This window comes from Armatimonadota bacterium, from assembly GCA_016789105.1.
GTDB lineage: Bacteria > Armatimonadota > Fimbriimonadia > Fimbriimonadales > Fimbriimonadaceae > UphvI-Ar2.
Genome location: JAEURN010000007.1, coordinates 1 through 57,671, shown reverse-complemented (window position 1 = coordinate 57,671; position 57,671 = coordinate 1). Strand labels below are relative to the sequence as shown.

The following is a 57,671-nucleotide window of genomic DNA, read 5'->3' as shown; positions in this document are numbered from 1 at the left end:
CAGGGCGTCCACGTCAAAACTGATCCAGAGGTTCGTTGCGCCGGTTTGCCGCAGCCACGCATCGACCTGCTGGAGCACGTGCGGCACGCCAAGATGGTCGATGTCTTGCATCGTCCATGCGGAATCCAGTCCAAAGCCGTTATAGTTCGCCACCTCGCCTTCATCGACATCCCGGAGCCCGAGCCAACCGATGTTTTGCGGCCTCAGGCCAGGTTCGGGCACGACGTCTTGCAGGATCCGTTGCCAAACCACGCTTGCTCGCTCGGTTGTCGCCCCCGAAAGGGGGATCCTCGTCAGGGCGGCAAGCGGCATTCCGTGCAAGTTGCCGCTTGGGCTCGTAGATGGCGTGTTGAGATCCATGTGCGCATCAATCCAAAGAACCGCCAGATCTGTTTGCCCCGTTGCGGCCAATGCCCCAGATACCGACCCCATGGAGAGGGAATGGTCGCCACCGAGTACAACCGGGATTGCCCCCCGATCCAAGCTCCCCTCGACGACCTCGCGCAACGCCAGGTAGCAATCCAGAGCCGCCTCCGTCCGGGCAGAGTACGATGTCGGCGCGTCGTAGCCCAGCGGAACAACATCTCCCATTGACCGCGTTGGGAATCCCAGCTGCGAAATCGTGCCCACGACGTTCTTGAGCCTGAGCGCGGCCGGGCCGAGCCGCGAACCCGGAATCCGCCCGCACAGGTCAAACGGGACGCCCCAAACTTCAACGGGCAAAGAAATCTGGCTCACCGCGCCATTCTACTTGGACTCACCCCCAATCCCCGGTGGCCCGTATACTGCCCGCCGATGCCGGAGAAGGTGGGAGTCCTCGCAATCCAGGGGAGCTATGCCAAGCACGCTGAATCCCTGGTGCGCGCCGGATGCGCCGCGGGCGACGTGTCGGAAATCCGCACGCCGCAAGAACTGGATCGGGTCGGGCGGCTGATCATCCCCGGCGGCGAAAGCACGACAGTTGGGCTGCTGATGCGGCATACGGGAATCGATGTGGCGGTCTGCCAGCGGGCGCAGGCGGGAATGCCGATCTGGGGGACTTGCATGGGCCTGATCATGCTAGCTGCACAAATCGAAGGCTCGGCGCAGTTCTCCCTAGGCCTACTAGACGTTTCAGTTCGACGCAACGCCTTTGGTTCGCAAGTCCACAGCTTTGAGGCGTCGATCCCATTTAAGGGTCTGGATGACCCGGTTGAAGGGGTGTTCATCCGGGCCCCGATCGTCACGCGCTGCGGGCCCGGAGTGGAGGTCATGTCGGAATTCGAGGGCCAAGTTGTCGCCGTGCGGCATGGGAGGCTATTGGGAACCAGTTTCCACCCCGAGTTGACGGAAGACACCCGGCTTCACCGCTATTTCTTGGACATCTAAAAAAAATTGGTGCCCGGCTCCGAGGGCGCAGAGACCGGGCTTTGGGGTTTTGGGGAGAGGAAAATCCTTTCTTGTTTTTCTTTGACTCCGGCCCTGGAATGGTGTTCCCATGGTCCCACAAATGGTGGGCTTGTTGCGCCGGCAATGACCCCAGTTGGGCTCTTCTCCCCTCATGGCCCAGGGGGGACAGCCGGGTTCAATCGGTACGTCAACCGTTCGGTGTCGCCAATCCACGTCCGGTCATCTGGCTCGCGCCCGGCAACCCCCCATTCCTCGGCCTCCCAGACCTTTTGCCATGGGAGCCCCGCGCCGAATTCTTTGTTGCCGACATAGAGAACCAGTTCTTCGCCGATCCCGGTCAAAAAGAATCGGCGCAAGGTTTCTGCGCCCCCTTCAACCAAGACCCCGTTGATCCCGCGTTCAAACAGAGTATCCAATATCCCTTCGACCGTTAGATCTTGGTCGCCAAACCGGTTGAGCCAAATGGTCTCGGCCGAACCGTCAAAGACCCGTTCTTTGCCGGTGAGCCTGCGCCAGGGGTCGAGTACGATGCGGATCGGCTGGTTCACGACCCCGGGGATCCGGGCGGTCAGCAAAGGGTCGTCTTGTTCAACCGTGCCCCTGCCGACGAGCACGCTCCCCCGCTCTGCCCTCAGCCGGTGGCCGTCCAACCGCGCCTCCTTGCTGCTGATCCATTTGCTTGTGCCATCGGGCCGTGCCAGGTAACCGTCCTTGGTGACCGCCGCCTTAAGCGTGACAAATGGGCGGCGATTTTCATGCGCAAACAGGAATTGGCGGTTAACGGCCCGCGCTTGTGGCGCGAGAATGCCGGTTTCGACCTCGATTCCGGCATGGCAAAGAAATTCTGCGCCGCCCTGGGCCGCCGGGTTGGGATCGGGGACGGCATAAACGACGCGCCGGATTCCGGCCCTGATCAAGGCTTGCGAGCAAGGTCCCGTGCGCCCGGTATGGTTGCAAGGCTCCAGCGTGACATAGGCCGTGGCACCCTCTGCCGAATGTGCTGATTGGATCGCGGCGACTTCGGCGTGGGGGCCTCCGGCATGGCCGTGCCAGCCTTCCCCAACCACCTCACCATTCCGGGCCAACACGCATCCCACCCGGGGGTTTGGGGCCGGAAAGCCTTGGTGCGCCAATTCGATGGCGCGGGCCATGAACTTCTCGTCAGCCGTTTGGGGCATCGGTCTCTTCCGGCCAATCCTTGGGATTAGCGGGCAGGTCTTCTGGGAAGCCTTCGGATGGTTCCCGTTTGTCTTTCATCGAAAAGTCGGGGGATTCATGGTCGCTCAAGCTCCCTTCCACAAACGACTTCATATTCCTCTCGGCTTCTTCCTTCAGGCTCTTGGTGGTCTGCCGCAAAACGACCATGGCACAGATGATTGCGCCGATGGCCACCGCAAAGATGACCATGATGTAGGTGCCAAAGAGGGCGGCAAAGACGGCCAATTCCCGCTTCGGGGCGTCAGCCTCCGGTTTGCGGGCAAGCACGAAAGGGATTCCCAAAAGCAGGGCGAATCCGAAGATCATGAGCCCGGTGGTGAACGATTTTAGGCGCATCCCTCCCTCAAGGATTTGATCCCATGGGCGATGGATTCGGCGCGCATCAGATAGCTGCCGGCGACGAAATCGGTGGCCCCGGCGCGCCAAAGCGATTGGATGGTGGCGTCATCCACCCCGCCATCGACCTGGATCCGGAGATGCGGGTTGGCGGCGCGGATGGCCCGAACCTTATCAAGGCACGGCACGATCAACGATTGACCGCCCCACCCGGGGTTGACCGTCATGACCAGAGCGAGATCAATTTCTGCTGCCAAAGAATCCAACGCCGAGGCCGGAGTTCCGGGATTAATGGCGACCCCGGCCAAGATGCCCCTTTCGCGCAAATTTTGGCAAAGGCGGTGGGCATGGGGGGCCGCTTCAACATGAAATATGATCCGCTTGCACCCCGCGGCAATGAACGCGTCGAAGTGCCGTTCGGGGGTGAGGGTCATCAGGTGGGCTTCAACGGGGGTACCGACATGGCGGGCGATGCTGGCGGCCAGGTCAGCGCCAAACGTGATGGGCGGAACGAACTGACCATCCATTACATCCAAGTGAATCCAATCGGCCCCGGCCGCTTCCATTTTCGAGACCGGGTTCAGGAAATCGGCAGGGTCGCAACTTAAAATCGAAGGGCAGATGTGGGCGGGCATCATCCGCCTTCTTCCTCCTTGTCCGGTTTTTGGTTCAGTTGCTTCACCAGTTCTCCGTCAAAAAAGATTCGGACGATCAGCTCGTCGCCGACCCAGCGCACGCGTTCATCGACTTCTTGGCCCGGCACCATCAAAGTTTCGATCAGCGTGCGGGTGCCGTTGTCGTCAGTGACGTCGATGCGGACGACCACATCTTTGCTTTCCAGATCGGCCGGAATCACCATATTGATGCGGTTCGTGTGATATTCGGAATTCCGGGTGGAACCAACCCGTTTGTCGCCGTTGCTGACTTTGAGCTTGATGCGGGTGTAGCGTTCGACTTTCTTCCGCGCTTCGGGGATTTGCGAGACGATTTTGCCCTCGTCGAGTTCTTTGTCCCTCACCTGCTCGATATCCGTATCATTGATTTGGAGGTTGATGGCAGCGGCCAGCTTTTTGGCTTCCTCGACCGTCCGCCCTCGGAAATCGGGCACCGCGACAAATTTGGAGCCCTTAGAAACAATCGCTTCCACGGTCTGCCATTCGCGGATGTCCTCATCGGGCCCCGGGACGGTTTTGATGATGGTGCCCTCGGCATGCGATTCGCTCACTTGCTCGGCGGCGACACGGAGCTTGAGTCCAAGCCCCTTGAGCTCGGTGCGGGCCGCTTCCACCTGCATATCGACCAGGTTGGGGACCGAAACCAATTTTGGTTTTTGGGAATTGAAGAAGACCCAGCCGCCGACAAAGACGAAAAACATGGCGGCGACGACATAAAAAATCCCGGCCAACCAGATTGGGACACCATCCGATGGCTCCCGCTCGCGTTTGGACTTGTTCTTCTCCTTCTTCGCCATGGCTCTTTCTTGTGGCTGCCCATCGACGGCATTGAGCTGTGGTGCCACTTCTTCAACCTCAGATTCGCTCACCGCCCCTTGGATCGGCCAGCTGATTTTGCGGCCAAACCGGAGCGCATCTTGCACCGCCCGGAGGTCGTTGAGCAAATCTTGGGCAGACCCGTAACGGCGCAGCGGATCTTTGTCCATGCACTTTTTGACGATCTCGTCTAAAGCGACCGGAACGGTTGCCGCCACGCTCCTAAGGGGCGGGTAGGGGTCGTTTGCGTGCTTGGCGGCGATGATGGCCGGCGAATCCCCATAGTAAGGCGTCCGGCCGACCAAGACTTGCCACATCAGCACTCCCAGGGCATAAATGTCGCTTTGCGGCGTAGGCATGTCGCCACGGGTGACTTCGGGGGCCAGGTAAGGGGCCATCTGACCGTGCACGGCCAGAGCCAGGCTATGATCTTGGGCATAAGCCCTCCACAATCCGGGGAGCAAAAGTTTTGCGCCGTCGTTGCTGGTGGATAGAACCGTCCGGGGCGAGATGTCGCCATGGACGATTTGGGCAGCATGGATGGCCTTGAGCCCTTCGCACAGTTCAATCGCGACCGAGACGGTGGCCGGCACGCTCAGGCTAGAAAGCCGGCGGAGCCGGGTTTCCAACACCGATCCGGGAGTGAACGAAGTGACGAGGTAAAAGCCGTTCGGTTCTTGAAATGCCGCCTCCAACCGCTCGACCCCCGGATGGTTGACCTGGCCTGATTTGAGGATGAGCGCATGGATTTGGCGGACAAATTCGGTGCCCCTGGGTTCTGACCCGGGGATGCAACGCACGAACCGCTCTTTGTCGGTTCCGGTTTCGACTCCTCTGTACAAGTCGAACACGGGGTCGGAGCCGTATTCCTCAACAAGTTCGTACCGCCCCCCAACGATTTGGCCGATCACTCTGGATCCTCCTCTTCCCCTCTTGTTGCTGGGATAAACCCAAGGATGACGACGGCGGCCAAGATCACGAGGCTCATCATGGGCACCGGCGATTCTTGGATCCGAGCGGCATAAGAATACGGGTCACCAGAAAAGTAGGCATTGACCGAAGCCAAGTACCCGCCGCACAGCAACAAACCTGAGATTGAGGCGACTGCCAATCGGGTCAATTCCATAAATCTGCCAAGGCCGCCCGGACTGCGCCGGGCTCGATTCCATGCACGAGTTTACACTCACCAGGTTTTTCCACCAGGCTGAAGCTCAACCCATCCCCGATGTTCTTTTTGTCCCCGGCCATCAGAGAGCATAGCCGCTCCAAGTCGACAGGGCCCGATGGTGCTGTGGGCAATCCATAGTTGGTCAACGATTGGGCCACTGCTGCCGGTTCCGGGGCCGGTAGGCCGACCTGCCGGGCAATGGCGCATTCGGCAACCATGCCGATGGCAATTGCCGGCCCGTGAAGCAACGTGGAATATCCGTCCAATGCCTCCAGCGCATGCCCCACGGTATGGCCGAAATTCAGGATGGCACGCAATCCGGATCTTTCGGAGAAATCAGCCGCGACGACATCGCGCTTGATGGCGATGCACCGCCGGATGACCAACTCTAGCTGGGGAGAATCAGGGCCGAGTGGGTCGCGCCCCAGATCATCGAGGAGCGCCGGATCCCAGATCCACCCGTATTTGATGACTTCGGCCATGCCGCTGGCGAACTGTTCGGCCGGCAAGGTTTGCAAAAACTGCGGATCCACATCCACCTCCACCGGGTTATGGAAGGCTCCCAGGAGGTTCTTGCCTTGCGGCAGGTCGATTCCCACTTTGCCCCCAACGGAACTATCCACCATGGCTAACAAAGTGGTTGGAACCTGGCGGAAGGCCACTCCCCGATGGACAGTTGCTGCCACCAGACCGGCCAAGTCGCCGACAACCCCACCTCCCACGGCGATGACGGTGCTGTTTCGCCGCAACCCTGAATCGAGCAGTTCGCCGACCAGTTTCAAGTAACTACTGGCTGACTTTGAAGCTTCTCCGGCAGAGACGATATGGCCCTTAGCCGGTGTCGCCAGGATCTTTGGATAATGCCTGGCCACGTTGGAATCGGTGATGATGGCATCGGCTTCGCGGACGGTCGGCAAGACCTGGTCAAGGGGCATGAACTTGACCGTGTAACCGGCGTTCGGTGGCGGCCCGGGGACTTCGATCATTGCGTAAGCCTCATTTGAATCACTTGGGCAACTTCTTCGATCGGGCCGTCGGTGATTTTGATCACGAGATCCGCTTGCTCGTAAAGCGGCCGGCGGCTCTCGTAAAGGTGTGCCAACTTGTCGATCCAATTCTCCGTTTGCAAAAGAGGGCGTTTGCGGTTCGACCGGTCCAACCGCTCGGCCAAAAGCTCGGTCGGCACGTCCAGAAAGACGGTGGTGCCGAGTCGTTTGAATTCGATCCAGTTTTCCGGCCGGACGACGATTCCCCCACCCGTGGCCAAGACCCTGGGCTCGGGCGCTAAGCCTCGCAAGATGGCGGTTTCATGGTGCCGAAAAGCTTCTTCGCCGTAGAGTTGGAAAAGATTGGGGATGGGCCGCCCGAGCCGGAATTCGAGGAGTTGGTCCGTATCTTGGAATGGGATACCCATGAGCTGGGCAAGGGCATTGCCAACGGTGCTTTTGCCGCTTCCCATCATTCCGATCAGGATGACTCCAGTCTGGTCCATGGCGTTAGAAAGAAAAAGGCAGCGGCGACCGCTTTGGCCACCGCTGCCGCCTGGCGTGGATTCTCTGCCGCGCCTACGGGATACCCAATCCCGGAGTGCTTTCGTCGACAATTTTCGCCGTCACGAACACCAGCAGTTCGGACGAAGACTGGGTCGTCGTCTTCTTGCGGAACAGTTGCCCGATGATCGGCAAGTCGCTGATCAAGGGGATCCGGTTTTGGGTGAAGGTGTCGCTCTTGGTGGTCAACCCGCCGAGGGCGATTGTTTCACCGTCTTTGATCCGCAAGGCCACGGTAATCGCTTGTTGGGCGAATTCCGGGAACTGCTGTCCGTCGGGGCTGGTGCGGAAACCGGTGATGTTGGATACCTGCGGGTTGAGGTAGAGGGTGATCGTGTTATCCCCGTTGATCCGCGGACGGATTGCCAGGTTGGTCGTGATCGTAAGCGGGATCGGCGTTGTTGTCGTGTTCGTCGTCCCACCGTTGGTGATGATGTTGTTTGTCACGAACAGGAACGTGGTGACCGAGGCGCTGAGTGAGGCGTTTTGGTTGTTGAACGTCCGCAGGATCGGAGCGGTGACAACCCGGCCATTGTTGTTAGACAACAGGGTTCTAAGCCGCATCGACATGTTGCCGGTTGCGTAGTTCAAGAACACCGGGTCTGCCGAGCTGGCGAACCGCCCGGGGGCGACGCCGGCAAAGACACCGCCTCGCTCGTAGTTCCAGTCAATGCCAAAGCTCTTGTCGAAGTTGTTGGTCGTGGTGATGTATTCAACCTTGACCGTCACCTGCTTGGGAGCTTTGTCGATGCGGGCGATGATGTCCAGGAGCTCTTGGTAAGCCTGGCTTGTCCCTTGGAAGATCAGTTCGCCGGTTGCCGGGTTGAAGTAGAGATTTTGCGTCCCCTGGGGCAGGAGTCCAGTTCCACCGGTTTGCGGGCCAGCCACGCTTGCTCCGCCTCCGTTTTGGCCGCCACCGTTTTGGCCGCCGCCACCAGCACCGAATTGCCCGCCGCCGCCGCCGAGGTTACCGCCGCCATTTTGGCCGCCGCCCCCGCCGCGCTGGTTAGCTGTCCCGTTTGGCAAGTTGATGCTACCCGTGCCGGCGGCATCATCCGGTTCAACGAAGTCGCGGGTTTTGGGATCCAAACGGTTTTGATTGACCAACTGCTCGGGCGAACCGAACATGGTGTTGGGGTTGAAGACAGAAGGCGTCCCATAGCGAGACGTTCGCTTCATTTCCTCGTAGGCCCGGTCGGGATTGTAGTCCCGGCCCATCAGCAGGTCAACCATGTCGCGCGGGTCAGCTTGCTGGACAGGGATCGTCCGGACGATGATTTTGTCCGTGGCGATGTCGCTGTTCAACGGCTGCGGGTCGCGCTTTTCACCGAAACGGATGACGAAGACACCGTCTTCTTGCCGTTCCGCATAGCCCCCGGCCGCTTGGCACAGGTACTTGATTGCCGTTTCGGCAGACACGTCATCCAGCGAGAGGTTGATCTTTGTAAACTCAGACGAGTTGCCCTTGATGACGAATTGCAGGCCGGTTTGTTGCGAGAGCAAGCGAGTTGCCTGGAGCAAATCTGCATCTTTGAGATACAGGTTAACCCGCGTCTGCAAAGCGCTGTCTTGTGCCAGTGAGACGGCCGCAACCGCCCCGAGGCACACGGCCAACAACGATGTCTTCACCCATTTCATGTTCATATCGTTCCTCCTCAATTTACCCCGATTGGTTAGCGTCCGCCTCCGCCACCGAAGCCGCCGCCACCACCGCCGCCGCCGAAGCCGCCGCCGCCGAAGCCGCTGCCACCGCCGCCGAAGCCGCTACCGCCGCCACCGAAGCCGCTGCCGCCACCGCCGAAACCACTGCCACCGCCACCGAAGCCGCCGGCATTGGAAAGCGTCGGCCGGGTGCTGGTTTCAGGGTCGTCCAAGAAAGAAGCTTGGTCCAGCAGGATGCTGAGGATCATTTGCGGATCGTTGTTCAGCAGGATGGGCGGGAAAAGGTTGCTGCCTTGGTTGCCGCCGCCCAGCGGGTCGGTCGGGTTGGTCGGCGCGACCGGTTCCGGTTTGCGGATGATGTTGAAAATGTTCCCTTCTTCACGCCAGGTCGCATCGACTTGCTGGAGGATCCCCCGCAAGGCGGTTTTGAACGGCACGTTCTTCAAAGAGACCGTGACGACCCCTTGGACGTCTGGCGCAACCGTGTAGTTGAGCGACGTGGAGCGGAACAGCACTTTCAATGCGTCCCGGATGTCGGCCTGATCCAGTTCAATCGATTCGATGACGATGTTGTTGGGATCTTGCTGGGCCCGCGCATGGGTGGGGGCTGCCATCAATCCAACCATGAACACCATCGCTAATGCTGCGCTAACGGTCTTTTTCATTGTCCTTTTGGTTCCTCGAAGATACCTTTCTTTGCTTCTGTTTGTCTCGTTTGTGATCTAAATCTGAATTGTCGGCACCAACCGCGCTTTAGCGGTCGTCACCACCTGGTCCGCCAAATCCTGGTCGGCCTGGCCCGCCTCCACCTTGGGGCGGTGCGTTCCGTCCGCCGCTTGGGGCGTTGCCCCCGCCGAACTGGCCAGGCAACCCGCCTTGCAACGGCACGACGATCTCGCTCGGAATCCGGCGCGGGTCGCGTCGGAAAACGGCCTTTTCAGTGTCGATGGAAATGCACCGCCAGTCGGTGCCTTCCACTTGCTGGCCAGGGACGATGGTGTCGACCCGGCCGCCCTGGTCAAGGAGGGCGATGACCGCTCCTTCACTGACGACGATTCCGGCGAGCCGCCAAGCAGGCGTCGGGAAGCTTTGCGGGGCTTCCTCGGATGCCGCCGGATCGGGGATCTCGTATTCGTTTGAAAACCCGCCGGTATCGCTCAGGATGCGCTCGAGCGACTGCTCAGATTCGAACTTCCGCTCGGCGGCGAGCAGAGCAAAGGCGTCGGTCCGGCGCGAGTACCAGCTCTTGCCCTGGGCAATGTCCCGCACGGTGGGCATTTCCTTATAAGCGTCTTGCGGAGAAAGGGCAACCCCGGCCTGAGCTTCGGGCTGGTAAAGATCCTTCACTTTGGGGTTCACCTGGCCTTGCGGCATGGTTGGGCCCTGCTGGGGATCGGTGTTGCACCCAGCCAGGAGGAGCGCGGCAACCGCGGCACCGGCGAATGCGGGCAATCGTTTAAATCTCATTTCCATCACTTTCCTCCTGTGCCGCTGGGGAACCCGGGCCTGTTTTGGGGTGGCGCGCCGGCCGGTTGAACTCCGCCTGCTGCCGGTCCGGCCGCACCCACTGGCCCCGCGGCGGCGGCCCCGGTGTTTGCGGCGACTTGGGTGGCCGCGGCGCTGACCGGGGCCCCGATCTTTTTGCCCCGGATGAATGCGACAACGGTCACGTTGTAGTTGGCCGTCAAATTGGGGGCAGTCCCCGTGACAACCAAACCGTCGGCAACGGCGAGGTAGTTCGGCATCCGGCTCCAGGCGCGGATGTTTTCAGAGATCTGAGCCCAAGTGCCGCGAACCGTCACTTGGCCGAGGTCAAAGATCGCCACCGGGTAGGGCGAACCCGGATAGTTGAAATAGCTGGCCATCAAGGTGTCGGGATCTTCAGGCGGCAAAGGCACGCTTGGCCCGGCCACGACGGTGACGCCCCCGGTGCGAAGTTGGCGGTTGACCGCGATTTGCACGTTGTTGCGGAAGGTGCGGGCATCGACCGTCAGGTCATAAGGGTTAACAGCCACATTGATGCCGCCAGCCCCGACGCTTGCCGGTGGCGTTTTAACAGCAACCGTTTGTTGCCATTTGTCGCTGATTTCCTTGACTTGCTCTTGGGCGTTTTCAACCCGCTTAACAGCGGCACCCATTTTGTTGCCTTCGGCATCGAGCTTTTCGCCCCATGCCTTGTAGGCCTGGGCGTCGTCCATGTTGGGCTTGTAATGCTGGAAAAAGCCGTAGCCGAGGGCGATGACCGCCACCATGAGGCCGAGCATGAAGATTGCGAGGGGAGAGAGTTTCATGGTGTCGATTCCTTTATTCGTCGTCCCGACCGCTGCCGGCAACCGGCCCTGCCACCCCGCCGAACCCGTTGGGGGCCGAAGCGGTTCCTCCGGCGCCACCAGCGGCGGCGATGGTTGCCCGCGGGTCTGGGGTTTGCACGTTGTCGCTGAGCACAACCGTCATAGTGACCGGGCTATACCCGGGCATCGCGCCTCGGGCCGTCACGGTGTTCGAACCGAAATTCCCTTGGTTCAAGTAGCCACGCGGGGCCGATCCGGCCCGGGCGATCATGGCGTCGAGCCGTTCTAGCGGATCACTCGGGAGGGCGGTTTCACCAGGCTTGACCGCGCTACCGACTTGATCGAGCTCGCTCAGGTTTTGAACGACAGGATCCGTCACCGTGTAGCCGGCGCGGTTCACCGAAAGGACGCCCGGGATTTTCCAGAGCGCGATCGAGAGGTCGGCATATTGTCGGAATGTTTCGATGTAGCCGGTCAGCGTCACGGTAGTTTGCGGCCCGTTCGGGGTCGCCGCGATGCTATCTAGCCGGTAATAGGCGGGCACGTGCCCCAGCACCTTCGAATAAAGATCCACGTATTTGCTGTTGTGCTCGATCATCGCCTCAGAAAGTTTTTGATTCCGATTGATAACCGCAGCGGTGGCGATTTGCGCGTCGGCTTGGTCGGCGGTTGCTTTGGCGTCAACTGCCGCCTTCATCTTGCCTTCAGCATCCGATTTGGCACTGGCCAGCGCCTGCTGAGACATCCCGATGAGGCCGACGCACCCGAGGATGCCGACCACGGCGAGGATGGCCGCGACAAACCACATTCCTGTGGCTGCCCCGGCTTTGGAGACACTGGTTGGGAGGAGGTTGAGTTTCATTCAGTCGCCTGTCCGTTCAAAAGCAGATGTGCATGCCGTTCCCGATCGCAACCGAAAATGCGTGCTTCAATTGTTCGTAGGTGCCCGGGTCGCCTTTCTTGAGGCTCATCGAGACATTTCGGTAGGGATCCATCAGTTCAACCTTGAGTCCCGTTGCCGAGGCCAAGAATTTGTCGAGGTTTTTGATCCCCGCCGAGCCGCCGGTGACGAGCATCATGTCGACATCCCCACCCTTGGTTTTGTAGTAGTCGATCGAGCGACGGATCTCCGCCACCAATTCGTCCAGTGCGTTGGAGACCGCCGGGTAGACCGGGTTGGTTTCCACGGGTACCGGCGCGGCTGGTTCCGCCGGCGCATCGGCTTGGGCCCCCGGCTCGGGAGCATCGGCGAACGGGTTGTAGCTCTGCACGGTGGCCGACCCGGCGAACGGGTTAAAGGTCTGGGCCGGGGCCGCATCTTCAGGGAGCACGAGTTGCTCGTGCTTCATCCGCTCCGCATCTTGGAACGAGACGCCCTTGCTGTCGGCGATGGCCCGGGTGAACATTTCGCCCCCGACGGGGACGGTGCGCGAGAAGATCAGCCGTTCGTTCTTGTAGATGTTGATCGCTGTGGTCTTGTGGCCAATCTCCGCAACGCAGACTGTTTTGTTCCCGGCTTCCGAACCGTAGCTAACGGAAAGGGAACGCAAGACGCTAAGGGGTTCGACATCAAGGGCAAAGGCTTTGCGCCCGGCTTTTTTGAGGATGTCCGACTGCATTGTCACCCCGGAATGGGTGGCAATGGCCATGTCCACATCGAGGTTTTGGGCGGCGGGGTCGGCGAGCGGGTAGGCCTTGAAGTCGGTTTCGACGGTGCTTTCCGCAAATGGGATGTTGCGAGTGAACTCCCACTGCATGTGATCCTTGAGTTCCGATTCGCTCATGTTCGGCACTTCGAGCGGTCGGACGAGAACCGTCCCTTGTCCCGAAAGCGAACTGACGGCATCAGGGACGGATGCCCCAGCTTCCATGATCGCCTGCTTGATGGCCACGGAGATCTGTTCGGGGTCGTTGATGCCGATGTGGTCGATGGCCCCTTCGGGCGTGGGGGCCATGCCGAGGGCCGTGATGGTGGGTTGCCCACCCTGCATCCGGATCTCCGCCACTTTGACCGACTGGCTTCCGATGTCGATCCCCAAAACGCTGTTCAATCTCTTCGCCATAACGGATTTCCCGCTGTGCCCTGGTGGCTTGATGATGTTAGCATCATGCCGCCCGGCGAGTCAACCGGCAAACCCGGTTCCCGCCTAAAAACCAGACGACTTTGGCACCCCTTTGGGTTACAGTCCAGCACAGAGAAAAAACCCGGCCCCCCGGTTTGGAACCGGGGGGCCGTGGCCGGGGCGGGCGCGCTCCTGTTTAGGGGCGCCGGAGCCGGGGAGCGGTTTTGGGCGCGAGCGTCTGCATATAGACGTCTTGGGCTCCAGTCCGCGTACTGCTCCAGACCATCCAGAGCAACGGCGGCCGTCGCAACCGGTTGTCCGAATTGTTCGGGGCCAGCCGGTCGAGCCCAAAGGTGAAGTCCCCTTCTTGGCCGACCTGTTCGATCGGGACGAGCGACTCGCCTTCTTCGACGATGAGTCCGACGGTGCCCTCTACCTGGATATTGGGGAGCAGGTTGCCGTTGATGTCGATTCCGGTGTACCGGATCCGGATCGTCCGACCTTCTTCTGCCATGCCGAGGAACACCTTCCCGCTAGTCGGATCCACCTGGATCCGGTTTGTCGCGAGCCCCGTGACGTTGAGGGCATAGGGCTGAAGCGTATTCGGGTTGATCGCCACTGGGGTCGGGAGGTAAAGCCCGAACCGCAGGGTGCTCATCGCCGGCCGCGCCGCCGTCGCCCCATCGTTGGAGGTCCGGTTGAAGGCCAGGAAGTACCGGTCTTGCTGGACGGCAGTTGTGCCGATGGGCGCGCCGATCGCCGTGTACCAGAAGTTGAGGTCTTCGGTCAGGTTCCGCCACGGTTGGGTGGCGTCGATGAACACCCCGAGGTACCGGTCATCCAGCGCGGAGGACACGCCCCGGTAGTTCATACCCGAGCTCACGTTGGCCTGGGCGATCTCGCCGGTTCCGATGCGGAAGGCGGTCGATGCCCCGCTGACTCGCACAAACTTCGGCGAATACCGGGCGAAGATCTGCGTGTTGCGGCTCGTCGCCACCCCGCTCAGCCGGATCGAACCTCGAAGGGCATCCACATAGACCTTGCCGCCGCGAGGCGATTCGAACACCATCTCCCGGGCTTCCCGGTCGATCAAGCGGGAGCGCATATCGGCCGGAACGAGCGGGTTGTTGTTGATGAGGGGTTCCAGCAGGCCTGTGACCGGGTTGAGGATCAGGAGTTGGAAGGCATCGACGTTCGCAGGGCTCATGTCGAAGTGCACACCCGGGGTCCAGAAGACGCCGGTAGCCGGGTCGTAGTCCAGCCGGTCGAGCCGGTTTTGGAAGGTGATCCAACGCGGATCGGCAAGCGGCATACCGTTGTCGTCCGTTTCGAGTTTGCCGTAGAAGGCCTCGGAATTCTGGCGTCCGCGGACATGCCCGGTGAAAAAGGTGTCGATGAACCCAATTCCCGCAAAGACGCCCGAGTTGATCAGCCTGAGGTTGGCAGAGACTCCGGAAAGGTCTTCGAACACGGCACCGAGCCCGAGCGCACGCACATTCCCCCACGCCGCACCATCAAAGGTCGCCGTGTAGAGTTCGCTGCGGCCGGAGCTTTGCGCCGGATAGAACACTGCCGCATTCGCCCCTTGTTGGACGATGCTCGGCTTGCCTTTTTTGGAGGTGGGGTCTTGCGCAATCGGGAAGATCCCGTTGAGCGCGCCCGACCCGTTGCGGGTGACACCAGCAGCTTGGAATTGCAGATCCGCGACCATGACTTGGCTCAACGGCACACGGGTTCCCGTCCGGTCGACCTTTGTTGTTTCACCAACAAAGGCCATGTACCGGTTGGGCCGGTGCACCCGTCCGATCCCGGCAGTTGGAGTGTCGAGCGGGTCGACGAATCCGGCGGTCGGGAAGGTGGGATAGCTGAACGAAGCCGAGGATGGTGTCCCGGGCGCCAAGAGGCTTTCACCGGCACCAAGGGCAAACCAGTTGTTCCACTCGATGCCATTCGGGAGCATGCCTTGGTAGTCCATCCACTTGTTGGCAGTTGGCTGGTTGTCGTGCAAATCGCCGATGGGGCTGAACGACGTGTTGGCGGTGATGCCCGCTTGGTTGGCCATGCTGCCGAAGTAGATCCGCCAAATCGGCTGAAGCCGCCCATCGGTGCTCAACCTCGGCCTGGGACTGGGGGCAGCCCCGGCCACGTCTTCGCGGTTCGAGCTGAAGGCGAAGTACAGTTGGCCGTCGGCACCGCGCGAAACGGTCGGCTGGCGGCTGGACCATTCAAACCCGGCATCGCCGACCCCGACGTTGTCAAAAACGCCGGATGTTTTCGCCGTTGGCCGGGTTGTCAGGCGTGTTTCGCGGATGTTGAACTTGAGCGTGATGCCCGGGTTGGTGTAAGCCTCCGGCACGAATTGTCCGCCAACCGGCACATAGCCCAAGGATGGGAACCGGGCACCCAAGACGGATCCGGGCACCGAATCTTCGAAGACGAAGATGTCGCGGACATAGGTGCCGACCGGAGTGCCGATCGGGGCGGCGACACCGACATACGGGTCGCCCGGCGGGAATGCCGCCTGATTGGCGATCAACGTGCCCGAGTTCACAAGCAGGTTACTGTTCTGCCTCCGGCGCGGGTTCGTGCTGAGCCGTGACGGGGCGGGATCGCCAGGCCGCGGTTTTTGCAGGAACACATTCCCATTGGGGTCAAGCCCAGTGCGGAAGGTCGGGCTGAGCAGCGGGTCGAGATCGCTGAACAGGCCCATCGTGGCATCGAGCCATCCGAGCTCATGTTCTCCGCTGGCATAGAGTTCCAACGGCCGCTCTGTCGGGATGATTCCGTTGAGCACTTCGAGCCGTTTGGAAACCCGGACATTGAGGAGGTTGACGTTGCCTTCGTTGAAGGCGGTGACTTGTTGGAACTGCGGGTTTTGGCCCGAGTTGAAGATGGCGTTGAACGGGGCGAACGCGCCGTTGATCGGCTGATCCGCGTTTCCGGCCAGGTTATAGTGCCCGCCGCCCGCCGGGATTGATCCGAGATCCACCGTTTTGGTGTCGGATGTCACGTGCTCATCCACCGAGATGTTGGCACCGAGCGTGAACCGCCGGGCCGCGTCTTCGGTGTCGAATCCGGCCTGGCCTTTATCGACATAGATGACGTTTTCGGCCACGTAGCCACTCGGCCTTGTTGGGCTGTTCGGCGTCGCGGGCTGGTATTGCGGGACATTGAGCCGCATGGAGAACACGGTCGGCTGCAAAGTCCTTGTCACGAGCCCAGCTTCGTAGCCGGCAACGGTGGCATAGGTCGTCAGGTCAGCGGGGGTAATGAGCGAGGCGTTGAGCGAGACGCCGCCGAAGAGCGGGTTTTCGGTGTTGCCTCCAGCCGACTTGGTGATGGCGAGCGAACTGCGCCGCATATCCGGGTAGTCAAGGCTGACGTTGGGATAGGAGTTGGGGAGGTCTTCGAACCCGGCGTAGGCGATCGGATTGTAGATCCCCGCATCGGCGGCGGTCACGGGCACTCCCACGCTGGCCGGTTGCCAGGCTAGGTCGTTGGCTTGCACTCTCACGTTGGTCAGGCCTTGCGAGTGACCGTTGACCAGTTGGAGGATAGTGCGGTCGTAGACTCGCATGAGCGAAAGCCCGCTGGAGTTATGCGCGACCGGGTCAGTCCCGCCGACGGCGGTGCTGAACCAAGTGCCCGGAGTTCCGGCGGCCGGCCCGGGGTTAACAAAGCCGTTGGTCCACTTGTTGAACGGCGTGGCCGCCGCCCCGGTATAGCCCGCGGGGAGGTTCCCTTTGACGAGCACGTCGGCGGGGTTCGTGGTCACCCCGGCTTGGTTGAACGTGCCGCCTTGGTTGACCAGATCGATCCCGAGCGGGTTGGGGAGTTCAAAGTCCCCGCCAGTTGGTGTGTTGACTGAGGTCGAGAGGTCGACCGGGGTGCCGCGGACAGCCCCGCCGCCCCGGTTGATCCGAGCCGAGACTTCCAGTTGGGCGGTGCCAGGGGCGACGCCGCGCGTGCCGGTCGGCAAAACAACGTACCGGAAGTAGGCCACGCCGCCATCTTGTGGCGTTGCCGCCCCCGCAACATCGCGGACTTGCGCAATTTGGGAACCGGTCCGGCTGGATCCGACGGTGACGTCGTACTGCACGACATAACCCGAGGTTTCGGGGACGGTCGTGGCATTGATGTCCGCAATCATCACGTACAGGGTCTCGCCGAATTCAAATGACCGGCGCTGGATGGCGTTGGCTTTGTAGTTGGCGATGTCCGCCGCGGACAACGTCCCGGCGACGGCTTTGCTATCCAGGTCGTTGTAGTCGTTGGGCGAAAGCAGGATGACGTTGGGCTGGTCGATCAGGTCGTTGAGGGCGGCCTGGTTCGGGTCGTTCGGATTGGCCGATTGACTGCCCGGCGGGACGCCCGGAGTGATGGGACCGACCCCGTTGATGTCGTCTTCGCTGGAAAACGCATAGAGGATCCCGTCGGCGTCGCCGATGTACAGGTGGCACCGGTTGGCCAGGAGCCCGGCCGCGTTGGGCCAGCCGCCGACGGCGAAGCTGGCGCTCTGGGTGCCTTCGCTCTGCACGAAGTAGCCCCAGTTGACCCGGTTGCCGTTGATGTTCACCGAGCCGTCGGCATAGAAGCCGAGCAAGGTGCCCTGGTTGCTGGCCACCAAGACGGTCGGAACCGCGTTTTGGATGAACGAGCCTGTCGGGTCATAGGTGCGCATGTAGGCGAACCGCAGGCTGGCGGTGGAACCGCTGGCCACGGATGCTTCTTGCCAGTTCACGGTGCCGGTTGCTGCGTCGAGGCTGGTGATGTACCCGCCATCGTCCACGAAGTAGAGCGAGTCGGCGGCCACGATCGGCGCTTCCACGGCGACGGGGGAAGCCGTGCCAAAGTTGCCGAAAGGCGTGATCCCGTCTTGCCGGACGTTGCGTTGCCACACCAGGGCACCGGTCGCTTCGTCAAGGCAATAAACCGTGTTGCCTGCGGCAAAGGTCACGCGGCCAAAGGCCACGACCGGGGTCATGCTGATGGGTGTGAGACCGGTTGTGGCGAATTGCCAAAGGACGGTCGTTTTGCGCGTTCCTCCGTTTCCGGCGGCATCTAGGGCATAGATTTGCCCATTAGAGCCGGGGACGATGATGGCGGGAGTGCCGCCCACGTTGGCCAGGGCGACCGAACCGTTGATAGCTCCGACGCTAGTGGTGCCCATCGGCGTCGTCGGTGCGGTGGTGTCAAAGTCGTCGGGCCATGTCCAGCGGCGGCGGGTCGTCCCGTCGCCCCGGCCGGCGAGTTCGAGCGCATAGACGCGGCCGTTTTGGGAGCCGGTGAACACCAGATCCGTCCCGCCGATGTTGGCGACGAGCGGCGAACTCATGCCGAAACCGGTGGGGGTTTCGGCGATGCCGTAATCCTCGGTGTTGGCGTTGTTGGGGTCGGTGGCCGGGTCTTCGCTCGGCCATGTCCAAAGGACGTTGTTCTGAGTGCCGGTGACTTCGTCGCCGTGGGCTTCCATGGCCGTGACCGTCCCGTTTTCCCGAGTGGCCACGATGACGTCAGCCCCAACCGGCCCGGGGGCGTTGACCGTCCCGACGGTTTGCACGGGGGTTGCGGTGATGCCCAGGTCGGCGTCCCCGACCAAACGGACGGCATCGGCATAAACCTGGCGGCCATCGAGCACATCTTGCGCCGTCCCGGTGTTCAGCACGCGAATGGTGAGCGGCCCAGCGGTCGAGTCGTACCCATCGGCGGGTTGGTTGGGCAACCGCACCCAGTTGCTTTGGGCGGATTGGTCAATCGCAATGGTTTGCAGGACGGTGAGGCCCTGGCGGATTTGGTAGGTGACTTGCGTGCCAAGGTCGCCGGGCGTGTCGTTGTTCGGGAGGAAGACTTCGACGAAGTACTTCCCTGGTTTGGCCGCCGGCGTCCAATCGACCCATGAGGTGGCCGCAGTTGAAATGACCGGGGTCAGGAGGTGGTCAGGCCCGATGGAATTGAACGCATTGGAAGGCAGGAACAGCCCGCCCACAACCGTGCCGCTGCTGTAGTTGTCGGCCTGTCTGAAGACGAGGTTCCGCGGATAGGCGGCGTTGGGGCCGCCGGTGATCCAGTTCTGGCGCTCCACGGCATAGCGGTCGGATTCCGCTTGGCCAAGGTCAAACGGCCGCACGGCCGGCCAGCTCCAGACCATGTTCCGGCGCAGGGGTTGGGCGACATTGACGACTGCGCCGTTGTGGGTGAAAGAGGTGATAACCCCGAACCGGGTTTGTTTGTTGAGCGAGCCGACGAAGACCTCTTCGTTGCGGGCCGTCACGACCCGTTGGTCAAAAACGGTCGGCTGCGCATCAATCCGCGGCTGGAGCAATTGCCCCACGACCGGCGATGCGGTGTAGGATCCCACGCCTTGGGGGGATTGGTTGGTCGCTTGGGCGGCATCGGCATAAACGATGTCGAAGCCGGGCTGGTCGGTTCCATCAACGAGCGTGCCGAAATCGTTCCGGCGGCAAACGTTGTAAACGGTGACGGTGATGGCCCCGCCGGCATCGGCGATAAAGTGCCGGTTGTTGCCAAGGTTGGCAAACCCGCCGGCATCGATGCGCATATCGGCCCAGTAGTAGTTTGTACCGGTGGCATCCGTGACGGAATAGAGTTGGTAGTGCGGGGTGAACCGCAGATCTGGTGCGCCGAGCGGGTTGATGTTCGTCGGGCCGATGGGCAGGTTGACATCGACCGTGTACTCGTTCCCTGGGGTGAGCGTGAAGTTCCAAGTGAACGCCGCGGTTGCGCCGATGCTCGGGTTCGGGCCGTCGTTGCCGCCAGTTGCCGAGGTGACGGAATAGACATAGGGTGTAGCTCCGGCGGCGTTTTGGATAAACGCGCCGGCCAAGATGAGGTTGCCCCCAGCGGTTGCCGGGTCGAGCCAGGCCCCGAGGGTGGCACCGGCCGCTGGATCGGGGTTGTCGATCTGCGCGCCGTCTTGGAAGATGGGATCCCACCACCGCAAGAACCCTCGGCCACCGTTGCCCCAAGTCGTTTCGGGTACGGCGGTGCTTGCCTGGAGCGTACTCCTCCCTGCGCGCTCGTTGCTGCCGCCAAACGTCCGGAAATCCTGGGCGTATGCGGTGGCGGCGGTCACCGCGAAGAGGGCGGCAAGCGCAATCGCTTGCCAGCCTTTGTTTTTGTTGCGGTTGGTTTGCATGGGGTTGGCCTTCATCGGGGGTTATTGTCGTTCTGCGAACACAGGGTGGGCGAGGCCGCGGATGCCTTGTACCGGCGGCAGCTCATAAAGGATGCTGAGGGCGTTGAATCCGAGGTTTTGCCGGTTCACGTCGTAGCTGGGGATTCGGGGGTCGGCAGTAAATCCGGTGGAACCATCGATGACGAGGACTTCGCCATCGAAGGAGCTGCCGCCTTTGTAGGTGCCTTTGTAGCCGTTGACGACCAGCACATCTCCAGAATCGAGCCGTTTGGCGTGCATGGCCCGGAACCCTTCGGGGTTGCTGGCCAGTTGGCCCGGCGTGTAGGTGGGCGGATTCCCGACCGGCCGGCGCATGAACTCATACACCTCGACGGGAAGCTGCCAGATGACACTCCAGACGTTGGGGCTTGTTTCGACGACTTCGAACACACCCCGGTCGGTGGAGAGCATGGCGGTGAGGACGGGGCCTGAACCGAAGTCGCGGTATTTGACCGTGACCGAGGTGAGCCCGCTTACTGCGATCGTCTGGGCGGCCCGGGCGGGGAGGTTGAACGCAAAATTCGCCCCCGCTGTGCCCATTAGGACATTGGCCGGGGTTGCCGGCAGAACGATCTCGTTAATGACTTTGGTGCTCGGACCGTCGTAGATGACCGCCCCGCCATAGCCGGTGGGGTTGTCGCCCCGGGCCGACGGGTTCGTGTCAAGCCCGAACGTGCGCAAGCTGGGCTGAACGTTGTTGAATCCCATGGCATACGCGGTGCGGATGGAACCGCCCACGTCCACCGTGGCCCGGCTGATCGAATTGTAGGCGTACCGTTTGCCCGAGAACTCTTCGGGCGAATGCCACCAGAGGATCCCGAGGGCCGGCGTGAGGTTGTTGGCGTCTTCGTTGTCGCTGACGTCACGATAGCGAACCACGCCCGCCACCCGGCCGGCAGAATCCAGCGTGTATCGGTCGATCAGTTGGATAACGCGGTTGTTGCCAGCGTCGGCAATCAGCCAGTTGTCCCACCGTTCGTTGGTGTAGGTCCGGTAGGCGCCTTCACTGGGGAACAGGCGCTGCACGTCGGCAGCCGTGACATAGCTTGTCCAAAACGCGACGTCTTGCGGGTTGCGCAGGAGCTTCGGCTCGTTTTGGGTCTGGCCGCGGGGGCTCAGCTCGGGGTGGGCCGGATCCGTGGTAGCAAACACGTCTTGGTGGAATTTGATCCCCGTGATGCTGCGGATCTCGCGCCCGGAGGAATCGACTCGGGCCACCAGGTTATTGCCGGGGTCGGTAAACACATACCCGTTTTGCCCGTCGGCATAGACGCGGTTGGGCGACGACATCCGGCGGGTGCGTTCGGCAACCCCCGGTTGGTTGGTTCCGCCGTACGAAGTGCCTTCCAGCGAGAACAGCGGGTTGCCGCTCGGGTCGAACCGGCTGATGCGCCCGTTGTCGGCGATCAGGAAGTCGCTCCGGCGGAACAGGGTCGTGTTGGCATCGGTGGTGACTGCGATGCCGCCTTCGCCCGCCGCGAGCCCATAGAGCTGGGTTTCGCCCAGGAGCGAGGCTTGCAAGATGCGGACGCGGAAGTCGTCGAGGTCGGTGATCCCGCGGGCCTGCGGCCACCGGATCGCCTTGGCCGGGACGACACCCGTAAAGTTGAACGGGGCGGGGGCCGGGGACTTGAGCATATAGAGCTGGCTCACCCAAGGACGGGCGGCAGTGGAGATCAAGTTCGGATCATCCGGACTGATGCGCGCATCCATCCCGAACAACAGCCCGTCGATCCCGGTCGGGATGCCGGTGAAGCCATTAACAACGAGGCCAGGCAGGAAGCTCGCCCCACCGACGATGACGCGCTCGCCCGCCACGACCGGGCCGACTTGCCCGACATAGCCGTTCATGACGGTGTACCAGTTGAGGGGGCTCCAACGGCCAGAAGCGAAACCTTTGAAAAAGGCTCCGTTGTCCGCGGGTGCCTCGGGCTCATAGATTGTGTCGGTGGTGCCGCTGCGGTTGACGATGACCGGCAGGTTGCTGGCGAGGCAGGAGTTCATCGACCCCCGGGTCCCCGAAGCCAGCGAGCTCATGCGGATTTTGGCCCGCGTGCTGTTGGCGATCGGTTCAATGCTGAACACATTGCTCGGGATGCTGCTGAACAGCCCCGGCAATGCCGCATAGCCGCTCCGGGCCATATCCGGTTGCTTCAACAAAAGCCCGGTGTTGTTTTGACCGCTGCCCAAATTGACCGTGAATTCAGGGTCTGGCGGGCTTGCTTTGAAGCTGAGGATGGCCCCGGTAGGGATTCCGAATCCGCCGAGGGATTTGGTCGCCGCCACTTGCACATAGAACGAATCTCCGGCGGCCGCGATCCCGACGGGCCGGATTTTCGACATGGCTTGATTGAGGGGCGGGACGAGGCGCACCAGGTCGTCTTCATCCACCAGACTGGGCGGGTAGCCGACTGAAGAACCGAGTGCCCCGAGGTTAGTGATCGCCCCATGGAATTCGAACCGGCTGCGCACCCACATGGTGCCGATGCCGCTTTCTTCGATGTTGTAGTAGCTCCCCCCGTCCGGGCTGGCCACGATGAGGCCGACGTTCCCGCTCGCCGAGACGGCCGGAGGGGCCATCAGATCCAGCTGAGGGATGTTTTGATCCATCACCAAGATGTTGCCCCGCACCATTTGGTTGATCGGCGCACCGGTTGTGGTCCAGTCGCACATGTAATCAACCCGGTAGCTCACGTCGTCGTTGGGGTTGCCGGGGGTGTCTTTGCCATCCCAGTCGAAAGCGCCGACTTGGGCGGGTTGGATTTGGAGCTGGATGGTACCGTTGCTGGGCTGCAGCACGACGCCGGTGAAGTACGTGGCCATTTGGGCGGCGGTGAACGGTTGGCCGTTCACATAGGCGCGCACCGTCAAGCCTTTGGGCGAGCGGGCGCCGGTGACCACCGAGACCCGGACGCCTTGTTGGGCCACGCGGGTTTGGAGGTTCAAGGCGGTTGCCGCCCGGCTGACATCGCGCGGGACTTCCCCGCGTGCCCCCAGGAATAAGCTTGTCAACTGGACGGGCGAGGTGAACGCGCCGGTCGTCCGCTTGCAACCGATGTAGGCAACGAGGTCGAGCCCGCCGGAACCATCTTCGATCGGGATATAGGCGATGGAGGGGCTGGCCCCGGGCACGTGGTAATTGGGGCTGGAATCCCCGCCCCAGGCGTAGTTACCCAAAACGTTGCCGTCATCGTCGACGTTCCGCGCTTCGTTGACATTGCCGCCGCCCATGGCGATGTCGGCGGCCATGCGCGGGTTGACCATCCAGAGCCGCCCTTGGGGGGTGGCACCGGCACCGGCATCCGCAACGTAAAGGATCCCTTCGTGGAACGTCGGGGCGAACACTTCCGGCTGGGGCGACGGCCCGGTTGTTGGCGGGTCAATTGCGGCAAATGGGGTGACCCCGGTGAAAGTCGTCTGGTTAAGGTTGAATCCGAGGAGCCGTCCGTCGGTGGACTGAACCCAGATCTGTTCGGCGATGGCGGCACCGGGGATTTCGACGTAGGTCGGTTCGGAAATTGCCCCGAAGTTGGCACTCGACCACACGCGGTCATAAGAGGATCCAACGGGATCGGCCAGCCCGTCATCGGGGTTGCCGTCGCGGTCGAGGTCGCTGGCCGGATCTGCGTCGTAAACGTAGAGCGTCCCGCCCGATGAGACGATCAGGCGCCCATTGGCCAAGACAGGTGTGCCCTTTTGCCCGGCAAAAGCGGGTGCGGCAAACGACTTGATGGCGGGGACGCCGATGGTCACCGCCGTGGAGGACGAATTCCGGCTGCCGGCCGCCGCCGAAGCAAACCGCGACCGGAGGGCCAAGGCGTTCATGATGAGCTTGGCCGCCGCCGTGTAAGAGACGTCGCGGAGGGCAGGCGCGGCGGTGAGGGCCGCGTTGGAACCGCCGGTGAAATCGCGGTTGATGATACGGCTGACCCCTCTTGAAGTCAGGAGGACATAGCCGTTGCCAACCTGCGAGAGGGCGATGACTGCCGAATTGTCGGAAGTCGCCACAGCTTCGGTGCGGAGCGAATCAAGTTCCGCGCCCCGGAGGATTTGGGCCACCGGCGAAGCACCCAGGGAAAACGGGTCGAGGACGACTTGCAGGTTCCCGGCGCTCATGGCATAGATGTCGCCGAGAGAAAGCGGGTTGGGGCCAATGGCCAAGGGGTGGAACGGGTTCAGCTGGATCTGCCCCGCCGGGCCGGCCGGGGCCACGCGGGTGGTGATCGGGGCCGGGAAGTTGTTGACGCCGTCGACGCCGGAGCCGTTGACGGTGAAGTCGATCCAGAGGAGACCGCCCTTGTCGACGAATCCTCGGAGTTTCTCCCGCTCTTCGGAAGTGAGTTGGGCCACGGCCGGCATACTGACTTGGAGCACGTCGAAGTTGTCGACGTCTTGGTTGCTGGCGGTGCGCAGATCTACCTCCCAATAGGGAGCATAAGTTTTGTCGATCGGGGTTCCGGCTGCTGCAGGGACGCCCCAACGGGCCGCCGCCGAAGTAGTGAGGACGCCGTTGCCGAGTCCCGATTCGAACCGCCATTCCGGCGGTTTGACCGTTTTGTCGCCATCCAGGATGCCCCAGATATGCGGCGCCGAGCTGGGGATCACGAATCCGGCTTGGTCACGCAGGAGCACGACCCCGGCTTTGATCGGGGTGGTTTGCGTGGCGTAAGCGACCGGCTGTGCCTGTGCCGTGGCAACGACGCAGGCGGCGATCGCGGTCAAGATGGCGGATCGGGAGGTTTTCACGGGTTGATGTCTCCGAAGTAGGCGAGGGTCGGGCTGACCGGGAGCCTGGGGGCTGGCGGCAGGAGCCGCCCATCGGCGGTGGTCCGAACCGCAAGCAACGGCGAGGTCGGCGTCGAGTTGGCCGGGACGGCCGCAGTTGTGAGCACCGGGTCAAAGGCAAGGTTGAGGTTGGGCACCGTCAATTGGCCGGCGGCCAGGATCCCTCCCGGCACGTGTTGGGCCGGCAGGGCACGCCCCGTCCCCCCAAGCCGGCGCGGCATCCAGCCCCATTTCTTCAGCCATTCGGACTGCATGCTCATGGGGGCGGGCATGTTTTCGGCAATGGAGCCGGAGATCGTGATTCGGACAGCCAGGGGCTCGGCATAGAACGGGGTTTCGGGCGAATTGCCGAACCGTTCATACCGGCGCTGCTGGGCCAGCAGGAGGTTTGCCCCTCCGCCGTAATCCAGGGCGGCGGTGTTGAGGTCGTCGGCCGCGTTGCCCGGTGTGTAGTTCTGTTCGAACGAGCTGCGCAGGTCGTCCGGGTTGGTGTTAAACCATTGGCCGGGAATGACGAAGAACGAGCCGTTTTGGGCATACATGACCGCTTCGATGCGGACATCGGCCGGCGTGACGGCGCTGCGGGCGACCAGGACGTTCTTGCTCGGCTGGGAACCGATGGGGTTCAAGCGGAGGTGGAAGTCGGTCGTGTCTTGCATGGCAAGGTCGTAAACCCCCGTGCTGTTGAGCGGCACGGCGCGCAGGCGGCGTTCGACCGCGGTGTAGGGGTTCCACCCGGCCGCCGGGTCAAAGACCGGCATGGCCCAGCTTTCGAACTTGGGATACGCGTTGACCGTGGGGTCGGTGAGCCCGTATTCGGGGATCGTCAGCGGGGTTGGCAGCGGGTAAGTCGCGGCCGCACCATTGACGGTTTGCCCGAGGAGCTGGGTTTGCCACAGGTAGGCCCCAGTCGCCGAAGCCAGGTTGTAGGTGTTGGCCGTGACATCCATCCCAAGGAAGGACGGGCCGTTGTCGTCGGCGGAAACGGCGAGGATGACCTGGCTGGCCAACGGCCCCGTGCCATCTGCCGAGACATATCCCGAGGCGAACGGCACCCAAGCCGAGGGGTCGTTGCCGACCGGGTTCAGCAAGAACTCGGTATTGAGGGTGATCTCGGTCGAGGCGTCAAGCTCGATCGGGTTCGGCGTGTTCGGCAACGGGTTGGTGGATTTGGGCCGGGGCGATTCGCCCGCTTTGGGCCCAAAGAACATCGTTGTGTTCACCGTCACGTAGTCCTTGGCGAGCAAGGCAATAACCGAAGCACTCGGGCGGGTGAGCAAGGCTCCCGACCATGGGTCGACGATGCCTTTAGTCAAGCTCCCTTCGACATAAACAGTGCCCATCGAGACCACGGAGATCTGTTGGTCGGTCGGGATGACGCCCCGAACCCGCACATCGCCGGCGAACATCAGGACGCCGTTGAAGATGCGGCCTTGGTTGACGAAGTTCGCGGGGACAGTTGGGTCGAACCCTGGGTTGGCGACGCTGTCGGCGATGTAATTCTCACCGGCGACGCGCCGAACCCAGAACCGGCAATAGGTGTTGCCGGTGGAGGCCCCGGTGGGATCTTGCCAAAAGGCGCTGGCGCTGCGGGTGTCCCGGCGGATTTCGAACCCATCGGGGAGGAACCGCACGTGAGGTGCGTTTGGGATGTAGTAAGGGCCCTGCCACCCTTGGCTGGCGGCATTGTTCGGGTTAAGCCAGTCGTTGGGAAGCGACTTTTGGGGGTCGAACCCGCGCGCCTGGTCTGATCCCCGGCGGTTGCCCCGCTCGTTGGAATCGACATAGACGCCTTCGCCGTGGCCAAATTCGCCGCTGAAAGTGCCGTTGGGGTTGGCCACCCCGGTGCGCTGGGTGAGTTCCAGGTACCGGTTGAGCCCGGATTGCGGGTCGGTGGCGGTGATGCTGGGGGCTTCTTTGCGTTTGGTTTGGCGGTTGTAGCCGTTGGTGTCTTCACCGCTGCGCCCGTCCTGCAGGAGCCCGCCGCCGGTGTTGAACTGCGGATTGTCGCTGTTGAGTTGCGCCGCGTTAAAGGCAACCGGCGAGTTGAACGGGTTGCCGTTGGCCACCGCCCAAGCCCTCCACTGGGGCGTTGCAGTGCTGGCATCCAGGTCGAAGGCTTGGAAGGTGAGTGAGGACGAAGAGTTGGCCGGCCGGACGCCACCGTTCACGATCCACGATTCGCCGAGCCCGGTGTTCACGAACGCGGTCACCGCGCCATGGACTTCGATGGCTGTGTTGGAATAGAGCCCGCCTGCGCCGGGGAGTTGATCCCACTGCGCGTTGCTGACCGGGATGTTGGCCGCACCGCTGGCGTTGGCCCCGAGAAGGCGCCCGGTGGCGACTTCAAAACCTTCATAGGTGTTGCCGACGCCGGTGTTGTCGGTGAACAGGCCTCCGGCCCCGGCGGTCGGGAAGCCGATTTCGGCCGGGCGGTTGGTCTTGTAGATGTCGGTGATGTAGACGGGGGTTTCGAGCATCCCAACCGAAGCGAAACCGATCATGACCCGGCTGTCCGGCACGTTGGCATCGGCGGCTTTGATGCCTCCCAATTTATTCCGGAGGTCGTTGCCATCGGCGAACCCGCTGACCTGAACTGCGGTTGCGAGCAAGCGGCTGGGGTCGACCCGGCCTTGGTCATCGAGGGCGCCCGCCCGGCCGACGGATTCGATCACCGTGTAGCCGCGCGCTTTGCCGGTTTGGCGGAGGGCGCCGGTAGCGGCGCTAAATTGATCGTACGCATTGGGCGCGTACCGAACGCGAACCAAGGCCCGCCCTTTGTCGAATCCGATCCGGCTGTAAGCACCCAGGTAATCGGGCCCGCCGAGGTCGGTAACGGTGAACCCGGGCCGGCCGACGGGGTCGATCTCGACCGGGAAGCCGGTCCCTTCGCGCAGGTAGAGCGCATCGGGGTCTTTGGTGAGCCCGCCGGCGATCCCGGTGGGCGGGGTCGCTTCGGGCCGCCAGTCGGCTCCGGAAGCCGAGTGCAGCAGCTGGGAATGGGCATATTTGATGCCGGCGCCGGCGAGGTCGCTCGCCAGGGTGCGCCGCGCAGAGACCCCAGTTTGGTTGATGCTCCGGCTGACGATCGCGGCGAAGGCGATGCCGAGGATGAGGAGCACTCCCAGCACGAGGATGGCGATGACCAGCGCCTGTGCTTTGCGCTTACCGGTCGGGTTGGCCACTTTGGTTCTTGCTTTCATGGTCCTGTCTCTTCTCACCGCAGCTTGTTTCGCACTGCCGCAGAGCCTCGCACCGTCACCATTTGCGGGTTGGGGAGGTTGGTCTGCGGGTAGTTGCGGATGGTCAGCACGACTTCCATCAGTTCAGTGGAACCGTAGTCCACCGTCACCACGTCGTTCGGCTCTGTGAATTGGAAGCGGTAGGTGGCGTAAATGTTCCCTTCGGCCCCTGTACCGCCGATGACATCGTCGCCAGGGAGCGGCTCGCCGTAGCGCGAGTTCAGTTCTACGTACCCGGCGCGGTACCGGGCTTGCAGGACTGAGGAGAGGAAGTCGGTCGCGTTGTAGCTCGCCTTGTCGTAGTTGGGCGCGGCAAAGCCATAGGTGGCGGCCCAGTCCGGTTCCTTCCGATCGGTGTAGTTGATTTTGTATTGGTTGGGGCCGACGGGCACCGAATCGATGTTGGGAACGCGCGTGTACCGGACGGTTTTGCCAAAATTTGGCCCGGGGTTCTGGTCGGGCCCGTAGATGGTTTCACTTCCGGGGACGATGCTGGCCCGGGCCAGCAGCCCTGGGGCGAGCGGGCTCGGTTCGGCGCTGGGGCCGGCTTGCGGCAGCACCCTGAGGTCGATGAACCGCTTGCAGCCGTTGGCGAGGTCGTCCCGCGCCGGAGCTGCGGCGAGGTTGGGCCAAAGGGCATCCCATTGGTTCCACAGGCGGGCGAACCGTTGGTTCACCCCGGAATAGGTGTGCCACGCCGGCCCGGCTTGGTAAACCGGGTCTGCTGGCGTGACGGTGGGGCCGATGTCGAACCCAGGTTCGGTCGTCTGGTTGGAAGGCACGCGGCCAGCAAACGGAACGCCGGTGTCAACGCCGTAATGGCGGATGTCGAACCCGGCATCGACCACGCCCCGGGTCGTATCCGGGTTGAGGGCAATGAACAGGTTACGGTCAGGGACTGACCCGCCGAGGAGGGCCAGGTTGAGCGACCGCGTGAACGGGTAGTCCGCCCCTTGACTGAGCAAGGTTTTGTACCGGTCAATGTTGAAATATTCGCCGCCCGGCCCAAAGATCGCGGTATCCCCGTTGGCGTTGGGCATGGTCGTCAGGGTTGCCCCGCCGGGCCACACGGGCCGGACAGCCCCCGCCGAGTTGGCGACGGGGCCGGTTGCCGGCGTGTAGGCGCTGGGGAAGACTTGCAAGAAGGCATCGGCCCAAGAGCCCATTTGGGTCACATAGGTTGTGGGGCCAATTTTTTCGGAGTTGTCAGTTTCTTCGTTAGGCCGAACGGCGAGTTGGGCTTCTGCCGCTTCGCTGTTCATCCGCGTCGGCTGGAACCGGACGAGGGGGATCACGACCGGTTTGACCCCGTCGAACACGACGGTGTTGTTGTTCTTGCCAACCAGCGGTTGGATCATGTCATACCGGCTGATCTCGGTCACGATGCTCGCCTTATTGAGCCAATTGCGAACCATCGCGTCCCGGTCAGCCGGGTCGTAGGCCATGGGCGTCGCGTAGTTGAGCGCGGCAGACCCGCCGAGCGCGTTGCGAGCCAGGGGATCCATGAACGTCGGATCGTCCAAGAGCGGGCCGCGGGTGTTGGGGTCAGCGTCTCGGTCGAGGTCGTAGAAGAAGGCCGAATTGACGACCCGGGTGGGAACCCCGGCAATCGTTTGGTAAACGTAGGGCTCCACTTCGGCCCGCATCAAAACGTAGAGGTTGTCTTTGCCGGCGCCGGCAGCCAGCCAGTTCCCGCCGCCCGGTCGCTTGTATTGCACAAACGGGTTGTTGTAGGCGGCAAACGGGTCACGCCGGCACACGAAGTACCGGACGATGGTGTTGCCGGGCACGCCGGGGAGCCGCATTTGGCCTTTGGGCGCTTGCAGGGTCGGGTCGACCTTTGACGTGTCGGGGTCACGGAATGCGGTTCCGACGCGGGAACCCGGGTCGCCTTGGGCCGGCGCCTGGACATCCAGCTTGACGTAGCTCAGCAGAAGCGCGGTCGGGGCCCCGGCGCTGTCGGGGAGCATGATATAGAGCGACCCTTTGTGGCCGGAGTTGTCGCGAACCCCGGCGCTGTTGCTGATTTCGCGCTCAATGCGGGAGATCACGCTGCGGGCTCGGTTTTGCGCGTCGGCAAACCCTTGGGCTGCCCGGGTCAGGTTGAAGCTTTGGACCACCGGCACGACGATGATCGTGAGGAGGATCGCCGTGATCGCCATCACGGTGATGAGTTCGATGAGGGTGAATGCGCTTCGGGATTTGCGTTGGGCCATCAGTTGTTCCCCCCGGCGTCGAACGCCTCGGTGGTGTTGACCGAGTACCTCTCGGTCCATTTGCGGAGCCGGTCGTAGTTGTCCACGGTGTCGGAGCCGAGTTGGAAGCTGTCCGGGTTGAAGAAGCCCCTGACTTTGATCGAGGAGCCGTTCACCCGGCGCAAGGCGTAGTTGTTGCGGCTCGCATCCAGGGTTGCCCCGTTTGGCACTTCGGCATAGGCGACCGTCGTCCCGGAGATCTGTTCGATCCCGCTGATTTTCAGGTCGCGGTCTCGGATGACGGGGGCCCCTGCCCCAGCGACCCACATTTCGCCGACGGAGACTTTTTGGCCGATGTCGATGAGCGGGAAGTAGATCCGGTTGGTTTGCCCCCAGCCGTTGCTGCCTCCCGGAGTGCATTGCCCGGCTGCGAGTTGGTTCGGGTTGGCTGGGAAAACGATGCTGTACGTTGCAGAGGCTTTGAGCACTTGGGTGGCAAACTCGTTGCGCGCCATGTAAAGGGCGCGAACGCGGCGCCCAGCGATCTCCATCGGGGCGGAGGCCGTCCAGCCGCCGAAAGTGCCATCGGGGAGGTAAATGCGCCCGGTGACGGCGTAGGCGTCAGAGGTGTCCGTGTCCCGGAACACGACGTTGCCGTCGGACTTGTTCACCTCGTAGCAGCTTCCCGCCGCAGGGGAATTGCCCGCGATGATGCCGCCGGTTTCCAGGTCGAGAAGGACGAAGTCTTGTGTCCCGACTAGCCCGTTGAGATCGGGGGTGAACATGAAGTTGTCAGCCGGCAGCGCGATGCCGCCATAGGGTTTGCCGTCCACGTTGGCCGCACTGCCCGGGCGGATGGAATTGGCGAGCAGCTTGACCGTTGGCACGAACGAGGTGATAGCGGTGGGACGGGGGACGCTGAATTCGTCGCGGAGGATCCGCCAGTCATAGACCGAGTAGTCGGCCCGGGCCATGAGCGGGGCGGCGTTCCCATCCAGGTTCTTGACCCGCACGGTGGCACCTGCCGGGTTAAGGAGGATCATGCCCTGTGCATAGTTCCAGGGCTTGAACTGGTAGGGGTCGTCCGGGTTGAAGGCGGTTGCCGCTGGGACTTCGGAAAAGACCCGCTGAACCCGGATGCTGCCCACTTCGACGCCCCGGTAGCCAGCGGGGGCGAAGGCGCTACCCGTGAGCAAGTCGGGGAGGGAAACCACCGCATAGTTGTTAAAGGTGCGGTAGTAGGCGTTCAGGATGTTCGGCTGGGCGGTGAAGATGGCTTCGACGACGCGGTCGGACGTCCCGTCGTTATAAATGAAGCTCATCGAGATCCGGTAGGCGTGGAAGATGGGGGCGTTGGTGCCCGAATCGCGCAGGAGGCCGATCCAGATCTGATCCTTGCGGTCGAACCCGGTCGGCGTGTTTGCGGTGAGGGTTGCCTTTTCTTCCGGCACGTAGGTGTAGGAATCGGTGTCGTAGAGTGCGGCGGTGGAGTCGGGAATAGTGTCGTCGCTGCTGCCGACCGCTTGCCGCAGGTCGTTGCCGTAGACGGAGAGGACTTGCCCGAGCGATTGGGAGTTCGGCGCATCGTAAAGGTAGAAGATCGGCGCGAACATCAGTTGCATGCGGCTGCCAGATACCCCGTTAACCACGGTCGGTTGGGGCACGGGCCGCCCTTCACCGATGATCCGGTTGATCGTGTTGGGCCCCGTGAGTTTGGTCCAGTGCCCGACCGGGTTGCCCGAGACGAGGACGTTGCCGTTCGAGTCAATCTCGCCGACGTTGGCGGGCTGGGTCACCGGCGGATTGTAATTGCGCGGGTCGGTTTGCGAGAGCACGAAAACGTTGCCGGCCGCATCAAACGACCCGGCGACAATGCGTTCGGGCAATTGCGCCGATTGACCAAGCACTCGCTGCATCTCACCCCGCGAAAGGGCAACGGCCAGGGTCTTGTCGCGGTTCGTGCGCAAGGTGGCGAGCCCCGGGGGGAACACCTGCACGACGGCGAGGATCCCCACTAAGAACACGACGATGACCGTGAGGACTTCGATCAGCGAAGTCCCGGCCACCGTGCGTCGTTTCGTTCCAACTCGTACCATATTTGTGTCAATCCAAGTGCTGTGTCAGGGGCAAGGGCGATCTGGTCGGGCTTGTGAGGCGATTTAGTTCGCCTTCTGCCGCCAGGCCCGGTCAAAGAGCTGTTTGCTATCGTAGGTCCGTGCGCTACCGTTCAGGAAGAGCACGATGTCGCGCCGCATAGCTTGCGGCACGCCCGGGCTCGCATATTCGCGGTAGTTGCTGTTCCAAGTGACGACGGTGGTGTCCGGCGGGTTGGTGTAACCCAGTTGGCGCGGGTCGTCGTTGGCGTTGCCGTTGCCGTTGCCCACCCCGTTGCCGATGGCAAAGTTCGACCAAAACCGGGTGTACCGGAGTTCGAACTGTTTGGCACCTGAGGCGAGGGGGACTTGGCCGACGTCGTAGCCGGAAACTGCATAGAACAGGCGGGCATTGGGATCTGCGGGGTCGGTGAGTGTCACGCCGCCGCACCGGGTTCCGGCAACGACCGCATTGACCGTCGGATCCCAGCAGACGCTGCCGTCGGCCGGACCGTAAGCCTGGCGGGAACCAGCCACGTCGTCGAAAGAGTCGATAGAGCCGTCGCCGTTCAGGTCGAGCTGCGCGCCGCTGCCAATGGCCGTCGGGTCTTGGGGTGGGAAGACGGCATTGACCACCGCCCCTTCGCTGAACCGGGTGTAGGCGGGGGTGAAGCTGGCCAGTGATTTTTCGCGCCGGGGGTAAAGGAACCCTTTGAGCTGGCTCGCCGGGATCACGTTCCCGGCGTTCGGCCCGGTGGCATAAAGCGTGACGTAGCCGAGGAGCGCCGGCGGGTAGGCACCCTGGTCTTCGCGATAGAGGGCCAGGGCCGAGCTAAGCGCGCTCATATCCGCGATGTCGTTGCTCCGGTTCGCATTGTCTTTGACCCGGGCGAACACGGGGACGATGATCGCCGAGAGGATCGCGATGATTGCGATCACGGTCAGCAGCTCGATAATGGTGAATGCGCGTTTGCCCTGGCTCATGGCGTACTCCGGTCTGTCTTGTGTGACTTCCCTCGATTTCCGATTGTTCCCTTTCATTTTCACTCCAACCCGATGTATTTTTTGTAAGCGTCCACAACCAATTCCAATTGGGGGGCGAACAGCACAACGGCGAGAGCCCCCGCGGCGAGGTAAGGGCCGAACGGGATCATCGTGTGTTCTACCTCAGGCTCTTCCTCAAACTCTTCGATCGAGTAAGGATTCTCGCCAAACCACCATTCATAGATTTTGGGCCAAACCAGCCCAAAAACGTCCATGCAAAGCACGTAGCCCAGCCCGCACTTGAGCAATGAGCCGATCGGTTCCGGCTCGGGAGCGGGTTCGTCCGCGGAACCGTTGTCGGGGACGGGCTTGCTGCGGAACATGGCGATTTGGATGGCCCCAATCACCGCCCCGAGGGCGACCGCCATCGCGAAGCTCATCCCCGCGCCCATCGGCAGGAGCACGGCCCCGATCCCCCTGGCCATTTTGATGTCGCCGTGGCCCATCGCGTCTTTGCGGAAAAGCACCCGCCCCAAAAAGGCGATCCCCCACAAAACGCCGACCCCGGTCAACGCCCCCGCGATGCTAGAAGGCATCCCCCCAACCCAGGCTTCCTTTGCCCCCACGGATGCGTAGGCCACGTTCATCCCCAATCCCGCGAACAGCATAAAGGCATTGATCTGATCCGGGATGATGTAATGGGCGAGGTCGGTGAAGATCGCCGCCACGAGGGCGGCCGAAAACAGCATGTACCCGACGGCCTTGATGACAAACACAGGGTCGCTGGATGAAAGCGGGTCGGCACAAAGCTGTTGGTACCAAATGGCGGCGAACAAGATGCCGGTGACGACTTCCACGACTTGGTACCGGGCACCAATCTTGTTTTTCCCGCAGGCGCACCGGCCGCCTTGGAACGCCCAACTGAGCAACGGGACGAGTTCGCGGGGGGTGAGCTGCTTTTGGCAACTCGGACAAAAACTGTGAGCCGGCTTATAGATGGAGATGCCCCGGGGCATGCGGTAGATCACGACATTGAGGAAACTGCCGATGGCCGCCCCGATCCAAAACCCCACGATCGCAGTCCAAGCTGGAAACACCCCGATTTTTCCTTGGCATCCTTGCCTTGTGCAAGATACCTAATTTAACACGCCCTGAAAAAAGAGGTGGGGGGCGGGCCGCTCTGGCCCGCCCCCCACATGCTGTCGGTCGGGTGGTTATTCCCCGCCGCTGTCCGCTTCGCCGGCGCTGAGGCTTGTGATGACCTTGAGCAGCGGGGCGAACATCGCGTAGACGATGAAGAGAACCATGCCGCCGAGGATGACGATGATGAGCGGCTCCAGGGCTGAGGTCAGTGATTGCAGGGTCGCTTCGACTTCAGCTTCATAGAAGTCGGCGATTTTTTGGAGCATGAAGTCGAGCGAACCCGATTCCTCCCCGACCCCGATCATGTGGACGACCATGGGCGGAAAGAGCCGGCTGGCTTCGAGCGGGTCACCAATGCGATCCCCTTCACGGATCCTAGCGCGGGCATCCAAAACCGCGTCGGACATGATGGAGTTGCCGACCGTCCCGGCGACGGTTTCCATGGCTTGCAGGATGGGAACGCCCGAAGTGAGCAGGGTGCCCATGGTTCGGCTGAACCGGGCCATACACACCTTGAGGTGCAGCGGGCCGAAGACCGGGAACTTGAGTTTGATCCGGTCAACGATGCGCCGCCCGAACCGAGTCCCGGCAAACAATTTGAACCCGAAGAACAAGACCACACCAACGATTAAGAAGATGTGCCAGTTGTGGATCATGTTTTGGGAAAGGTCGATGAGGAACTTGGTGGACGGCGGGAATTCCGTATCCTTCATCCCAAGGTCTTTGAAGATGGCGGTGAACTGCGGCACAACCAAGACCATGAGGAGGACGAGGATGCCGACGGCGGCCAAGATAACAATCACCGGGTAGGTGAGCGCGGCTTTGACCTTGCGCCGGAGGGCGACATCGTTTTCCAAGAATGCGGAAAGGCGTTGCAGGGCTTCTTCCAACACCCCGCCGACTTCACCGGCGCGGATCAAACCGATGAAGAGGTTGTTGAAGGTGCGCGGGTGGCGTTGCATGGCCCGGCTGAGGGATTCCCCGCCTTCGACCCGTTCACCGACGTCGATGAGGATTTTCTTCAGCCGCGGGTCTTCCGTCTGCCGACTGAGAACGTCGAGGCACCGGACGAGCGAGACCCCGGCGTCGACCATGGTCGAGAACTGCCGGCAGAAGAGCGAGAGCCGTGTGAGTTTGACCTTGCCGTACGAGCGCGCCTTTTTGACTTTGCCCTTTTTGATGAGGGTGACTTCAACGATTTCAAGGCCTTGCTCTTGGAATCGGGCCCTCAGGTTCTCTTCGGTTTCGGCTTCGGCCGTGCCCTTTTGCAGGCCTCCGCTCGGGTCACGGAATGTGTAGCTGTAGACTGCCATGGTTCATTTACCTCCGGGGCGGCCCGCCGGGACCGCTTTCACCTGGTGTTCCCAGGTTGATCATCTTCTTGAGCTCTTCGACGTTTTGGCACCGGGTCATCGCCTCTTCCAAGGTAATGAGCCCCTTCATATATTGGTCCCGCAGGCACTGATCCATACTCATCATCCCGTGAGCATGTCCGGTTTGGATCATGGATGGGATTTGGTGGGTTTTGTTTTCCCGGATGAGGTTGCGGATGGCGGGCGTCGCAATCATGATCTCGTTGGTGGGGATCCGCCCCGGGCCGGTTGCGCGCGGGAGGAGTTGCTGCGAGACGATGGCGATGAGGTTGTTGGAAAGCTGGACGCGGATCTGTTCTTGTTGCCCCGGGGGGAAGACGTCGATGATCCGGTCGATGGATTCTGGCGCGTTGTTGGTGTGCAGCGTGGCAAACACCAAGTGCCCCGTTTCTGCTGCGGTAATGGCGAGCTGGATGGTTTCCCGGTCGCGCATTTCACCGACGAGCAAGATGTCGGGGTCTTCCCGGAGGCTGGCCCTCAGGGCGTTGGCAAAACTGAGGGTGTCTTGCCCAAGCTCGCGCTGGTTGATAACGGAACTCTTGTGGGTGTGCAGATATTCGATCGGGTCTTCGATCGTGATGATATGGTGGGAAAAATTCATATTGATATGGTTGATCATCGCGGCGAGCGAGGTTGATTTCCCGGAACCGGTCGGGCCGGTGACGAGGATCAGGCCCCGGGGCCGCTCGCTGAGCGGTTTGAGGATCGGGGGGAGGTTTAGTTCCTCGACGGTCGGGATCCGGCTGGAGATAAGCCGGAATGCGGAAGCACAGGCCCCGCGGTCGCGGTACAGGTTGACCCGGAAACGGGCGCGGATCGGGCCTTTGCCCTGCTCGCGCAGGTGAACCGGGTTGGGGAGCGCATAGGAGAAGTCGAGCTCCTTTGTCTGCTCAAACCGGGTGACCTGGTCGTCACTAACGATTTCGTAAAGCATCCGCTGCGATTGCTGGGGGGTGCACTTTTCGTAATTGAGGCGGAGGAGTTTGCCGTCCTCGCGAATGACGGGTTCGCTGTCGGTGCAGATGTGGAGGTCGGAACAGTTGCGGTCGACGACGATGTGGAGCAGTTCGTCGATATGGAGATCCTCCATTGATTTCGGCGCACCGGCTTTGCGTTCTTCGCGTGGCGGCTCCCCACCCATGCCCATAGGGGCGTCGGAGGGGGGCATTGTCGGCGGCGGGGTTGTCCCTTGCGGGGGCATGTTCGGATTTTCCATCTGTGGGCGTTGTTTCTTTAGTTTGACGTGGGTTGAATTCTGGATTGTTCGCGGTGGTTCCGAGAAATCAGAAACCGGCGGTGAAGACGACGCGCATGACTTCGTCGGGCGTGGTTTGGCCCATCAGGACTTTGCCGAGCCCGTCTTCGCGGAGTTCTTTCATCCCGTTGGCTTTGGCCGCCGCTTTGATGTCGTTAAGCGGTGCGCGGCGAACAACCATTTCTGCGATTTCGCCGTTCATGACCATGAGCTCGTGGAAACCGGTCCGGCCTTTGAACCCGGTCATCCGGTTGTCCTCGTGCGGGATCCCGCGGTAGAGGGTGACCTTGGCATCCGGGTTTTGCACCTGGAACCCGAACCGCCGGAGTTCGATTTCCCGAACCTCGTACGGTTCTTTATGGGAATTGTCGATTCGCCGGCCGAGCCGCTGGGCGAGGACACCGACGACGGTCGCCGAGATCAAGTAGGGCTCAACACCCATGTCGATCATCCGGAGGGTGGCCGAGGGGGCGTCGTTTGTGTGGAGCGTGGAAAGCACCAAGTGGCCAGTGAGCGAGGCTTCGATGGCGATTTCCGCCGTTTCAAGGTCCCGCATCTCACCGACCATGATGATGTCGGGGTCTTGCCGGAGGAAGGCGCGGAGGGCCGTTCCAAAGGTGAGACCAGCTTTTTTGTTGACTTGGACTTGGCTGAGGCCGTTTAGCTGGTATTCGACCGGGTCTTCAACGGTGATGATGTTCCGCTCGACAGAGTTGAGCATGTGCAGCACCGAATATTGGGTGGTCGTTTTCCCAGAACCCGTGGGGCCGGTGCAGAGGAACATCCCGTTGGGCTGGCTGATGAGCTCTTCGATGGCGGCCTGGTTTTCTTCGGTGAAACCGAGTTTGCCGAGCCCGATCATCGCGTTCCCCTTGTCCAGGATCCGCATGACGATCTTTTCCCCGAACGGCGTGGGGATGGAGCTGACCCGGAGGTCGAATTCTTGGCCTTGGTGTCGCACCTCGATCCGGCCGTCTTGAGGGACGCGCCGTTCGGCGATGTTCATTTCCGCCATGATTTTGAAGCGGCTGATGAGGGGTGCCTGGAGGTTTTTGGGCACGGTCATCGCTTCGGCAAGGACGCCGTCGATCCGGTACCGGATCCGGACGGTGCGCTCTTGGGGTTCGACGTGGATGTCTGATGCGCGGTCAACGATGGCGGTTTGGATCACCGCATTCGCGAGTTTGATGATCGGGGCCTGTTCGGCCAGTTCGGCACCATCTTCATCGTCGCCGGTCGGCATGCGGGCCTCATCGGCATCCCGGCTGACTTGGGCTTGGGCGACGAGGGCGCTGATACCGGCGGTTTGTCCCGACTTTTTCGCCATTTCGGCTTTGGCGGCCGCAACGGCCGCGCCGTTGGCTTCCGCGCTGGGTGCCGCTTCTCCGGAACCGTAATAGCGGCGGATGGCATCTTCGATGGCACCGGGCACCGCCACGGCAGGCTTAACCATGCAGCCGCTGGCAAAGCGGACGGCGTCGATGGCCTCCAGGTTGTTGGGGTTGCTCATAGCGACCCAGAGCATGGTGCCGTCTTTGCGGACGGGGATGACACTGTGGAGTTTGGCGATGCGGTCCGGCACGACGTTGACCGCGCTGCTTTCCAAGCTGACGTTATCCAGGTCGACGAACGGATAGCCAGCCTCCTGGGCTTGGGCCTCGGTGACTTCCCGCTCACCAACCATTCCCAGGTCGGTCAGGATCTTGCCGAGGTTGGGGTTTTTGGTCTGTTCCTGGACCTTGAGGGCCTCTTCCAACTGATCCGGCTTCAAGTACCCCTTGTCGATCAGGTACTTGGTCATCGGTAAACGTTCGATTGCCATTCGCTTAACTGTCCTTCAACCCCCGCGGCGTGCACTGGCCCCAGGTTTGAAAAATCCCCCCGCAACCGACCGATTTTCAGTTCCTCCGGTGGCCGGTTCCAAGGGCAGGCCCCTATTTTAGTCACAAATCGACCTCAAGAAGATAGGGGCGTCGCCACTTTCTTGACTGAAAGTGTGGGTCTTAACGTTCGGGGCGTCCTCCTTTGGGCGGCATAATCGGTTCTGTTTTGATCCGATCCGCGCTTGTTTCCCTGGTTTCCTCGGCTGTGGAATCCCTTATTTCTGCGGGGGATCTGCCCGTTGCGGCCCGCGAGGTCGGCATTGAAGTCGAGCCACCCAAACAAGCCGACCACGGCGATTTCGCCACCAACTTTTGCCTGGTTGCGGCAAAAACCGCCGGACTCAACCCCCGCGCCTTGGCCGAAAAGCTGGTGCCGGCCATCCAGGCCGTAAATTCTCCCCTCCTCAATCCTGGTGAGGGCGAGGGAACGCCGGTACTTGGTGCCCCCGTGCTCTCGGGAATTGAGATCGCGGGGCCGGGATTTGTCAACTTCCGTCTGAATCCCGCCTGGGCCGCCGGGTTCTTGGACCATGTGATCAAAGATCAAGACGGTTTCTACAAGCTCCAACCCGCCCGCCCACTCAAAATTAACGTCGAGCACGTTTCCGTCAACCCAAACGGGCCCATCACCATCGGCTCGGGGAGAGGGGCGGCGTTCGGCTCCGCGCTGTGCAATGTGCTTGAAGCCGCCGGGCACACCGTCCACCGCGAGTACTACATCAACGATGGCGTGAATTCCGAGCAGATGCGGCTGTTCGCCGAATCGGTGAAGGCGATCATTGAAGGCCGCCCCGTTCCTGATAATGGCTATAAGGGAGATTACGTGCACGAAGTCGCTAAGGAGCTTGGGCACCTTCAAAGTGCCGACCTACTTGACGTGCAACACGCCTGCCAATTGGCAATGATCGAGGCGCAGAATTCTGCGTTGTCCACTTTCCAAACCAAATTCGATACCTGGTTTTCCGAGCAATCCCTGCACGATTCCGGTGCCGTGCAACTAGAATTAGACCACTTGATCCAAATTGGGGTCGCTGATGACGAACCCACCCGTACCAAGGTCGTCTTCGCCAAGGGCGGAACCATCAAAGAAGTCCAGAAAGAAGCTCAGCCCGCCGACGAAGACGATCCCGATTCCCTCCTCGGGACCGGGGAGGGTCAGGGAGGGGTCGATGCCGAAACGAGCCCGGGTGCCATTGGCAGAGCCGGTGCGGCAAACAAAACCATTTGGCTCCGCAGCACCAAGTTCGGCGACGACCAGGATCGGGTTCTTAAGCGCAAGGACGGCCGACTCACGTACATCGCCAGCGACGTGGCGTACCACAAAGACAAGTTCAACCGCCCCGCCAATGCCGACAAACTCATCACGGTGCTCGGGCCGGACCACCACGGCTACATCGCCCGGCTCTCTGCGGTTGTCGCCGCCATGCACGCCGACCAAGCGGAACCGGTTAGCAACGACGCCCCGTTGAGCGACCATGAGGCCGTGATTTACGACAGCAGAGAAGACCGCAACCGGTGCCTGGCCTCGCTCGCTTGGGCCGAAGAGCATTTGGAAGTCCAGATCTTCCAAATTGTGCGGTTCCTTAAAGATGGCAAGCCCGCCCCCATGCGCAAGCGGGACGGCAACATCTATGCCCTCATCGACCTGGTCGATGAGATCGGCGAGACTTTGAGACCGAACGGTTCAAAACAAGAAAAACAGCAGGCCGGCACCGATGTCGCACGGTTCTTTTATCTGATGCGCCACCACGACACGGCCATGGATTTTGACCTGGAACTCGCGACTAAGCAAAGTGACGAGAACCCGGTGTTCTACGTTCAATATGCCCATGCGCGCATTTGCAGCGTCATCGACAAAGCGGGAGCCGAAGGTTTTGTGGGCGAACAATCCAGGATCGATCAGCTCACCCATCCCAAAGAGACGGCCCTCATCCTCAAGATCTGCGATTTGCGGCACGAGGTTGAACGGACGGCGGCGGATTACAGCGTCAACCGGTTGGCAACCTATGCCATCGAGTTGGCCCGCACTTACCATGGGTTTTACGATTCATGCCGGGTCATTCAACCCGACCAACCGGATCTCACCCGCGCCCGGTTGGCCCTTTGCGAATCGGCGCGCGCCGCGTTGAAGGCGGCCTTGGGCCTGCTCGGGGTCTCCGCTCCGGATCGAATGGACCGGTCAGCCTGACCCGTGCCCCGGCTCATCGCAAAAAAATTTCAAAAAAAGTCGCCGTATTTGCAACGAAAAATAGCGCAATGATGTTGCAATTGGGAAGGGTGGCCGGGCCAGGGGTCTTGTCCACCCGGAAACTCCGTTTGGAAACACCATGAAACAACTCACAGTTCTCGTTCTGGCGGCATTTGTCGCCGGTTCCCTTTTGGCATTCGCCGGTTGCAACAGCAGCGGCGGTGACACCGGATCGACGGGGTCGGCATCGGGGAGCGCGGCCAAAACCGATTCCAAAGCCCCGGGCGGAAAATAGCCAAGCCGCTGTCTCTCAGTGAAAAATGGAACAACCCCGGCGCCGAACGGCGGCCGGGGTTGTTGATTTTTTGACCGACCGGTTTACTTGCGGCGTCGCCGGGCAGCGGCCAAAGCGATCCCGGCCAAGACCGTCATGGTTGCTGGTTCGGGGACGCCTTCGGTCACCTTGCTCGAGCCCAACTGTCCACCCGTGTTTTGGATGTGGGCCATGGTGCGAACCTGGTTCCCGCCATTCGAAAGGTCATCGAAGTTCGCAACCGAAAGGCCATTGCCGACCAGCCGGACGGTCAAGCTGTCGCCTGGCAAAAGTCGCTGGGCGCCGCCCCCGGCATTGCTTGTGTTCAGCTGCACATCGACATCGAACGTGGTGCCCGCATCGGGGAACGAACCGCTTGCCGCAGAGGCGAAGGTCGCCGTTTTGCCAGCGATGGCGGTTGCCGAGCTAATGGTCACGAACGGATTGAGGTTGAGCAGGACTTCGCTAACGAATTGGCCGGCGCCGCTCGTTGCGTTGTGGTCGATTTTCACATCAACGGTGTTCGCGGCAAAGTCGGTCAAGGTCACGGTCATCCACGGGGCGGTGCCCGAGGGAGTGTCGCCGGTATATACGATTCCGTAATTGAAAACAAGGGTTGCGGCGTGCGCCAGAGGGGCGAAAGCCGACAAAAGCACAAGGGTTGCCAGGGAGCGTTTCATATTGATCTCACTCTCGATAAGAGGCTTAACCGGACAGCTTCCGGTCTCAGTGATCCTCTTTCCCAACCATTGTACTTGGAACTTTCCGCCTTGATTGCGGTCGTGGGCGCAGTATCCGTAAAACCGGTAGTTTTCCTAACTGGTGGCCGAAGGCATCTCCATGTCGGAACTGTGCCCCGGGAATAGCTTGGCCGCGGGGTCCAGGAGGGTTTTGGCAACGCAGACGGCGGTGGCCGCTTCGCCGACGCCGGTTGCGATCAGTTTCAGTTTCCCATCAAAGGTGCAGACATCCCCGGCGGCAAACACCCCGGGGAGATTTGTTTGGTAGTGGTGGTCTACGGAAATCTGGTTCTTTTCAATGGCCAGTCCCCAATCTTTGATGGGCCCAAGCGAGGATTTGAACCCAATGTTGACGATGAGGGCATCGCAATCGACCGTTTCCTGAGTTTTGGACTCGGTGTTCTCTAATGTGACGGCCTCCAAGGCGCTTTCCCCGTGGAGTTCCTTGACGACATGGAAGAGGCGAATATCGGCATCGGTTTGACGGAGTTGCCGAACGGTTTCGTCGTGCGCGCGGAACCGGTCGTTGCGGTGGACAAGGGTGGTTTTGGCGGCGATCGGGTGCAGAGCGACCGCCCAATCGAAAGCGGAATCTCCCCCGCCGACGACCAAAATCTTCTTGCCTTGAAAAGCAGCCTTGTCGCGGACGCCGTACGTCAGCCCGTTCCCTTCGAACTCGTCTTCGCGTTTCACCCCGATTTTGGTGGGGGCAAAGGCTCCCGCCCCTGCGGTGATGAGCACGGTGCCGGTTGGCCAACGGCGGCCGTCGCCCGTAGTGACCGTCCACCCGTCCCCATCTTTCTCTAAGCCGCTGGCCACTTGCCCCAACACGAGTTCCGGCTGGAACCGGCGGGCTTGCTCAATGAGCTGGGCGGCGAGGTCTTTGGCAAGAACCTCGGGGAAGCCGGGCATGTCGTAGACGTACTTTTCGGGATAGAGAGCGGTGAGTTGGCCCCCAAGTTCGGGTAAGGAATCGATGACGCGCACGGACATGCCCCGCAGCCCGGCATAAAATGCCCCAAACAGACCCACAGGTCCGCCGCCAATGATGGTGAGGTCGACTCGATCCACGCTCCCTATTCTGCCCGAGTGGCGGCGGTGCGGCCTAGCCGAAAAGCTCTGGCCAAATGAGTCCAAAGTTCTATATAGCAATAATATTGCAACAGATCATTTGCTCTCAAACGCAACAGTGTGTATCCTTTCGGGAAATGAAACGGAGAACCGCCTTTACCCTCATCGAATTACTCGTCGTCATCGCCATCATCGCGATCCTAGCGGCAATCCTCTTCCCCGTTTTTGCCCAAGCCAAAGAATCCGCCAAGAAGGCGCAAGACCTCAGTAACCACAAGCAGATCGTGACGGCGATCATGCTTTATTCCAACGACTACGACGACCGTGTTTGCCATACCCACCACGACCTGGAGACGGGGCAAACCATTGCTGACCTATACACCTGGTTCGACCCCCTGCAGCCATACATCAAGAACAAGCAGATCTTCCGCGACCCAGATGTGAACTCCACTCCGTCGATCTTCCCCACGTGGATGTCTGTGGCCGATTGGAAGCCGTTGCACACCGACTATCTGATCAACGGGTTCTTTGCCCACGGGGCGAGTTTGACCGAATTCGACCGGGTCGCCGAGCAGATCATCATTGCCGAGCGGCATGAGCGGGTCGGCTATTTTGATTACCATCCCTGGGCATCGGCTCCCGATGGCCAGTGGGAGCGGGGGTTCTTGGATGGGAGCGGCTATGTGCTAAGCGACGTCGGGACTGACGCGCAAGTGTTAGACCCCAAGAATACGGGCCGACACTTGGGCGGCAATAACTACTCCTTTGCCGATGGGCACGCCAAGTGGTACAAATTTGTTCAGACTTTGGACAAATCCAAGGCTCCGGATGCCATCGATAACGTTGGCCTGCACAACATTGACAACAAGCCCCCGGTCGATTGATCTGAACGATGGGTCACCAGGCTCTTGGGTTGCCAACCAGCGGGCCTGGTGGCCCTTAACACTCTGATAACCGTTACAGGGGACGTAAGCGGGCAAAATGATTCTATGCGCCGTGCATTTACGCTCATTGAGCTTCTCGTTGTGATCGCGATCATCGCTGTTTTGGCGGCGATCTTGTTCCCTATTTTTGCCCAAGCCAAGGATGCGGCCAAAAAAACTCAAGACCTCAGCAATATCAAGCAGATCGGTTTGGCCCTGAACATCTATGCCGCCGACTACGACGACATGTTGATGAAGGATGACGAGGATGCGGATTACGAGTGGTTCGAGATCCTTTATCCGTATGTAAAGAACGAAGGCGTTTTCCGGACTCCCAAATACAAGGCCCTGGCAACCGACCCGGAGACCGACTACCTCCTGAACCGCCTCGGGGTCATTGGCTTAAGCATGACGACGTTCTCCCAACCCGCCAACCAAATTCTGCTGGCACCCCGCGCCTTTGAATACAAGCATGACGACTATGTTTCTTGGCCGGAAGAAGATGACGAATGGGATGAATTCGACGAGTACGTCAATGAGGATGACGAGCCAGCATTCGACGTCGCGATTTTCCGCAAGATGTTCGCCGAGGGCGCAAATTATGGCTATGTGGACAGCCATGCCAAGTTCCACCGATGGGAACAGACCATCGAGCCAGGCGAGGAAGGCCCCGGTGAGCACAACATCGACCGAATGTGGTTCCCCGAAGACTGAGAGCCATGTTGGCGTTGAGAGTGGCCCGACTGCAAACGTGGACAGACCAGTAAAATCCACCTTCGCGTGGAAAACTTTGATGTCGTTGTCGTCGGTGCCGGTCATGCGGGCATCGAAGCAGCCCTAGCCTCGGCCCGGTTGGGGGCTTCCACGCTGTGCGTTACCCTTAGGCTCGACCGGATCGGCCACTTGCCCTGCAACTGCAGCATCGGGGGCCCCGCCAAGGGGCATATTGCCCGGGAGGTGGATGCGCTCGGTGGCCAGATGGCGGTGACGACCGACCACACGCTGACCCACAACCGGCGCGTTGGGACAGGGAAAGGGCCGGCTGTCCAGACCCTGCGAGCCCAAGTCTGCAAAAAAGACTATCCGGTCTTTATGCAAAAGGTCATGGCGGGACAGGAAGGCTTGACCCTCCTCGAAGGCCAGGTGCTGACCGTTCTCGAATCAGGCGGTTCGATCACGGGGATTGTTGTGGCTGCCGGCGGCTCCGCCGAAACCCAGACCATCGCTTGCCGGTCGGTTGTTGTCACAACGGGCACATTCTTGAACGGACTTTGCCATGAAGGGGCGACCAAGACAGTAGCCGCACGGCATGGAGACCGGGCAGTCTCAAATCTATCAGACTTCCTCCGTGACTTGGGGGTGCGGCAAAGGCGGTTCAAAACCGGGACAACCCCCCGCATCGCGTTGTCTTCAATCGACCTGTCCAAAACGCTTGTGATGCCCTCGGAGCCGGACGCTGGGCCAATGAGCTTCTTGCACGACCGGACCTTTGAGACTCAAGATTTGCTGCCGACCTGGCAAACCCACACGACCCCGCAGACCCACGATATCCTGCGGGAAAACTTGCACCGGTCGGCCATGTTCAGCGGCCAGATCGAGGGCGTAGGGCCCCGCTACTGCCCTTCGGTCGAGGACAAAGTGGTGCGGTTTGCCGACAAGGAATCGCATCCGATTTTTCTTGAGCAAGAAATGTGGAACGATGAGTCTATTTATGTCCAAGGATTCAGTAGTTCCATGCCTGGCGACGTTCAGCTTGCTGCTTTGAAGGCGATCCCGGGACTCGAAGAGGTTTCCATGATCCGTCCGGGATATGCGGTCGAGTACGACATGGCCGACCCGCTGCAGTTGCGTCCGACTTTGATGTCCAAGCTGTTAACCGGCTTGTTCTTGGCCGGCCAAATCAACGGCACTTCCGGATATGAAGAGGCGGCCGGACAGGGGATTGTGGCTGGGATCAACGCGGCCCGATTCGCGACCGGACAGTCTGAAATCATTTTTCCCCGAAGCCAAAGCTTTATTGGCGTGATGGTCGATGACTTGGTCACAAAGGGGGTTGAGGATCCCTATCGGATGCTGACTGCCCGGGCCGAGCACCGGCTCCACCTCCGGCACGACAACGCCGATCAACGGTTGACCCCGCTGGCGATTGAAATTGGACTTGCCAGTCCGGAAAGGGCGGACCGGTTTCACCGCAAGATGGAGCTATTGAACACAGCGCTCAATGGGTTGCAACAAACATCAGTCTATGAAGCCCAAAGCCAAGCCGCAGAGTCGCTCGGGCTTGGACCGGTCAAAAACAAGATCCCCCTCTTTGAACTCCTCAAACGGCCGGGCTCCGGATTGAACCTGGTGGTCCAATTGGCGGGCGACATTGATGCCGACGCCGGTTGGCTGGCAAGACCAGACGATCCAGAAAGCGGCCGACTCCAAACCGAGGTCAGGGAGCAAATCGAGATTTTGGCCATCTACGATGGCTACCTCAAGCGTCAGCAAGAGGAAGTTGCCGCCGCCGAGCGATTGGAAGGCCTCCAAATTCCGGGGGGCTTCGACTTCGGGGCGGTGAGAGGTCTCAGCTACGAAAGCACGGAGAAGCTGAGCCGTGTCCAGCCGGCAACCATTGGCCAAGCGGGTCGCATCCCCGGCGTCCGGCCATCGGATATCGCGCTGCTCATCGGTTGGCTGCGCCAGAAGTCTGCCGCTTCATGAGACGCGGGGCGATGTCGCGCCAGTCAAAAATCAAGAACCGCTTGTTGCCGCTATCCATCATCACAAGGATCCCTTGTGGGTACCGCACACCCAGATCCCGACTCGTGGCCTCCATGCCATCGGTGGTATCAGCCGGGGTCTCGAATGCCGCAACCAAGGTGTTGCGTTGGTCGGATTCGTTTGCCCCGCCTCTGGTGTAGACAAACACCCGCGACTTCTTCTCGACCTGGTCGACACTGAGCAAAAAGCCATCTTGCGGCGAAGTTTCATACAGCGCGAGACCTTCCCGGTCGGCTTTGTACCCTTCAGTCCCGAATGTAGCGAGTTCCTTGTCCGCGCCCGGGCGCTCAGGGTCGGCCCAATATTTGCGGATGCCGGCCAGTTCGTCGCTGTAATACACGACCCCCGCCTTTTGGTCAACGCAGATGGCTTCGATTTCGCCGTTTCCGTCTTTGTCAACTCCGCTGAATGCGCCAAAACGCCGCACTAATTTAAGATCGATCCTTCCATTATTCGGGACAAGCCGGTATTGGGCCAGGTAGTTCGTTTTCCCGCCGGTTTTGGGGGCGACGATGGCAAATTGTGCCCCATCTTCCCGACGATAGACGGCAATTCCCATTGGTTCTTTGGCCGACCCGGTTTCTTCTCCTAAAATCGAGGTGTTGCCCGAGATGTCTTCCAATTTCCCGGTTTCGTTGTCGATCGAATAGATCCTCAGCTTCCCGGCTTTCCGCTCGGTCAGGATGGCAAAGTCAACCGTTTTCGCGCCTAGGCTGAGGTCATAGCCGACATCGACATTGTTGGGCCGATCCAATCCTTCGATTTTTTGGACGGTTTTGCCTTCCAAATTGAAGGCGTAAAGCGCGCCGACCGATTCGACTTTGTCGGTGCCCAGAATCAGGCTTTGGGTCGGGTTGAGCCGGTTCACCCAAATGGCCGGATCATCGGCATCGTGGGCAACCGGATCCGTGGCGGCAGCCGGCTTGAGTTCCTGGGTGGAGGTTGCCGTTCCCCCGCTGGCCCCGGCACTGTTGAACCGGGTTCCGGGTTGGTTATCCAAAGGGGAGTTGCCCGTTCCCGCACACCCGGCCAGCAAAAAGCCTGCCGCAATCAACCCGGTTCGTTTCATAGTGTTGATTATAGGACGGCCGACTGCGTTATCAGGGACACTCAATCGGCTTGTCCGGCAATGCGGAGGAATTTGCGGTTCCACTTGGGGTCGCGGCGAATGATTGCCGCTTCAAAAGTCAGTTCGGGGATTTCACCCGCCGCCGCCCGGCTCCCGTCGGGATCCATTCCGATTGTGACAGCTTCCCTCAACTGGGCCAAGGCGTCATCTTGGTTGGCCGAGGAAAAATCGAAGCCCTCGACGGTTTTCCCCATCGTTTCACCGGCTTCTCGGGTTCCCGCAAGGAAAAAGTATTTTTTATAGACCGAATAGTCTCCATCGTAGTCAATGGCAAAGTACCGGTCTCCCGATGGGGATTCGGCGATCTCGGCAAACAGGGACCGAACGACCATCGGCGCGGTGGAAAAATCCCCGAAGGCCCGCTTGATGGGCTGGCTGAGGTGCGTGGCCACCCGTTGGATGGTCACATCGTCCTCACTCCGCCGATACCCCTCTTGGTGGCAAAATTCGATGGCCGCCACGCGGACGGATTCCACATCGCTTTGTTGGCCGATTGCTGAAAAGACGAGTCGGTCGTAAATCTCAAAGATTTTCGTGGATTGGTATCGAAATGTGGCGAAAAGGATCCCATCGGGGATGGAGGCGGCCGCGACGGGGATCCCGCCTTCCAGCCTCGATTCCACAAATTTGGCGCGGTGGCCGATGTTTTCTTGCCAATCGTACGGGGTGACCATGGGCTTTCACCTATCCTACGCCATCGAAGCGGGCAGATGCGGCGCGTCCCGCATTCCCTGTCTGTTCCGGTCGGCGCAAGTAAAATCGCGCGAACGCATGGATTACCGCCGCAGTTACCTCAAAGACCTTTTCGGCATGGCTCCCGGCATGCCCGCCGATGCCTATGGGTGGGTCAAAACGCGGCGAGACAGCAAAGGCGTGAGTTTTGTGCAATTGAACGATGGCTCCTGCTTCCAAGATCTGCAGGTCGTTGTCGAATCGGGAGCGATTCCGGAAGAGGTTTTGAAACAAATCACCACCGGTGCCTGCGTCAAATTTTCGGGGACGTTGGTCGAAAGCCCGGGCTCGGGCCAGGCGATTGAGCTCAAGGGCGAATCGGTGACCGTGTTCGGAACGGCCGACCCCAACAGCTACCCGATGCAGAAGAAAGGGGCTTCGTTCGAATTCCTGCGGGAAATCGCCCATTTGCGGGTGCGGGGTAACACCTTTGGGGCAGTCCAGCGGGTGAGGAACCAGGCCTCGTGGGCGGTTCACAAGTTTTTCCAGTCCCGGGGGTTCAAATGGATCCACACACCGGTCATCACGGCCAGCGACTGTGAAGGGGCGGGGGCGATGTTTGCCGTCAGCACCCTGCTGGAAGCCGAACACGGCCCCGATGGGGCCCAATACCGCCTGAAGAACACCGACCCGGCGGAAGACTTTTTTGGAAAGCCGGCGTTCCTCACCGTTTCGGGCCAGCTCAACGTCGAAACCCAAGCCCTGGGATTGACCAACTGCTACACGTTTGGGCCGACTTTCCGGGCGGAAAACAGCCATAGCGTCCGGCACCTCAGCGAGTTTTGGATGATCGAGCCGGAGATGGCGTTTTGCGACATCCACGGCGACATGGATTTGGCCGAAGAATTTGTGAAAGAAGTTATCCAAGACGTTTTGGACCATTGCGCCCCCGACCTTGAGTTCTTTAACCAGCGGATCGAGCCGTCGCTTTTGGACACGCTGCACCATGTCTCATCCAGTAATTTTGAACGGGTGACCTACACCGAGGCGGTGGATATGCTGGTTAATTCCGGCGAAAACTTTGAGTTCCCTGTGGAGTGGGGCAGCGATCTGCAATCCGAGCATGAACGGTGGCTGACGGAGAAGAAGATCGGCCGGCCGACCATCGTCACCGATTACCCCAAAGACATCAAGGCGTTTTACATGTACCGCAACGACGACAACAAAACCGTCCGGGCCATGGACGTTCTTGTCCCCCGGATTGGGGAGTTGATCGGCGGTTCTCAGCGCGAGGATCGGCTGGACGTGTTGGAGGCCCGGATCGACGAAATGGGGTTGCCGAAGGAAGCCTATTGGTGGTACCTGGATTTGCGGAAATACGGATCCGCACCGCATTCTGGTTTCGGGCTTGGCTTCGAGCGGCTGATTATGTACCTGACGGGTATGAAGAACATCCGGGATGTGATCCCGTTCCACCGGGCCCCGGGCTCGGCGGATTTTTAGGGCCTCGTGCGCTTTCTCCCCCGACTCGACCGCCGCATCGCCGCCGAACTCCGGCGGCAGCAAAAGACCATCTTGAAAGGTCTGGTGTGCGTTGTTGTCACCTCGCTGCTCACGGTTGCCACGCTCAAACTCACCCTCACCGCCCTCACCGCAATCGAGGACGCTGCGGCCACCCGCATCAGCCAAGAGAGCCTGAAACTGACGGAAAAGCAGGTGGAGCCGATTGCCGGGCGCCTGGGAGTCGACAAGGGCAAACTTGCCCGGGCGATCGAAGAAGCGCGGAAGACGGCCGACAACCTGGATTTGACGCGGGAACAGATTGAAGAGGTCGCCAGGAAACAAAAGCTCGATGCAACCGTGCTCGGACAAGAGATCCTGGTGGCGCGGCAAGAACTGAAGCGGCAAGAAACCCAAGACCAGATCGCCATCCGGCAGAACAACGCGTTGCAAACCCTGGCCCTTGCCTGCTTTGGCGTTGTGGCCCTGTTCGCCCTGAAATATGTGTTCACTCGCGGGCAGGTCTACTATTTGAGCAAAGCAAGTAACCGTTTGGCCACCGACCTGCGGCAACGACTGTTCGACAAGCTCATGCGACTGCCGGTGCAGTATTTCAACAGCAAGCGGACGGGCGAGATCCAAAGCATTGTCAGCAACGACGTCGGCGTTTACCAAAGCGCGGTGATGGTGATCCGCGATTCGATCGACGGGCCGATCAAAGCCTTGGGGGCCCTTGCGTTCGTGTTCTACATGCAGCCGCTGTTGGGGCTGATCGCTTTGATGTTCGTGCCTTTGCTGGCGTTTGTCGTCAACCGCACCGGCCGTCAGATCCGGGATGCCCAATCCCAGATCCAAGACGACTTGGCGAGCGTGACAGCCCTCAGCCAGGAAGCGTTGAGCGGGGCGCGGATCATCAAGTCTTTTTCGGCCGAAGATCAGATGCGCGGGATCTTTGATGAAAGCGCGGAAAAGCAATACCAGTCTCAGCTGACGGGGGCGCGGCGGATCGCTTCCCTGCGGCCGACGGTCGAATTCCTCGGCGCCGTGGCCATCGCTATCATCATGTACGCGTGCGGGCACTTGGCCAAAGCAAACCTGTTGGCGGTGGCCGACATCATTGTGATCGTCCAAGCGCTGGATATCGTCAACCAGGGTTTTAAGAGCATCACCAACGTGACCAGCACTTACAACCAGGTGCAAGCGGCCGTCGACCGGATCCACAGCCACATTTTGGACATCCCCGACGAACGGTCGGAACGGGCCGACGCCCGCGAAATTGCCGACGCCCGGGGACGGATCGAGTTCAAAGACGTCTCGTTCACTTACCCAGATGGCACTGAGGCTCTGAAGCATGTGAGCTTTACGCTGGAGCCGGGGGAATCCCTGGCCTTAGTCGGCCCCTCGGGTTCAGGCAAATCGACCATTGCCGACTTAGTCTTGCGGTTTTACGAACCGACCAGCGGGAGCATCACCTTCGATGGGATCCCCTATCCGGATCTCAAGGTGAATTGGCTCCGGGCGCAATTCGGCGTGGTTCCCCAGCAGACATTTTTGTTTGCCGGGACGATCCGTGACAATTTGCGGTTGGGCCGTTCTGAGGCATCCGACGCTGAGATCGAGCAGGCGGCCCAGATGGCCAATGCCAAGCCGTTCATCGACCAATCCCCCGATGGAATGGACACCGTATTGGGGGAACGCGGAGTCCGCTTGAGCGGTGGGGAGTTGCAACGTCTGGCAATTGCCCGGGCATTAGTCAAAGACCCCAAAGTCTTGATTCTGGATGAAGCGACTTCCAACCTCGATTCCGTGAGCGAAAAGGTCGTGACGCAAGCAATCGAAGAGGTGATGCACAAACGGACGACGTTGTTTATTGCGCACCGGCTGACCACGGCGGCCCGGGCAACGAAGATTCTGGTAATCCGACGGGGCGAGGTTTTGGAGACCGGCACCCATGAATCGCTGTTGGCCAAAGACGGCCCCTATGCCGGCATGTACCGGGCGTTCACCAGCGGAATTTTGGACGGGCAGATCGACTGATGTTCCGCGTCGCCGGCCTGGTCGCCCAATCCGGATCATTCCAGCTTGGACCGGTGGAGTTCGATGCCCCGGTTGGGGAAATCACCGTGATTCTGGGTGAGAACGGATCGGGGAAATCAACCCTCCTTCGGGCCGTGTTGGGTGAAGTCCCGTGGCAAGGGCAGGTTGCGCTCGATGGCGTCGACTTTGCCGGAATCAGCCTCAAAGACCGGGCAAAGCTTGTTTCGGCGGTGCCGCAGACGGAAGAGCCGCCGTTTCACTTCACGGTTTTCGAAACGGTGTTAATGGGTTGCCTTCCGCTGGAGACTGGCCGGTGGGAATCGGCCGCTGAACTCCAGGTAGCAGAATCGGCACTCCGCGAACTGGGAATCTGGCCGCTGAGGGATCGCCCCGTCCGCGAGATCAGCGGGGGCGAACGCCAACGCACCCTGATCGCGCGCAGCATCGCCCAAAACCCCCGCCTCCTCCTTTTAGATGAACCCACGGCCCACGTGGACTTGCCGACCCGTTCGAATCTGGCGCGGTTAATCCCGGATTTGGCAGCGGGTCGGAGCGTGTTGCTCACCACCCACGACATCGCGTTCGGCACGGCGGTCGGGAGCCGGTGCATCCTGCTCAAGGGCGGGAACGCCGTCTATTCGGGGCCGATGGATGGCCTTTCATTGGCGGTGCTGGAATCTTGCTTTGAAGTGGGTTTGCAAGAGTTCCAAACGGCAACCGGCCGGACGGCATTCCGTCCGGCCGATTGAAACCAGGTTCCGGTTTAAGTTAGAACCCGCGTTCCTTTTTGACTTTTTCTTTCTGTTCTTCGACGTACCCGTCTTTGCGCCACCATTGGCTCGAGGTGGACGTGGGGTTAGGGGTTGGTTTGTAGATCCCCTGTTTCTTTTTGAAAATCGCCGGTTCGGCCGGCAGACCGGTGTCGGCCTTGGCGTTTTCCCCTTCACCTTCCATCGTGATGGTGTGCTCCTTGACGTTTTTGGCGAGCATCTCTTTGGTTTGTTGGGCCGACGGGCCCTCTGCGGTGGGTTGCTTCGGTTGTTCAGGGAAGAGCGGCTTGGTGAGCCAACTGGTCGCGTTCATAAAGAAGGCGAAACAGAGGATCAAGACGATCGATACGCCCCACATCGCCCGGGATTTCTGGTTTCTCATAATGGCCTGTGCTCCTTTTCAACGGATATTGGTATTGTAAACGTTCCCGCTTCCACAAATCGGGCCAATGGCGGGCATTCCCGGTATGAAAGACCCCGTAGTCGCCATCGACGCCCGGCTTGCCGGAACCCAGAATACGGGCGACACAAGCTATTGGCGGGGGCTGATTTGGGGCCTCTCGCAAACCTGTGGCGAAGCCCAGGTCACCTTGTTCGGCGACACTCCACGGCCTGCCGAATTGGGCGACTGCCCCTTCCGGTGGGTTGAAGTCCAGGCCGCCAATCCCCGCCTTTGGAGCCTGGTGGCTTTGCCTCGTGCGGCAAAGGAATCGGGGGCCGACATCTTGCACACCCAATACAACGTGAGTCCGTTGACGGCTTGCCCCGCGGTGACAACCGTTCACGATGTGTCGTTTTTCGTCAACCCTCTTTGGTACGGGTGGAAGGACCGCCTTTTGCTGACGAAGGGGCTTCCAGCGAGCTGCCGGCGGGCCAAGCAGATCCTGGCCGTTTCAGAAACCACAAAGCGCGAGATCGAACAGTACATTCCGGCGGCCCGGGGGAAAGTGACCGTGACCTTCAACGCCTTGGGGCCAGGGTTCGCGCCGGCGGACAAGACGGTCGCGAAGGCATTCCTACGCAGCCGCTTTGGAATCGAAACCCCATTCGTGTTTGCCATCACATCTCCGTGGGCGCGAAAGAATTCACGATTGGCGGGGGAGGCATATTCGCAGTCCCTGCTTGCGGAGACCCACCGTTTGGTGACTTGCGGCCCGGGAGAAGCCATCCAACCCGGATCGCTCCACTTGGGCTATGTGGATGATGCCACCATCCGGAACCTTTATTCGGCGGCCGATTGTTTCCTCCTGCCGAGTTTGCACGAGGGGTTCGGGATCCCGATCCTGGAGTCGTTCGCCTCTGGCACACCGGTGGTTTGCGGTCCGGGTGGGGCCATCCCCGAGGTGGCATTGGACGCGGCCTGGGTTTGCCCGGATTACCGGCCGGAAACGTGGGCCGGCACGTTGGACCGGCTTTTTGACGATTCCGGTAAATTGGAGGCGATGGTGGCTAAGGGCCGGGATCGCGTGCGCGATTTTTCATGGCTGGACACCGCCGCAAAGACTTGGGAGGCATATGGACGGGCAGCCGCGGGTGGATGAGTTCCTAGAATCGATCTTGGCGTGCCCGGCATGCCCTCACCGCCCCTTGTTAAAGAAGGCAGAAGGCGGTTGGGAATGTCCCGATTGCGGCCGTAACTACCCGGTTATCGACGGCATACCCCACCTCGCGGTTAACGATGGCCTCACGCCAAGTCCGGAACAAAAACAATGAAAGTCCTTGTCCTCCACGGCCCCAATATCAACCTCACCGGATTCCGGGAGCCGGAACTTTACGGAAAAAAACCGCTGGCCGACATCGATGCGGACATCCAGGCGACAGCCCAAGAACTGGGGATGGAAGTGCGGATCTTGCAATCCAACCATGAAGGCGTCTTGATCGATACGATCCAGGAGAACCGCAAATGGGCCGACGCCATCGTGATCAACCCCGGGGCGTTCACGCACTATTCGATCGCATTGCGCGATGCGCTGGCCAGCGTACGGACACCGGTGGTTGAAGTCCACCTGAGCAACGTTCACTCTCGCGAGGAGTTCCGCCGCCATTCGGTGATTTCGCCAGTGACGGTCGGGCAGATCACCGGGCTGGGGGCGGTAGGCTATAGCCTCGCGTTGCGGGCAATCAAATCGCTCGAAAGCCCTTCTGCCTAACCAAAGACAATGGACAACCTCAGCCGCCTCCGTGCCGCCATGGAACAGAGTTCCGTGCCGGCGTTGCTTGTCACCACCATCCAAAATGTCCGCTGGCTGAGCGGGTTCACGGGTTCGAGCGCCGTCTGCCTGGTCACGCCCGGTACGGCAGTTTTGGTAACGGACAGCCGGTACACGTTGCAAGCCCGGGCCGAAGTGCAGGGGCTGGAAGTCGTAGTCTTTCAAAACCCGCGGTCGCTCGATGATGTGATCGAAGAGCAAGCGGCAGCGGCCGGGGCATCGAAGATCGGATTTGAAAGTTCGCTCACCTATGGCCAATGGAAGAAGCGCCGTGACCGAATCTCTGCCGTCGAATGGGTTGAAAGCCCGGATTTGATCCGCGACTTGCGAATGGTCAAAACGGCGGACGAGATCAAACGGATCAAAGCGGCCTGCCAGTTGGCCGATGCCTGCATCGAGAACATCACGGGGCTCATCCAAGTCGGCCGAACAGAACACGAAATCGGGTTGGACATCGAATTCTTTTACCGCCGCCACGGGGCCGGGATCGCCTTTGACCCGATTGTGGCCAGCGGCCCAAATTCGGCCAAGCCCCACGCCCACCCGGGCGAGCGGAGAATCGCCCGGGGCGACTTTGTGACGATCGACTGTGGCGGCCGGCTTGACGGGTATTGCAGCGACATCACCCGGACGTTCGTGGCCGGCGAGGCAAGCGATCGCCACCGGGAAATCTATGACCTTGTTTTGAAAGCCGAGGTCGAATGCTGTGCGTTGTTGCAGCCGGGAGCCCAGGGGAAGGAAGTGGATGGCCACGCTCGCAAACTCTTTGCGGAAAAGGGGCTCGACCGCCATTTCGGCCACGGGCTGGGGCATGGGCTGGGGATTGATGTCCACGATCCCGGCGGATTGAGCCCCACGGTTGACCAGCCCATTGCCGAGGGCATGGTCTTTACAGTGGAACCCGGTATCTACATCGAAGGGTTTGGGGGTGTCCGGATAGAAGACGACGTGCTGGTGACGGCGGCAGGTCCGGAGATCCTCACCCACGCGCCCAAAGAGCTCCTGATCCTTTAGATGCCGCAACCCCTTGCCTCCCTGGATCGGGTTCAACTCCGCGAACAGGGGAAGAGCCTAAGCCTGACAATCCTTCCTGGTGAACTGATCGCCGTGATGGGCCCCACCAACTCGGGCAAATCTGACTTGTTGGACTTTGTTTCGGGTGGGCGGCCACCCAGATCCGGCACCGTTGACTGCGACGTCCCCCGCGTGTTGTGCGGCGACCCGGCATTCCCCCGGCGGGCCACTCCAATGGGTCTGGCCAAGGCGGCAGCCGATTCCCCGGAAACCCAACGCATGGCGGTGGCCCTGACCGCCCTAGGCCTTGCGGAGCTGCGCGACACCCAAGTTTCCCGGTTGACGCCGAGCCAAATGATCGCCAGCGCGCTGATCGGCGCGCTCGTTCCAGAGCGGGGGCTGGTCTGCATCGACGGCCTGCTCGACCTTTTAGACCCTTGGCGGCGGGAATCGGTTTGGCGGGCCATCGATGACGACCTGGATTTGGGCAAGTCGTTTGTGATCGCCACAAACAGCCCCGCGCTGGCCGAACGGTGCGACCAGATCGTGGTGGTGGGTGGGGGGAGCATGGTGTTTGCAGGGACGGTGGCCAAGCTCCTGGCCGATGCGGGGCCAACGACGTTCACCGTGGAATGCGACGACCAATCGGCGGTTGCGGCGATGGTCGAACCGTTCGCCATCAATATCAAAAAGTCTCCGGGGCAGGTCGTCTTCACCTCCCACCGCAACCAGGCAATGGCCGCACACTTGTTGACGTACGGTTATGGGGCAGTGAAATCGGTTGTCGCCACTGAACCGACGGTGGCCGATGCTTTACGGTCGTTGCGGGTTTATTAAGATTTTTTTCATAGGCTTGACAACAACGAGACGGTTCTGAAACATTTTTTTTGCTTAGCATAGGACTAACACAATGATCAAAAACTCTCTTTTGGCCTTGGTTCCTGCCCATTTGATAACGCCCAGTACAGCCGTCTTCGCCCAATCCGGGGGGGGGGGGATTGGCGGAACATCTTGGTCGATTAG

The 57,671-nt window shown here is 60.9% G+C and carries 43 protein-coding genes (1 of these 43 running past the window's edge); 14 read left to right on the top strand and 29 right to left on the bottom strand.

The window, feature by feature from the left end:
• Positions 1–738: the 5' portion of an arginase gene (locus JNM28_07775; protein ID MBL8068334.1), read on the bottom strand. It extends 243 nt beyond the left edge of the window; only the first 738 of its 981 coding nucleotides appear in the window; its start codon is at positions 736–738; its stop codon lies beyond the left edge, outside the window.
• Between the two features lie 57 nt (positions 739–795).
• On the opposite strand from JNM28_07775, the gene pdxT reads away from it, so the two are divergent.
• A complete protein-coding gene (pdxT, locus tag JNM28_07770; GenBank protein MBL8068333.1) occupies positions 796–1,368 on the top strand; it encodes a pyridoxal 5'-phosphate synthase glutaminase subunit PdxT in 573 nt (190 codons plus the stop codon).
• A gap of 170 nt (positions 1,369–1,538) precedes the next feature.
• Here pdxT and ribD read toward each other — a convergent pair whose 3' ends face one another.
• The 23 genes from ribD to tadA all read right to left on the bottom strand — a co-directional run bounded on the left by ribD (position 1,539) and on the right by tadA (position 39,254).
• The gene (ribD, locus tag JNM28_07765; protein MBL8068332.1) at positions 1,539–2,567 is read right to left on the bottom strand and encodes a bifunctional diaminohydroxyphosphoribosylaminopyrimidine deaminase/5-amino-6-(5-phosphoribosylamino)uracil reductase RibD; all 1,029 of its coding nucleotides are present in this window, start codon (positions 2,565–2,567) and stop codon (positions 1,539–1,541) included.
• On the bottom strand, positions 2,551–2,943 hold the full coding sequence (locus JNM28_07760; protein ID MBL8068331.1) for a hypothetical protein: 393 nt from the start codon (positions 2,941–2,943) through the stop codon (positions 2,551–2,553). The genes ribD and JNM28_07760 overlap by 17 nt, the downstream gene beginning before the upstream one ends.
• Complete coding sequence (gene rpe, locus JNM28_07755) at positions 2,934–3,578, bottom strand: ribulose-phosphate 3-epimerase (protein ID MBL8068330.1); 645 nt, start codon at positions 3,576–3,578, stop codon at positions 2,934–2,936. Before rpe ends, JNM28_07760 begins: the two co-directional genes overlap by 10 nt.
• Positions 3,578–5,344: a protein kinase gene (locus JNM28_07750; GenBank protein MBL8068329.1), complete on the bottom strand. Its 1,767-nt coding sequence runs from the start codon at positions 5,342–5,344 to the stop codon at positions 3,578–3,580. Before JNM28_07750 ends, rpe begins: the two co-directional genes overlap by 1 nt.
• Complete coding sequence (locus JNM28_07745; GenBank protein MBL8068328.1) at positions 5,341–5,553, bottom strand: hypothetical protein; 213 nt, start codon at positions 5,551–5,553, stop codon at positions 5,341–5,343. The genes JNM28_07750 and JNM28_07745 overlap by 4 nt, the downstream gene beginning before the upstream one ends.
• Positions 5,550–6,587: a 3-dehydroquinate synthase gene (aroB, locus tag JNM28_07740; GenBank protein MBL8068327.1), complete on the bottom strand. Its 1,038-nt coding sequence runs from the start codon at positions 6,585–6,587 to the stop codon at positions 5,550–5,552. The genes JNM28_07745 and aroB overlap by 4 nt, the downstream gene beginning before the upstream one ends.
• Entirely contained in the window at positions 6,584–7,093 is a 510-nt protein-coding gene (locus tag JNM28_07735) for a shikimate kinase (protein MBL8068326.1), read from the bottom strand. Before JNM28_07735 ends, aroB begins: the two co-directional genes overlap by 4 nt.
• 73 nt (positions 7,094–7,166) lie before the next feature.
• Positions 7,167–8,789, bottom strand: a complete 1,623-nt coding sequence (locus JNM28_07730; protein MBL8068325.1) for a type II and III secretion system protein — start codon at positions 8,787–8,789, stop codon at positions 7,167–7,169.
• 35 nt (positions 8,790–8,824) lie between these two features.
• Positions 8,825–9,478 (bottom strand): hypothetical protein, encoded by a 654-nt coding sequence (locus tag JNM28_07725; GenBank protein ID MBL8068324.1) that lies wholly within the window; start codon positions 9,476–9,478, stop codon positions 8,825–8,827.
• Between the two features lie 88 nt (positions 9,479–9,566).
• Complete coding sequence (locus tag JNM28_07720) at positions 9,567–10,280, bottom strand: hypothetical protein (GenBank protein ID MBL8068323.1); 714 nt, start codon at positions 10,278–10,280, stop codon at positions 9,567–9,569.
• Between the two features lie 5 nt (positions 10,281–10,285).
• Positions 10,286–11,104: a hypothetical protein gene (locus tag JNM28_07715; protein MBL8068322.1), complete on the bottom strand. Its 819-nt coding sequence runs from the start codon at positions 11,102–11,104 to the stop codon at positions 10,286–10,288.
• Between the two features lie 13 nt (positions 11,105–11,117).
• On the bottom strand, positions 11,118–11,966 hold the full coding sequence (locus tag JNM28_07710; protein MBL8068321.1) for a hypothetical protein: 849 nt from the start codon (positions 11,964–11,966) through the stop codon (positions 11,118–11,120).
• Between the two features lie 16 nt (positions 11,967–11,982).
• Positions 11,983–13,167: a type IV pilus assembly protein PilM gene (gene pilM / locus JNM28_07705; protein MBL8068320.1), complete on the bottom strand. Its 1,185-nt coding sequence runs from the start codon at positions 13,165–13,167 to the stop codon at positions 11,983–11,985.
• A 196-nt stretch (positions 13,168–13,363) separates the two neighbouring features.
• A complete protein-coding gene (locus JNM28_07700; GenBank protein MBL8068319.1) occupies positions 13,364–20,338 on the bottom strand; it encodes a PQQ-binding-like beta-propeller repeat protein in 6,975 nt (2,324 codons plus the stop codon).
• A gap of 6 nt (positions 20,339–20,344) precedes the next feature.
• Positions 20,345–25,108: a hypothetical protein gene (locus JNM28_07695; GenBank protein ID MBL8068318.1), complete on the bottom strand. Its 4,764-nt coding sequence runs from the start codon at positions 25,106–25,108 to the stop codon at positions 20,345–20,347.
• Complete coding sequence (locus JNM28_07690) at positions 25,105–28,350, bottom strand: hypothetical protein (GenBank protein ID MBL8068317.1); 3,246 nt, start codon at positions 28,348–28,350, stop codon at positions 25,105–25,107. The genes JNM28_07695 and JNM28_07690 overlap by 4 nt, the downstream gene beginning before the upstream one ends.
• Before the next feature lie 14 nt (positions 28,351–28,364).
• Complete coding sequence (locus JNM28_07685; GenBank protein MBL8068316.1) at positions 28,365–30,605, bottom strand: type II secretion system protein; 2,241 nt, start codon at positions 30,603–30,605, stop codon at positions 28,365–28,367.
• Positions 30,605–32,680, bottom strand: a complete 2,076-nt coding sequence (locus JNM28_07680) for a hypothetical protein (protein MBL8068315.1) — start codon at positions 32,678–32,680, stop codon at positions 30,605–30,607. Before JNM28_07680 ends, JNM28_07685 begins: the two co-directional genes overlap by 1 nt.
• A 63-nt stretch (positions 32,681–32,743) precedes the next feature.
• Positions 32,744–33,661 carry a prepilin-type N-terminal cleavage/methylation domain-containing protein gene (locus tag JNM28_07675; GenBank protein ID MBL8068314.1) on the bottom strand — a complete coding sequence of 306 codons (918 nt, stop codon included), beginning with the start codon at positions 33,659–33,661 and terminating at the stop codon, positions 32,744–32,746.
• A gap of 59 nt (positions 33,662–33,720) precedes the next feature.
• Entirely contained in the window at positions 33,721–34,734 is a 1,014-nt protein-coding gene (locus tag JNM28_07670) for a prepilin peptidase (protein MBL8068313.1), read from the bottom strand.
• A 141-nt stretch (positions 34,735–34,875) separates the two neighbouring features.
• Positions 34,876–36,117: a type II secretion system F family protein gene (locus JNM28_07665; protein MBL8068312.1), complete on the bottom strand. Its 1,242-nt coding sequence runs from the start codon at positions 36,115–36,117 to the stop codon at positions 34,876–34,878.
• A gap of 7 nt (positions 36,118–36,124) precedes the next feature.
• Positions 36,125–37,267, bottom strand: a complete 1,143-nt coding sequence (locus JNM28_07660; protein ID MBL8068311.1) for a type IV pilus twitching motility protein PilT — start codon at positions 37,265–37,267, stop codon at positions 36,125–36,127.
• 193 nt (positions 37,268–37,460) lie between these two features.
• The gene (tadA, locus tag JNM28_07655) at positions 37,461–39,254 is read right to left on the bottom strand and encodes a Flp pilus assembly complex ATPase component TadA (protein MBL8068310.1); all 1,794 of its coding nucleotides are present in this window, start codon (positions 39,252–39,254) and stop codon (positions 37,461–37,463) included.
• A gap of 227 nt (positions 39,255–39,481) precedes the next feature.
• Here tadA and JNM28_07650 point away from each other — a divergent pair, with 227 nt between their 5' ends.
• Together JNM28_07650 and JNM28_07645 are read left to right on the top strand one after the other, a co-directional pair.
• Complete coding sequence (locus JNM28_07650; GenBank protein ID MBL8068309.1) at positions 39,482–41,503, top strand: arginine--tRNA ligase; 2,022 nt, start codon at positions 39,482–39,484, stop codon at positions 41,501–41,503.
• A 139-nt stretch (positions 41,504–41,642) separates the two neighbouring features.
• Complete coding sequence (locus tag JNM28_07645; protein MBL8068308.1) at positions 41,643–41,798, top strand: hypothetical protein; 156 nt, start codon at positions 41,643–41,645, stop codon at positions 41,796–41,798.
• 83 nt (positions 41,799–41,881) lie between these two features.
• Here the strand turns inward: JNM28_07645 and JNM28_07640 are convergent, their stop codons facing one another.
• On the bottom strand, positions 41,882–42,496 hold the full coding sequence (locus JNM28_07640) for a PEP-CTERM sorting domain-containing protein (protein MBL8068307.1): 615 nt from the start codon (positions 42,494–42,496) through the stop codon (positions 41,882–41,884).
• Between the two features lie 135 nt (positions 42,497–42,631).
• Entirely contained in the window at positions 42,632–43,636 is a 1,005-nt protein-coding gene (locus tag JNM28_07635; protein ID MBL8068306.1) for an NAD(P)/FAD-dependent oxidoreductase, read from the bottom strand.
• Between the two features lie 128 nt (positions 43,637–43,764).
• On the opposite strand from JNM28_07635, the gene JNM28_07630 reads away from it, so the two are divergent.
• The 3 genes from JNM28_07630 to mnmG all read left to right on the top strand — a co-directional run bounded on the left by JNM28_07630 (position 43,765) and on the right by mnmG (position 47,256).
• Positions 43,765–44,511: a prepilin-type N-terminal cleavage/methylation domain-containing protein gene (locus JNM28_07630; GenBank protein ID MBL8068305.1), complete on the top strand. Its 747-nt coding sequence runs from the start codon at positions 43,765–43,767 to the stop codon at positions 44,509–44,511.
• 105 nt (positions 44,512–44,616) lie between these two features.
• Positions 44,617–45,264, top strand: a complete 648-nt coding sequence (locus JNM28_07625) for a prepilin-type N-terminal cleavage/methylation domain-containing protein (GenBank protein ID MBL8068304.1) — start codon at positions 44,617–44,619, stop codon at positions 45,262–45,264.
• A gap of 54 nt (positions 45,265–45,318) precedes the next feature.
• On the top strand, positions 45,319–47,256 hold the full coding sequence (gene mnmG / locus JNM28_07620; protein ID MBL8068303.1) for a tRNA uridine-5-carboxymethylaminomethyl(34) synthesis enzyme MnmG: 1,938 nt from the start codon (positions 45,319–45,321) through the stop codon (positions 47,254–47,256).
• On the opposite strand, the gene JNM28_07615 is transcribed toward mnmG, so the two are convergent.
• Both JNM28_07615 and JNM28_07610 read right to left on the bottom strand, forming a co-directional pair.
• Positions 47,219–48,385: a phytase gene (locus JNM28_07615; protein MBL8068302.1), complete on the bottom strand. Its 1,167-nt coding sequence runs from the start codon at positions 48,383–48,385 to the stop codon at positions 47,219–47,221. The two genes, mnmG and JNM28_07615, sit on opposite strands and share 38 nt — an antisense overlap.
• Before the next feature lie 41 nt (positions 48,386–48,426).
• The gene (locus JNM28_07610; protein MBL8068301.1) at positions 48,427–49,119 is read right to left on the bottom strand and encodes a hypothetical protein; all 693 of its coding nucleotides are present in this window, start codon (positions 49,117–49,119) and stop codon (positions 48,427–48,429) included.
• 97 nt (positions 49,120–49,216) lie between these two features.
• Between JNM28_07610 and asnS the strand changes: the two genes are divergently transcribed.
• The 3 genes from asnS to JNM28_07595 are packed head-to-tail and all read left to right on the top strand — an operon-like array spanning position 49,217 to position 53,403.
• Positions 49,217–50,620: an asparagine--tRNA ligase gene (gene asnS, locus JNM28_07605; GenBank protein ID MBL8068300.1), complete on the top strand. Its 1,404-nt coding sequence runs from the start codon at positions 49,217–49,219 to the stop codon at positions 50,618–50,620.
• A 6-nt stretch (positions 50,621–50,626) separates the two neighbouring features.
• On the top strand, positions 50,627–52,654 hold the full coding sequence (locus JNM28_07600) for an ABC transporter ATP-binding protein (protein MBL8068299.1): 2,028 nt from the start codon (positions 50,627–50,629) through the stop codon (positions 52,652–52,654).
• Complete coding sequence (locus JNM28_07595) at positions 52,654–53,403, top strand: ABC transporter ATP-binding protein (protein ID MBL8068298.1); 750 nt, start codon at positions 52,654–52,656, stop codon at positions 53,401–53,403. The genes JNM28_07600 and JNM28_07595 overlap by 1 nt, the downstream gene beginning before the upstream one ends.
• Before the next feature lie 19 nt (positions 53,404–53,422).
• Here the strand turns inward: JNM28_07595 and JNM28_07590 are convergent, their stop codons facing one another.
• Positions 53,423–53,806, bottom strand: a complete 384-nt coding sequence (locus tag JNM28_07590) for a hypothetical protein (protein MBL8068297.1) — start codon at positions 53,804–53,806, stop codon at positions 53,423–53,425.
• 85 nt (positions 53,807–53,891) lie between these two features.
• Here JNM28_07590 and JNM28_07585 point away from each other — a divergent pair, with 85 nt between their 5' ends.
• From JNM28_07585 to JNM28_07565, 5 genes are read left to right on the top strand one after another with little or no spacing between them, the layout of a single operon-like run.
• Positions 53,892–54,965, top strand: a complete 1,074-nt coding sequence (locus JNM28_07585; GenBank protein ID MBL8068296.1) for a glycosyltransferase family 4 protein — start codon at positions 53,892–53,894, stop codon at positions 54,963–54,965.
• The gene (locus JNM28_07580; protein MBL8068295.1) at positions 54,940–55,137 is read left to right on the top strand and encodes a Trm112 family protein; all 198 of its coding nucleotides are present in this window, start codon (positions 54,940–54,942) and stop codon (positions 55,135–55,137) included. Before JNM28_07585 ends, JNM28_07580 begins: the two co-directional genes overlap by 26 nt.
• A complete protein-coding gene (gene aroQ, locus JNM28_07575) occupies positions 55,134–55,574 on the top strand; it encodes a type II 3-dehydroquinate dehydratase (protein ID MBL8068294.1) in 441 nt (146 codons plus the stop codon). Before JNM28_07580 ends, aroQ begins: the two co-directional genes overlap by 4 nt.
• A 9-nt stretch (positions 55,575–55,583) precedes the next feature.
• Positions 55,584–56,648, top strand: a complete 1,065-nt coding sequence (locus JNM28_07570; protein ID MBL8068293.1) for an aminopeptidase P family protein — start codon at positions 55,584–55,586, stop codon at positions 56,646–56,648.
• Positions 56,649–57,485, top strand: coding sequence for an ATP-binding cassette domain-containing protein (locus tag JNM28_07565; protein MBL8068292.1), 837 nt, complete (start codon positions 56,649–56,651; stop codon positions 57,483–57,485).
• The last annotated feature ends 186 nt before the right edge of the window (positions 57,486–57,671 follow it).

What these genes read in the sequence shown, in the direction of transcription:
- pdxT (MBL8068333.1), top strand. Translation starts at nt 796, where the DNA reads ATGCCGGAGAAGGTGGGAGTCCTCGCAATCCAGGGGAGCTATGCCAAG.
- ribD (MBL8068332.1), bottom strand. Translation starts at nt 2,567, where the DNA reads ATGCCCCAAACGGCTGACGAGAAGTTCATGGCCCGCGCCATCGAATTG.
- JNM28_07760 (MBL8068331.1), bottom strand. Translation starts at nt 2,943, where the DNA reads ATGCGCCTAAAATCGTTCACCACCGGGCTCATGATCTTCGGATTCGCC.
- rpe (MBL8068330.1), bottom strand. Translation starts at nt 3,578, where the DNA reads ATGCCCGCCCACATCTGCCCTTCGATTTTAAGTTGCGACCCTGCCGAT.
- aroB (MBL8068327.1), bottom strand. Translation starts at nt 6,587, where the DNA reads ATGATCGAAGTCCCCGGGCCGCCACCGAACGCCGGTTACACGGTCAAG.
- JNM28_07735 (MBL8068326.1), bottom strand. Translation starts at nt 7,093, where the DNA reads ATGGACCAGACTGGAGTCATCCTGATCGGAATGATGGGAAGCGGCAAA.
- JNM28_07730 (MBL8068325.1), bottom strand. Translation starts at nt 8,789, where the DNA reads ATGAAATGGGTGAAGACATCGTTGTTGGCCGTGTGCCTCGGGGCGGTT.
- JNM28_07725 (MBL8068324.1), bottom strand. Translation starts at nt 9,478, where the DNA reads ATGAAAAAGACCGTTAGCGCAGCATTAGCGATGGTGTTCATGGTTGGA.
- JNM28_07720 (MBL8068323.1), bottom strand. Translation starts at nt 10,280, where the DNA reads ATGAGATTTAAACGATTGCCCGCATTCGCCGGTGCCGCGGTTGCCGCG.
- JNM28_07715 (MBL8068322.1), bottom strand. Translation starts at nt 11,104, where the DNA reads ATGAAACTCTCTCCCCTCGCAATCTTCATGCTCGGCCTCATGGTGGCG.
- JNM28_07710 (MBL8068321.1), bottom strand. Translation starts at nt 11,966, where the DNA reads ATGAAACTCAACCTCCTCCCAACCAGTGTCTCCAAAGCCGGGGCAGCC.
- pilM (MBL8068320.1), bottom strand. Translation starts at nt 13,167, where the DNA reads ATGGCGAAGAGATTGAACAGCGTTTTGGGGATCGACATCGGAAGCCAG.
- JNM28_07700 (MBL8068319.1), bottom strand. Translation starts at nt 20,338, where the DNA reads ATGAAGGCCAACCCCATGCAAACCAACCGCAACAAAAACAAAGGCTGG.
- JNM28_07690 (MBL8068317.1), bottom strand. Translation starts at nt 28,350, where the DNA reads ATGAAAGCAAGAACCAAAGTGGCCAACCCGACCGGTAAGCGCAAAGCA.
- JNM28_07685 (MBL8068316.1), bottom strand. Translation starts at nt 30,605, where the DNA reads ATGGCCCAACGCAAATCCCGAAGCGCATTCACCCTCATCGAACTCATC.
- JNM28_07680 (MBL8068315.1), bottom strand. Translation starts at nt 32,680, where the DNA reads ATGGTACGAGTTGGAACGAAACGACGCACGGTGGCCGGGACTTCGCTG.
- JNM28_07675 (MBL8068314.1), bottom strand. Translation starts at nt 33,661, where the DNA reads ATGAGCCAGGGCAAACGCGCATTCACCATTATCGAGCTGCTGACCGTG.
- JNM28_07665 (MBL8068312.1), bottom strand. Translation starts at nt 36,117, where the DNA reads ATGGCAGTCTACAGCTACACATTCCGTGACCCGAGCGGAGGCCTGCAA.
- JNM28_07660 (MBL8068311.1), bottom strand. Translation starts at nt 37,267, where the DNA reads ATGGAGGATCTCCATATCGACGAACTGCTCCACATCGTCGTCGACCGC.
- tadA (MBL8068310.1), bottom strand. Translation starts at nt 39,254, where the DNA reads ATGGCAATCGAACGTTTACCGATGACCAAGTACCTGATCGACAAGGGG.
- JNM28_07645 (MBL8068308.1), top strand. Translation starts at nt 41,643, where the DNA reads ATGAAACAACTCACAGTTCTCGTTCTGGCGGCATTTGTCGCCGGTTCC.
- JNM28_07640 (MBL8068307.1), bottom strand. Translation starts at nt 42,496, where the DNA reads ATGAAACGCTCCCTGGCAACCCTTGTGCTTTTGTCGGCTTTCGCCCCT.
- JNM28_07630 (MBL8068305.1), top strand. Translation starts at nt 43,765, where the DNA reads ATGAAACGGAGAACCGCCTTTACCCTCATCGAATTACTCGTCGTCATC.
- JNM28_07625 (MBL8068304.1), top strand. Translation starts at nt 44,617, where the DNA reads ATGCGCCGTGCATTTACGCTCATTGAGCTTCTCGTTGTGATCGCGATC.
- JNM28_07615 (MBL8068302.1), bottom strand. Translation starts at nt 48,385, where the DNA reads ATGAAACGAACCGGGTTGATTGCGGCAGGCTTTTTGCTGGCCGGGTGT.
- JNM28_07610 (MBL8068301.1), bottom strand. Translation starts at nt 49,119, where the DNA reads ATGGTCACCCCGTACGATTGGCAAGAAAACATCGGCCACCGCGCCAAA.
- asnS (MBL8068300.1), top strand. Translation starts at nt 49,217, where the DNA reads ATGGATTACCGCCGCAGTTACCTCAAAGACCTTTTCGGCATGGCTCCC.
- JNM28_07595 (MBL8068298.1), top strand. Translation starts at nt 52,654, where the DNA reads ATGTTCCGCGTCGCCGGCCTGGTCGCCCAATCCGGATCATTCCAGCTT.
- JNM28_07590 (MBL8068297.1), bottom strand. Translation starts at nt 53,806, where the DNA reads ATGAGAAACCAGAAATCCCGGGCGATGTGGGGCGTATCGATCGTCTTG.
- JNM28_07585 (MBL8068296.1), top strand. Translation starts at nt 53,892, where the DNA reads ATGAAAGACCCCGTAGTCGCCATCGACGCCCGGCTTGCCGGAACCCAG.
- JNM28_07580 (MBL8068295.1), top strand. Translation starts at nt 54,940, where the DNA reads ATGGACGGGCAGCCGCGGGTGGATGAGTTCCTAGAATCGATCTTGGCG.
- aroQ (MBL8068294.1), top strand. Translation starts at nt 55,134, where the DNA reads ATGAAAGTCCTTGTCCTCCACGGCCCCAATATCAACCTCACCGGATTC.
- JNM28_07570 (MBL8068293.1), top strand. Translation starts at nt 55,584, where the DNA reads ATGGACAACCTCAGCCGCCTCCGTGCCGCCATGGAACAGAGTTCCGTG.
- JNM28_07565 (MBL8068292.1), top strand. Translation starts at nt 56,649, where the DNA reads ATGCCGCAACCCCTTGCCTCCCTGGATCGGGTTCAACTCCGCGAACAG.